Genomic DNA, 55,625 nt, shown 5'->3' on the forward strand with positions numbered 1-55,625 from the left:
AGGATGCCCGTGGCGGGGGGAATAATCACAAATCTCTCTCTTTCTTTTAATCTGGCGAGATGTTCCTGCACAATGGGCTGTGACCACATGATGGTATTCATAGCAGGGGCAAGTAAGACAGGACAGTTAGAAGCTAGCACCACATTCAGTAACAGATTATCTGCCAGACCCAAGGATAGTTTTGCCAGAGTATGGGCACTAAGAGGTGCAATGAGAATTACATCTGCCCATTCCCCCAAACTGATATGGAGCGGACGACCGTGCTGCGCCTGCCAGAAATCCCGATCGGTAAACACCGCCTGTCTTGACAGCGTGGCAAAGGTAAGCGGAGTGACAAACTCGCAACTTTTTTCTGTCATCATCACGCGGACAGGCACCTGTTGTTTCGCCAATTGCGATACTACTTCTGCCGTTTTGTAGGCAGCAATACTCCCAGTAATGCCCACCAAGACATTCACGACAACCTTTTACCACCCTTACGGCCAATTTGCACAGTTAAGTCACTGGAGCTAATACAATCAACCTCATAGTAGCCAAGAATATGGCTAGGACGGGGGTTCCCTTTCGCCTTACCTTTCAAGCCCATTGCCAACAAAACGATACAACAGTTGTTCGCCTGACACTCCTGTTTCCAGCGCTTAAATACAGGATGTGCCTGCCATTCCTCTGTAAATGCTTCCAAGCGGTAGATATTGCCATTACCTGTCACCCATAATCCCACATCACCATTAAATTCAAGAGTAATAAAACCCACACCTTGCAAATTATTCTGCCCCTCTAAAGTACTGATTAGAGAATTAATTTCCGGCTTAGTGTTTTGTACCAGCAAAGTGGGATGGCTTTTCCCCCGTAACTGTATGTTTTTAACAACCTTATGGGGGGCAATGGCACGCATTAGTTCCAAAGTTTCGCCGTCAAAAAAAGTCAGCCTGAGTAAACTACCATGGGGAATTATATCTTCGGCAATTAGGCTAGTTTCATCAACCTCAGTTGGCACAAAACTCATAATTTCTGCTGCCTCTTCCACCAAAGTTCTAATGGTGATAGGAGTAGGATCAGGTACAGAACTAGGGGTGTAGGTAGCTGTTAAGGGGGGGAACTGGTCATGGCGAAATTGCTTTTTATGCTGGCGGAAAAATTGAATTAGTACATCAATAGTAGCAGTGATGGCGAGCACCTCTTCCTCATACAAAAACTCCCGCTCCCCTTCCAAAGGGTGCAAAACGCCAAAGTGGGGATAATAGTTAGTCAGAGTCCAGCCCAGACTATGCATAAATTGCTTCATATCTGGTTCTATTTCCTCATCCCGATTGAAGATCATAAATATACAGTCCTGTTGCATAAAGGCATGGGCCATATCTTCCCCCATGCTGTTTAGACGAAACTGCTTGAGATTGTCTAGGCTATGGTAAAAAATTAAACCAATTTCTAAGCCCAGTTTGCCCATGAACGTGACATAAAAACTAGAGACATCCCACCGATCGAGTTGTACCTCAAGCACTTGATGGTCGTAGAGATAGTGCCAGGGTCTTTCTTCCCACAGGCGCAGGATTTTGAGATAGAGGGTAGGGGCTAAGGCAGGGGGAAGAGGGGGAGCAATATGGGGGTTTTGCTCCCTCAGGCTGTTGATGATTTCTTCCACTAGGGGTAGGGTTTCTGCGTATTCGACACTAATTTCTAGTGTTTGCAAAATTCCCCGCAAGTAAAACTGGGTTTGCCGATCGTTCAGAATAACCCTCTGGGGACGTAGGGGTGGCAAATTGCCCTGGGGATATTCAATTGCCTGTAACAGAGAACGGACAAATACTTCCATGCCCCCATTGGGTTCCACCAGAAATACGGAGCGGACAACACCATTAGTAGCATCTGCCCAGATAATGTATTCCACATCCTGCTGTAGGGGGGAAGGGATAATTGGTACTACGTTAGAAACCAGGCGGCGGGGATTGATGGCTACACCACAGCGCGCTCCTTCCCAGACAAAGGGGCTTTGTTTGATCTGCCGCAATCGTCTCACCGTACCTGGCTTGAGGGCTACCATCTCTACTCTCCTACCGCCGTTGTTATACTTTGACATACTCCCCGTGCTTTAGCACTGGGATTCTTGTTCTTAGTTCAGCGACAACACTTACCAGTTCAGGTTGCCCCTCCCTGGCAGCGGTGTTTATCTCCCCAAGCGTTCCCTCTTGCAAGGCGGTTCCCTTTTGCCCAAAGGTACCGTTGGCACCCAACATCGCCAATCCCCTCTTGACAATGTTCATCGCTGCTGCCTGGTCACGGTTAGCAGTGAACCCGCAGTTAGGACAAGTATGGGTGCGAGTGTTTAGCGTCTTTTGCACCCGATACCCACACTCGGAGCAGTCTTGGCTGGTGTAGTGCGGTGGCACTGCAATCACCACCTTATGCCACAGCTTGCCAAAATAGTCCAGCCACTGTGTGAACAATCCCCAAGCTGCATCATGGATTGACTTGGCTAGGTGCCTGTTTTTCACCATGTTTCTAATTTGCAAGTCCTCATACACCACGATGTCGTTAGACATCACTACGCACCGAGCGAGTTTAATCGCCCAGTCTTTACGCTGGCGTTGGACTTTAAGATGTACCCTACCCAGACGCTTCCGCTGCTTGTGGTAGTGCTTGCTTTGTTGTTTCCCTTTTCGGTACTTTCTACTTAGTCTCCTCTGTTGCTGCTTTAACCTCCTCTCTGTACGACGTAAAAACTTGTGGTACTCTACCGTGTTACCGTGCTGGTCGGCATAGAAATACTTCAATCCTAAGTCTAACCCTATCACCTGCCCCGTATAGGGGACTGACTCTTGCCGATCGGCATCCAAAACAAACTGAGCATAATACCCATCCGCACGGCGAATAATCCGCACTCTGTTTATTTTGAACCGCAAGATGTCCGCTCTTGCCTCGGCGTTGCAGTACAAGGCAAACGTGCCCCCTTGAAAACCATCCGTCAGGGTGATACTCATGCCGTCAGGTGATAGTTTCCACCCTGATTGTTTGTATTCCACACTGCGACAGTGTTTCTGAAACTTGGGATAGCCTTTCTTTGCCTCACCATTGCGGCAACGGATATAGAAGCGCGAGATAGCAGACCATGCCCGTTCTGCACTAGCTTGTCGAGCAGTAGAGTTTAACTTCTTGGCAAAGGCAAACGCTTGGGCTAATTCTTTGCACACCTTGTACAACTGTGCTTTGTTGACGCCTTGATTGTCCATCCAGTGGCGCAGACACTTGTTTCTGACAAACTGTGCGGTACGGATGGCTTCGTCTAAAGCCTGATACTGAGGTTGTGCGCCCTTGAGTTTGCTTTCTCTGACTAGCATGGTGCTACTTTATCACAAAATCTCTACGTAAAGCCGCCCTATCGGTCGACGAGGCTCCCGAGTCGAAGGGCGGGGCTTTAGACCCAATTTCTTGGTAACTTACTTTAGGCGGCTTAGTTTTGTTTTAGTATGTCTGGTTGTAGTACCAGGATTGTCTATGGCTGATGTAATTCCTGCCCATGGGGGCACCCTTGTTGACCGCATCTGTACTCCCACCCAGCGACAAGCTCTGCAAGAGCAGTCCGATCGTTTCCCTAGCCTCACTCTCTCTGAGCGGGAGATTTCCGATTTAGAGATGATCGCCATTGGTGGGTTTAGCCCCCTGACAGGTTTTATGGGTGCCAAGGACTACCGATCGGTAGTGGAGGATATGCACCTAGATAATGGCTTGGCTTGGTCAATTCCCATTACTCTGTCGGTGTCCAAGGAGGTGGCAGACCGTTTACCCCTAGACAGCGTTGTTCGCCTCAACAATCCCCAGGGGGAGTTTTGGGGGGTCTTGGAATTGCGGGAAAAATTTACCTATGACAAGGAAAGGGAAGCGCTGGCTGTCTACCGCACTACGGATGCAGCGCACCCAGGGGTAAAAGTCCTCTACGAACAAGGCGAAGTTTACCTAGGGGGTGACATTTGGCTGTTAGAACGTCATCCCCATCCCCTCTTCCCCCAGTATCAAATCGACCCTGCCCAATCACGGCAGCTGTTCCTGGCAAAGGGGTGGCAGACAATCGTGGGCTTTCAAACCCGTAACCCCATCCACCGCGCCCATGAGTATATCCAAAAATGTGCCCTAGAAATTGTCGATGGACTATTCCTCCATCCCCTGGTGGGCGCCACCAAGAGCGATGACATTCCCGCCGATGTGCGCATGCGCTGCTATGAAATTGTCATTGACAAGTATTTCCCCCAGGATCGGGTGATTCTGGCTATCAACCCTGCTGCTATGCGCTATGCAGGACCACGGGAAGCAATTTTCCATGCCCTTGTCCGCAAAAACTACGGTTGTACCCACTTCATCGTGGGACGAGACCATGCGGGGGTGGGGAACTACTACGGCACCTACGATGCCCAGAAAATTTTTCAGGAATTTCGTCCCGAAGAGCTGGGGATTACGCCTTTAATGTTTGAGCACGCCTTCTACTGCACCCGCACCCAAAGTATGGCTACGACCAAAACCAGCCCTAGCAAGCCAGAGGAGCGTATTCATCTATCGGGGACAAAGGTCAGGGAGATGCTCCGCCGTGGGGAATGCCCACCCCCAGAATTTTCCCGCCCTGAGGTAGCAGCGGAACTAGTGCGAGCAATGCGGGAACAGTAAAATTAACGAGGGGGCAATTGGGGTCCAATTTCCAAGCCAAAGCGATGACGACTATGACTTTGGCAAAAGAGTTTTCCCCGCCCCTTAAAGCGACAAACTAAACCCTCACCTCCTAAGAAGGTACTGATCCAATTGGAGCCAGGGGGTTTACCGATCGTGAAATTCAAAGTATTTTCAAAGGCAACAATATTGCCCGTATCTACAATATATTCCCCATCCACATCCACCTCATAAATAGCACCGAAGGAACTCAGCAATAATGTACCCCTACCTGTGGCAGATAGCCAGAAGAGGGACTCTCCCGCAAACATGGACTTAAAGCCCCGCCAGCCCAAATCTATTTCCACAGAATCAGCACAGGCAATATAAGAACCTGCTTGAATCACTAATTCCTTGCCCGTCATTTCATAGATGAGAATATCCCCCATCAATTTAGGAGCAATGTAGATTTCCGCCTCCCTACCTACAGCTTGGAATACACTGAGAAAGAGGGATTCTCCCCCCAACAAACGCTTGAGTCCCCCTAGAACTCCGCCCCCTCTGCCCCGCCTTAGGGTAGTTTCCACCCCCATATTTTCACTCATGGCAATCATGCAACCAGCTTCAGCTAGTAAAGTTTCATTGCGGCTTAAGGTAATTTTGGCAATGCGGCTACTAGTGTCGTGTAGTAGTTCAATTTCCATGCTTTTCTCCTAGAATTTGGGTCGTAAAAAGCGCACTAGACCATCTTCACTGCGGGATTGCAAGTAGATTTTGCCCCTCCCTGTCAATTCCATAACTAAACCTTCCCCTGACTTAATTGAACCAATCCAACTCCCCGCCCAGCGGATTTTAATTTTTGTGTCAGGGTCATAGGCAACTAAATGTCCAGTATCTACAACAAATATTCCTGGAATTTGCCGCTCCGAAATGGCACCAAAGCAACCAATAAATGCCTTGCCCCTGCCTGTCAGTTTTAAGCGAAATAATCCTTCACCGCCAAAGAAACTCGCCCAACCTGCCCACTGCGCTCCTAGTTTTACATCAGGTGTACAGGCAACAAAGCCCCCCGATTGTACACATAAACCCCTATTGTCTATCTCCACGCTAGCCATATCACCAATGTTAGCGGTACTAAACACGATCGTTTGGGGTTTGTGGGCAGTATTCTTAAACACATTGATAAAAATTGACTCGCCGCCCAATAGACCCAGTAAAAAACTGTTCCAATCAATCCGCGTAGTCATAGTTATGCCCGCATCCATGCTTACCATTGCCCCTGGTTCGGCTACGATCGCTTCCCCTGGTTGCAAAGTGACAAATAGACTAGCAAAGGCGGGCTTAAACTTAATTTCGTAGTCCATGATTTGTGGGATTATCACTAGAATATAGCCTCTCACAAGGGGCACAATAGGCTACACTAATTTACAATTTGCAACACATCTGTCTACTGTTCTAATGAAAATAACGCCTGAGTTTAATCCTCGCTGTCAGTTATCGCTGGTAGTTCCCACCTACAATGAGCGAGAAAATTTACCAGTTCTGGTCAGTGCTTTAGTAGAGATTTTGGCTGAAGTCATACCCGATCGGTTTGAGATAATAATTGTCGACGATGACAGTCCCGATGGGACATGGGAATTAGCCCAATCTCTGCAGAGTAATTATCAGCAGTTGCAGGTAGTACGGCGCACCAGAGAGCGGGGATTAGCTACCGCTGTCATATGTGGTTGGCAGATGGCACAGGGAGAAATTTTAGGAGTAATAGATGGAGACTTGCAACATCCGCCCGCAACACTGAAAAATATGTGGGCAGCCATCACAGAGGGAGCGGATTTAGTAGTAGCTAGTCGCTATACCAGGGGTGGTAGCGTCGGCAGTTGGAATAGCATTAGACAATTTTTATCCCGGGGAGCAGTGAACCTAGCTTTGTGGATTTTACCGGAAATTGCTGGATGTTTGAGTGACCCTATGAGTGGTTATTTTTTAGTCAAACGATCGGCAATTGCTGACTGTGAGTTATCTCCCATTGGTTACAAAATTCTCCTAGAAGTGATGGCGCGGGGTCAGATTGACCAAGTCAAAGAAGTACCCTATACATTTCGGGAAAGACGGGAAGGGAGTAGTAAAGTAACGTGGCGGCAATATGAGCAATACATTAGGCACTTGCTTAGCTTGCGCTTCGCTGTAGGCAGAGGAAAGGTGGCACCCTTGGGTAGATTTTTACGCTTTGCTGTCGTGGGTTTGAGTGGGGTTGTAGTTGATTTTTTCGTCCTCGCTATTTGTAGTCGGATTTTCGGTTTTTCTCTCCTAGCTACCAAAACGGAGCTAGCTAACCTGCCTATTTTACTCAGTAAAATTCTAGCAGTGGAAATTGCCATTATTAATAATTTCATCGGCAATGAATTCTGGACTTTTCGCGATACAACGATCGGTAAAACCTCTCCTAAACAGCGACTACAGCGCTTTGGAGCATTTAATCTAGCCTGCACGATCGGGGCAGTCATCAACGTTGCCACCTTTTTATTTTTTGCTAAACTGGGAGTAGTAATAGGCGTAGCCAATTTACTAGCAATTGGAGTCTCCACCGCTTGGAACTATGTAATCAACTTAAAATTCAACTGGCGCAGCGATGGCTAAGTGGCAATGTGTGAAAAATTGTGGGGCTTGTTGCTATCTCAATCCAGAGGAGCGTCCCTACTTGCAGGAATTCTTAACCCCAGAGCAGCTAGAACTATATTACTCCCTAATTGGCACAGATGGCTGGTGCATTCACTTTGATCACCCTACCAGACAGTGCAAAATTTATAACGACCGTCCCTACTTCTGTCGTGTAGAAGCCTCTGTATTTTGGGAACTTTACGGTGTACTTCCTGAGGAGCTGGATGAATTTGCCATTGAGTGTTGCTATGAACACATTATTGATATATATGGAGAAAACTCCCCTGAGTACCAGCAATTTTACCAAGCAATACAATAAAACTTGGTATCTTATTCCCTGTCCGACTCTGCCACTTGCCTCAAAATTAGAAATGCTTCTTTAAGAGACTGATTAACCGCACTATCTGGCTCACTCAAAACTAACTCTTGATAAGCATCTAAAAACTTAGCACGCGATCTATGGAAAAAATGCAAGAAATGACGTAGAAAACCTATGCAATCTAGTACAGCAACTTCTGTACCGCCAGTTTGTTCGTAGCAGCCTTTTGCTTGAGACTTGACTTCCTTGCTAATTACTTCAGTAGTAATAAAGATATAATTGTGTATTCTAGTGCTAGATGAAGCAATTTTCTCCACAGCTTTATCAATATCACCTAATGTTACCCGTTTCATTTTCATTTCATAAATTGTTACCACTGAGTCCTCATTGGTGAGAGATACTTCCAGATCACCTAGTGATCCTGTTTGAGTATCAGCAGCATTGTGCTTTTGTAGAGGTAATAATCTTTCCCCTAGCTTTTCTCCCACGGAATTGTAAGCAGCAGCTACAATTAAAACAGGTAATCTAGAAGAGTTTCTGCACTTAAGATGTTGCTCAATTAAATCAACAATCTCCTCTGACGATAGAGGTAAATTATCTTTGTATGTCCGCCTGCTAAGTAAATCACTTATTCTGTTTTGATTTTCGAATCGCATAAGTAATAATACACGTATTACTTCTGTCAGAACCTCCTCTGCCGTTACTCTATTTTGACAAACATCATCAAGTAATTCTAGGGTTTCCCTGTAAAGTTTTCTAGGGTTACCAACTAAATCTATATTTTTTGTTAAGGGCTGATTGATTGTGCGAAAAGCTGGCGTTAGAAACGCAGTTGTTGAATTAAGAGGCAGGCGATTTTGCCGAATAAAATTGGCTATATACTCTTCGTCATAAACACGACCAGAAAAAGCATCAGGAGCATTAATTTCTGTATATGGTTTGCGAGGATCAACATGGGGCTGATGTACTTTAGCTAACAGGCAAGCCATTAGAAATCTAGCACAGGCTCTGTTGCTAGGTTCTCGACACGCGTTTTCAATTCGTTTACGAATTTCATCATTTGTGATAACTGAATTTGTCTGGGTAGCAGCCCGCTTAAGAATTTGAGTAAGAATCTCATCTGGTGTAGTTGGTGTAGTCATAAACTATTTCTAAAAAGTGGCTCGAACCTAAGTTTACCTGGATCATAATTTGTCCATAAAATTTCTGTTCTTTCGCCTTTAGTCGAATGTATAGTCTTAGTTGGTGCAATATTTTTATGCCACTTGGGAGCAGTATACAACTCACGCATTAGCTGACAATCATAACCTGAAATAGCTACCAAGCCCTGTACAGAATTTAGTACCATCGCTAATTCTTGGTGTTCTATATCGCTCATTTCATAGGCATAAGCACTGCAATCACCTCTCGCCTGATGAACATAGGGTGGGTCGCAATAAAACAGAGTGTTAGGTGAATCATACAAGCGAATAACTTCAATAGCAGGTCTATTTTCAATTTGTACTCGCAAAATACGCAACGCTATTTCTGGTAAGTCTTCCACTGCTCCTAACCAGCGAGAGACCGCACCTGCCATGCCTGACCTACTGGTATTTTTGCAATTAGCCCACCGTCCAAGGGTTGCTGATTGAGCCAAGCCCGTCCGTACCTGCCGAGCGCGCACATAAAACCTTCTGGCACGTTCCAAAGGTTCCAAACAGGGATCAACTTCACAGGCTATAGCAAATTCCTCCCGTGAAAAAGGTGTGAGACCAATTGCTCTTATTAAAAGTTCTGGTTCATCTCTGAGGACCCGAAAAAAGTTAGTAACTTCGCCGTCAATATCGTTGTAAGTTTCTACGGGTGATGGTTCCCGATTCAACAACACAGCCGCTGAACCACCAAAGGGCTCGCAATAGTGGTGGCAGTTCGGTAACATAGGCAACAACCAGTCTAGATGGGAATACTTCCCACCATACCAACCAAATGCTATTATCCGTTTTCTACTTTGCCTGACCACTGAGACTGAAGAAAAAGTGTACCATTGTAAGCATAGATGTAGCCATTTATAATAATCTACAGTTATTAAAACAAATACCAACCCTACACTATTTTTGATAGCCCAAACTACTACATTTCAATCCTGCAGTAATTCCTTAGGCATGGGTAACAAAGGCTGTTCCAAGGCTAAAATTAAGGGTTCTTCCTGTGCTTGCTGCCAACTATAGCGTTGCGACACAAATACTCCTCCCCCTGCCAACAGACACATACCTAGCACAGCTAAAGTCCTAGTCAACCAGCGCTGTTGCTGTCGCCTTTGAATATATTCCCAAGTAGCACTGACGGATGTAGCAGAAATAGTATTGTTAACAGGTACCCGCCACATTTGTTGAAGTCTCAATTGCTGTCGATAGCACGAAGCCATTTGGGGATCAGAACGCAACCATTCTTCTACTTGCGCTCTTTCTTGGGGAGATACCTCACCATCCAAATAACTGCTGAGTAGGGCAAACTTTTCGGGGTCAATCATAGACGCTCCTACGCTCCCAAATAGGATTTTAACAGAGACTGCAACTTCAGGCGGGCACGGGCAATGCGGGATTTTACTGTACCGATCGATACACCCGTAATTTGGGCGATTTCTTCGTAGGATAGACCCTCTACCTCCCGTAAGGTAATTGTCTCGCGAAAGGCACGGGGCAGGGTAGCGATCGCTCTTTGCAATTCCTCATAAAATTCCTGGCGGGACAGATGATCAACAGGGCTGAGGTCATCACTGGGTAAATCCCACTCTAAATCGCCATCTCCCACAGGTAAGGGGGCATCCAAAGAAATAGAGGGTTGCTGGCGCTTGCGTTTGCGCAATTCGTCATAGAATAAATTGGTAGTGATGCGGCTAATCCAACCGACAAACTTTTCTGGCTCCTGCAGACGCTTAATATTGCGGTAAACCCTGAGCCAAACTTCCTGGGCTAAATCTGCCCGATCGTTCCAATCCGGGGCTAGTTTATACAACAACTGGTCAACGTGGTGCTGGTAGCGGCGCATCAGACGGGTAAAATCGTCTTTATTGGGAGCGACACCCTGTTGACACAAACGGACTAAATCGGTGCTGGAAGGCTGGGGTTCAGACACGGCAGACCACGATAGGCTGTAGGTCATCACTATCGCACCCTTGGTAGAGAACTACAAGACAAGACGGCTAAATCGAGTTGCAGTTCCCCGCAAAAAACCCCCTGTAGCCAGGGGGCAAAAGTTAAGACCTAAATCACTAGTAGAGAGCTTCCTCTTGGTGTGTGAGAATTTCTAGGTCAGAGCGGGGGTAAGCTACACAGGTCAGCACGTAACCATTTTCAATTTGTTCATCATCCAGGAAGGACTGATCCCCTTGGTCAACTTCGCCCCCGTTGGTGATTTTGCCAGCGCAGGAAGAGCAAGCCCCCGCACGGCAGGAGTAGGGCAGGTCCAGACCTTGGGCTTCCGCTACATCCAGGATGTATTCATCTTCGGGGACATCGAGGGTGACATCCAAGCCTTGGTCAGGGTTGTATAAACGTACTTTATAGGTTTTCGCCATAGAACTATTTCCTCTCCATAGATCAAATAGAGTATGCAATTGCATCATAGCGCTCCCTACTGCAAAATCAATCACTCCCATTAGAAAAAGTTTTCTCTCCTCCCCAAAGCAGATAAATTATGCCTATTGGCGTAAGATCGTCTCCCAGAAAGACTTTCAGCTCTGAAGACCTATGAGTATAACTTCCTAAGATATTAGTTTTTATAAGTTTTACTTATGATATTATTTGGCTTCATAGGTGGGATAGCTTTCATAAGAAATTTGTATTGTCAAAGCCCCACTATACTAGAGGTAACTAGGGAGGTTAGTTTATGAACAAGGTCTGGGGTTTAGTGATTTTGGCAGCGATCGGTGTAGGTCTGCCGGGGCGTAGTCAAGACCGCCTGAGTGAGTGCCTGGCGATTGCCAATGTGTTTCAGGAGGCGGGGCGGGGCTATGAGATGTCTCCGAATATTGGGGAAGCGATCAAATTGACCGATCGGTTAATTGTGGGGATGAAAAAGCTGAACCTAACTGATGCCAAGTTAAAGTCTTTACAGGGGCGCTATATTAGCTACTTTAACAGTTCCAATGAGCTATTAAAAAAGGGACAACGGGCACAGAACGACGAAGCTGCTCTCAATGCCTTGATGGATGCTGCCCGTGCTAGCAGTCTGATGGGGCAAAGATTGGGGCAAGAATTAGCAGAATATTGTTTGCAGTAATGGATTTTCTTACTTTAGAGGAGGTACAGCAAATCGATCAGTGCGCCCTCAGTGGGCGAGAGAAATTCCTTACTCGCTTGGCGGTAATGGCATGGCATCTACTAGAGCACATTAGTGAAACCCGCTCCCAGTCGATCGCTGATTTACAGGTGGGGGACATCATTGAGTGGTTTATCACTGCCCAAGATTTGCCCTGGCAGGGGGAAGACCTCGATTTTCCTGACACTAGGCAGGATGAAGTGAGCGCCACCAACTTGCCTTCCTATCAAAAATTCCTCTGTCGCTTGGTGATCCAGGCACGGCTAGTGTTACTCACAATTGCCCAGGAGTTAAACACCCAACCTGAAGCATTGACCCTTGCCCAGATACTGAGTTGGATTGAGCAAGAATGTGCCCAGAGGCGAGCGAGAGGAGAAGAGCCAGCTTTTTTAGCCGTTCAGTGACAAACCAAGCTATGATCTCCTTGATGCAAAGCTAAAGCCGCCTATGACATTGATGGTTCGTGTACTTGCCCCCGATCGGGTGATTCTTGACCAAGCTGCGGAAGAACTGGTGCTCCCCAGTACCACGGGGCAATTAGGGATTTTGACTGACCATGCTCCCCTGATGACTGCTTTGGACTACGGTGTACTGCGCTATCGGGTGCAGAATCACTGGTCAGCAATCGCTGTATTGGGAGGATTTGCCGAGATTGAGGAAAACGAAGTGACTGTTTTGGTCAACGAAGCCGAGATGGGAGATACGATCGACCCAGAGCAGGCACAAAAGGAATTCACGGAAGCAGAAGCCCACTATCAGCAAGTTGCCAATGGTAACCCTGACCCTTTGGTGAAAATGCAAGCGGAGCGGGCGCTCAAGCGCGCTAGGGCTAGACTGCAAGCCACAACTAAATTAGAATAGAACTATTGTCTTTCCCTCTACCTATGACAGCTGGTATTGTTTCCCGTCCCGATCGGCTGGGGCGGTTTGGTATCTTTGGCGGCAAGTATGTCCCTGAAACCCTGATGAGTGCCCTGGAGGAACTGGAACAGGCGGCGCAGCAATACCAGCAAGACCCTGAATTTTTAGCAGAACTCGATCGTTATCTGCGGGAGTATGTGGGGCGACCTACCCCCCTCTATTTTGCCCAGCGGCTAACAGAGCACTATGGCTCCGCTCAGATTTACCTCAAACGGGAAGACCTCAACCACACTGGTGCCCACAAGATCAACAATGCCCTAGGACAAGTGTTGCTAGCTCTGCGGATGGGGAAAAAGCGGATTATCGCGGAAACTGGGGCAGGACAGCATGGGGTAGCTACTGCCACGGTCTGTGCTAGGTTTGGCTTGGAGTGTGTAATCTACATGGGAGTGGAGGACATGGCGCGGCAAGAATTAAACGTCTTTCGCATGCGCCTATTGGGAGCAGAAGTCCGACCTGTGAGTGCAGGCACCGGCACGCTGAAAGATGCCACCTCCGAAGCAATTAGAGATTGGGTGACCAATGTAGAAACTACCCATTACATTTTGGGATCGGTAGCAGGGCCCCATCCCTACCCCATGATTGTGCGGGATTTCCAAGCAGTGATTGGCAGAGAAACAAGGCAACAATGCCTAGAGAGGTGGGGCGGCTTACCGGATGTACTGTTGGCTTGTGTAGGGGGCGGCTCCAACGCCATGGGGCTGTTCCATGAATTTGTCGAGGAACCCGCTGTGCGATTGATTGGCATTGAAGCAGCAGGGGAAGGCATAGACACCGATCGGCATGCTGCTACTCTCACCAAGGGCAAAATTGGTGTACTCCATGGGGCAATGAGTTACCTATTACAGGATGAGGAAGGACAGGTACAGGAAGCACATTCCATCAGTGCGGGGTTAGATTATCCAGGGGTGGGACCAGAACATAGCTACCTCAAAGACAGTGGCAGAGCCGAGTATTACAGTGTGACTGACCAAGAAGCCCTAGCTGCCTTTCAATTAGTAGCCCGTTTAGAAGGGATAATTCCTGCCCTGGAAACCGCCCATGCCTTTGCCTACCTGGAAAAACTCTGTCCCCAACTAACACCTGCCCACCGCATAGTTATCAACTGCTCAGGTAGAGGAGATAAGGACGTACAGACTGCTATAAAGTATATCCAGGGGGGGTGAAGCAAGCATTACTCCTAAATCTACTACTGGTAGTCAAGGGAGTTACAGATATGAAACACGGGCGAGAAAGTGTCGATCGGAAAGAGACCATAATTTTCCTGCTATCTGCTTTTATTTCTTTGCTGATTGGGGGGGTGATAGCCCTCTTTTTTTGGCGACCAGCTGCACAGCGTTTTGCTAACCCAACTAAACCCCAGAGTTCACCAGTGGCTAATCCTGCTGGCGAAAAGCAAGTTGTGAGTCTAGGCGTGCTAGATGCTCCCAAGAAATATCAACCACTAGCGGATTACTTACGGGACTACCTCAGAGCAAAAAACAACAAGAACTATGAGGTAGTTGTTAACGGATACGATGGTATACCTTACCAAGAAGCAAAAGCTAAGATAGCCCAAAAAGAGTGGGATATTGTTTTTACCTACTCCCCCATGCTGTCAATGGCGGCTAAAGACAATGGTTATGAATATAGTGGGTTGCGGATGTTTCCCGATCGGGAACCCTATTATTCCTCAGCCATATTTGTGCGGCGAGATAGTCCCATTAATTCCCTAGCAGACCTCAATGCTTCTACTAAAATTGCTCTGGGGGATTTTAACTCTGCTTCTAGTTTTTACATGCCTGTTTACGACCTATATGGCAAAACCGTGACTGTAACCCACGGGCATCGGGGCGCTAGCATTAGGGAAATGGTACTAAAAGGATTAGTGGCAGCGGGGGCAGGTGCTTACGAGCGCATTAAAGATGATCCCAGATACAAATTAATTCACATTAGTCGTAAGATACCAGGTCCGTCTGTGTATTTGTCACCCCAATTATCGCCAACAAAAAGGCAGCAAATCAAAGAAGCATTGGTCTCAGCTCCTGCAAACATTAAATCCGAGGCAGAGTTTGGGGAAAGTCCAGAGGTTGATTACACCGAGTTCCGTAAAATTACCCAACGGGTGGAGGCAGTGTTAGGTTGTGCTGATTTCACCAAACCCGTAGTCAAGCGCTTTTGTGGTGGAACAGCTACTGCGCCTGTAACTTCATCTAGCTTTATCCAAGGCAAAATAGAGGGATTTTCCGTCGTTAATGCTCAGCAAATTGCGTTTAACCTCATAACTCCAGAGAAGCGTTATCGCCTAATTATCGATCGACAATTGCTTACCCAAGCGGGCTTTCCCCCACCCCTAGGTTGGCAAGGGAAAAATGTAACCATTTATGACACAAAACCAAACCAGCAAGGGGAGTTAATTGGAACTAGTCCCCAAAAGATTGCTTTGTTGGGGGGGCGGGGCGGAAGCGAGTAAATTTTTTGCAAAGACTCTAGGCAAAAGAGGGAACAAAATCTATGATTAACCCTACGGTGTATGCTAAACTCCTAGTTTCTGTCATTTGTCTAGGGCAAAATGAGTGTATTGACCCAAAAAATATGCCTGGTCGGAGATTTTGCAGTAGGGAAAACTAGCCTTATTCGCCGCTTTGTCGATCGTTCTTTTTCCGATCAGTATTTAACCACAGTGGGGGTAAAAATTTCTCGTAAATTAGTCAACCTGGAGTCGGGTTTAGCCATTCAGTTGGTGATTTGGGACTTGGAAGGAAGTACAAAATTCAAGGCAGTCAGTTCTACTTATTTGCAAGGAGCAGCAGGCGCAATTATTGTTGCTGATGCCACCAGACCAGACACAATCGATCACATTGATGACCATTGCCGCCAATTTTACAGTATCAATCCTGACAAACCGATCGTTATTGCTCTCAACAAATACGACTTAGTGAGTGACCAGCTCCCTAATGTGTCCCAGGCACACATGACTTCGGCGAAAACAGGTTATGGTGTAGATGAGTTATTTTATAAACTAAGCCAGAAAATTTTAGGGGGAATGCCATGAACATTCTGTTCAAAAAGCTGCTAGCCCCGCGCCAGCTAGAATATTTGTCCATCGATAGGAGTTTTAGAATTAAAGAATTTTCCAGTGGCTTGCAGAGATTTGCTGAACCTACCACGAGACTTGCTTTCAATATAGATGCTCGTCATTCCTTTCCTGAGTTAGTGGGGTTAGAGAGCGTGCTCATTAGTTTGTTACTCCAGGACTTTCCCCATTTTGAAATGAAAGGCATCAGGCGCGAGGAAATTTTCTTTGATGTTCTATTTATCTCTGATCCAGATAATGAAACAATCTTGCTCGTGTTTGAAGATGTGACAGAAAGAATGAAATTAGAACAGGAGTTAGTCCAGCGGGCAAATGAAACTCTGCTGTTAATGGAGGCTGTATCTAATAGCAAGAAATACCTGGAACAAGTTATCGATGGCATTGCCGATATAATCCTAGTAACTACAGAAGCAGGAATAGTTAAGCTATCCAATAAAGCGGCGCGGGAAATTTGGGGTAATAACATAGTTGGGCAAAGTATATCCAATTTAACCAAAGGTCAGATCCAAGTTGCGGGGGACAACTCCGAAGTGACAATCAATAATACAGTGATTGCTTTCTCCCGTGCCCGTATTCCCATTAGCAACAATAGTTATGAGTTAATTTTTTGTGGCAGAAACATTACAGAAGTTAGGGAGATGACTGCTGCCCTAGAAAAGGCAAGAGCAGAAGCAATCAGGAGTTCCCAAGCTAAAAGTGTATTCCTTGCCAATATGACCCATGAAATTCGCACACCAATGAATTCTGTATTAGGGATGGCGGAATTGCTGTTAGATACTAATCTGACCCCTGAACAGGAAGAACTGATTGAGGGTATTCAAATTAGCGGGGAAATTCTCCTTGCCTTGATTAACGATATTTTAGACTTTTCCAAACTAGAAGCAGGGGAAGTTAAATTAGACCTAGTTAACTTTGAGCTACGCCCTACTGTAGAAGAGGTTATAGCAATGTTAGCTCCTTCAGCCCACCGCAAAGGTTTAGAAATTAATGCTTGGATTGATCACCGTTTAGAGATGCAATTACGGGGTGACACCAGAAAGTTTAAGCAAATTCTAATCAATCTAGTCAATAATGCGATCAAATTTACTGAGAGAGGGGAAATTAATCTGAGGGTAGAACTACAGGAGCAAACTCCTGAGTTAGTAACTATTAACACAAAAGTATCTGACACAGGTATAGGGATTCCTGTGGAATTTCGCGACCGCCTATTTCAACCTTTTTTCCAGCGGGATGTTAACTATAGTGGTACAGGATTGGGTCTATCAATTTCCCATCGCCTTGCCCGTTTGTTGGGGGGAAACTTGAGCTTATTAGAGTCTTCTGAGCAGGGTACTACTTTCTGTTTACAAGTGCCATTTACTATTGCCGAAGTTATTGCACTTCCTCCCGTAGATTATCACTGTATTTTACTCACACCCCTGACAAACACGGTACAAGCAGTAGTAGAGTTGGGCTTGGTTTGTGGAGTCAGATTTAAGGTCATTGCCAGTCTCAGTGAATTAACTAGTGATCCGGTAGATGCAATATTCATTGATAGCCTACTGACAGATGTTACTGCTGCTAGTGTAAAACAAGTTAACTCAGCGCCATTAGTATTGTTAGTGTCTGCCCATCAAATCGATCAGGGAAAAAACTATTTACAACAGGGCTTCGATTATTTTATCACTAAGCCTTTGCGGGGTGCCAGATTGAAACAGCTGCTACAGAAAATTACTAAGCAAGCTACCAAATCAGTTCCTACTATCCAAACTGCGTCCCCTACTCCTCAAACCCTCAAAATTTTACTAGCGGAGGATAACCCTGCCAATCAGTTGGTGGCGCGCAAATTACTGGAGAAACTGGGCTATAAAATTGATGTTGTCAGTAGTGGTGTAGAGGCAGTGGCTATGTGGTCTAACTATGACTTGATTTTTATGGATTGCCAGATGCCTGGTTTGGATGGCTACAATGCTACTAGACAAATTCGCCAACAGGAAACTAAGCGGAAAACCATCATTGTGGCTATGACAGCCAATGCTAATGAAGAGGACCGCCAATATTGCCTGGAATGTGGCATGGATGAATACCTGACAAAGCCAATTTCTACGGAACAACTGCGCAGCATCCTCCAATGGGCAGAACAGCAACTTGGATTAAAATAAAGGAGTTTGGTGACTAAGATTGATTATGGATGTAATGGAATTTTTCCAACGCAGTAGTGGCAGATGGCTGTCGCGGCGTACTACTCATCACCTGGCGTTTCAACGCTCGGAAACGGGGGAATCCTACATTGAAATTACAGCCCTTGCTGCTGACCATCCCCAAATTATTAGTACCTGTGAACTCCATGAAGTTGACCCGCAACTGGCGATCGGGGGGGCTTATGTCACTTGGAATGGTTCGATGGCTTGGGATAAAGAAGGGGAAAAACATGAGGGTTCCACTTTGTTTGCTCTGATTCCAGACCCCGCGGCTCCCCAACGGGGTAAGCTTTTGCGCGATCGGGGTTATGCGGAGACGGTGCCTGTGGCGGGTAGTTACCATATGGACAATGATTGTGAATTGGTATTGATTACGGAATATCCCTCTATGCACACGATCGAGCGCTTCTGGTTTACGGAACCTAATGTGCGGTTACGGACTAGTACCGTGCAATGGTTGGGGGGGATTACAACTGCTACTTTCTGTACAGAAACGCGATTAGATACAACTGTTCCGACTACTAGCTACGTGAAATTACCTGCCTTCTTTGGCTAGGGCTGTCATGGGGATTCTCCCCATTTGATCCTGTAGCGTAGATAGATTTCGTTGTTGATCTGTTTAACTGAGCAGCATTCTAACTTAATCCCCCTAACCAAACCCCCTTGTAAGATGGTAGGGCTGTTATCTCCACTCAAAACAGGAGCTAGGGTTAAGAACAGTTCTTCTCCTATATCTGCTGATAAAAGCAGATAGTTAAGTGTAGCTCCCCCCTCTACTAATAAGGTTTTAATTCCATAGCTCTGCCATAAAATAAATAACATCTCGGTTAGGCAGTTAACTTGGTGTATCTGGGCAGGTATTCCTGCCAGGTTTGTAGCTCTGGTCATGGTAAAAATTAGACGCTCCGATCGTTGGTTGTGCCACAGGGGATGCTCCAGAGGCAGCATACCTGATCTCGTCCAGATGACAGCTATAGGCGATCGGTGAGCTAGGTCATTGGGTAATCGCAAAGCAATGGGGTCAGACCGAATTGTGCCCCCACCCCACACTACCGCATCAACAGCAGCGCGCAACTGTGCCATGACCCGCCGATCGGTAGCACTGGAAAATTTTACTCCCCCTCTGCCATCAACGGAGGCAATCATATTAAAAATGACATAGGGTCTTATCCTGTTTGCCTGGGGAAAGACTAACTCTAGCTGACTATACACATCTGCCGTAGAGGTCATAGACATCACAACCTGTAATCTCTACCTGGCAGAATTCCCCTATCTGACAGCGTTCCCCGTTCTCAATGTAAACAACACCATCAACATCAGGGGCAAACCTAGCAGAACGACCTATTGCCTTTTTGGTTTCGTAATGTTGCTCTTCCACCAACACTTGGACAACTTTACCAACTTCTTTTTGATTCTGTGCTAAGGAAATTGGCTGTTGCCTCAGCATTAGTTCTGCTTTTCTTGCTTGCTTAACTGCTTCAGGTACTTGATCAGGTAAAGTAAAGGCTGGTGTTCCTTCCTCTGGGGAAAAAGTGAAAACGCCTACGTGATCAAACTGGTGTCTTGCTACAAAGTCTAATAGATGTTGGAAATGTGCTTCTGTCTCTCCTGGAAAACCAACGATAAAAGTTGTACGCAGCACTGCTTCTGGTAAGGCAGCTTTAATCTGGTCGATGATCCGATCGTTGACTCTGCCCTGCCAAGGACGATTCATTGCCCGCAAGACTTCGGGATGGGAATGCTGCAAAGGTAAATCTAAATAGGGTAAAACGTTAGGTGTATCTTTGATTGCCTGCAACACTTTGGGTGTTAACCCTGTGGGATAGGCGTAGTGCATCCGTATCCAGGGTACATCTACTTCCCCCAGGGCAACTAATAGTTCTGCTAGGCGGGGTTGTCCATACAAGTCGATACCATAGTTGGTCGTAATTTGGGAAACCAAGACGATTTCCTGTACCCCTTCTGCTGCTAGTTGGTGACATTCTTGCACAATTGACTCGATCGGGCGCGATCGTTGATTTCCGCGCAGATGGGGAATGATACAGAAAGCACAGCGATAGTCACACCCTTCCGCAATGCGGACATAGGCTACCGCACTGTGAGTGGTGCGATAACGGGGCACAGTTTCATCGGCAATATAGGTCAACTCTGCTGTCACAGCATTGACCCGCTCTCCTGCTTCTGCCCTTTGGATCACTTCCACAATTTTGTGATAATCGCCTGTGCCCACTAAAGCCACCGCTTCGGGAATTTCTGCTAACAGTTCCTGTTGAAAATGCTGCGCCAGGCACCCCGCAATCACCACCCGTTTGCCACATTCCGCTAACTCTAAAATGGTCCGTACTGACTCCCGTCTTGCTTCGGCAATGAAACTACAGGTGTTGACAATCACGTAGTCTGCCAGTTGTTCATCATCTGCTACACGAAACCCCGCCTGCACTAATAAACCGAGCATGTGCTCTGTGTCAACACGGTTTTTGTCGCAACCAAGATGAGCAATGGCGATCGTGGGAGTAACTTCCATGGCAACAGTACAAGAATGGCACCTACGTATTATAGCTATGCCAAACCTTGGTAGTATTAAGCTTGGCTGTCGGGGATGTATTTACAGTTCACCAAAACCTTTACGCTTTTTCTTTTTCTTGCCGTAATTGGGAGCGGGGGCAGCAGGTCGGGGTGGTGCCATGCCTAACATTTGATTCCGTCCCATGTTCTGCATGAGGGTACGCATTTTCTGAAAATCTGCCACTAACTTGGTGACATCCTGCATTTGATAGCCTGAACCTTTGGCAATACGCTGTTTGCGGCTGGGACTGCGGGCAATGAGGTCGGGATTACGCCGCTCTTCGGGAGTCATAGAGGCAATCATAGCTTCTGCCCGTTTCAGATTCTGTTCTGCTTCCTGGAGTTGGGCTTCGTTGACTTTCATCCCGGGAATCATTTTGAGAATACTGCCAAATGACCCCATATTCTTAATCATGCGCGTATTCTTCAGGAAGTCCTCAAAGTCAAATTGGGCACTGAGGATTTTCTCCTGCATCTTGGCGGCATCTTCTAGGTTGACCTGCTCCTGCATCTTTTCCACCAGGGTCAGGACATCTCCCATACGCAATATCCGCGATGCCATCCGATCGGGGTGGAAGGGTTCTAAGGCTTCTACTTTTTCCCCCGTGCCAATGAACTTGATGGGTTGACCAGATACATAGCGAATGGAGAGGGCTGCTCCCCCTCTAGTGTCACCGTCTAATTTGGTGAGAATGGCACCAGTGATACCTACCTGTTCATGGAAGGTGCGGGTGAGATTGGCGGCTTCTTGCCCCGTCATGGCATCTACCACGAGGAGCACTTCCGTCGGCTGTACCGCATCCCGTATGCGGATTAATTCTGCCATCATGGCTTCGTCAATTTGTAAGCGCCCCGCTGTGTCGATGATGACTGTATCAATGCCCTGTTCTTTTGCCTGAGCTACCCCTTGCTGGGCAATCTCGACGGGATCAACTGCCGTCCCCAAACTAAAAACCGGCACCTCAATCTGTTTCCCCAGGGTGATCAACTGCTCGATCGCTGCTGGACGATAGACATCCGCCGCTACCAGAAGAGCCGATCGGTTAATTTTGCGCAAATGCAACGCCAACTTAGCACTGGCTGTGGTTTTCCCTGTCCCCTGTAATCCTGCCATCAGTACCACAGTGGGTGGGGGGTCTGCCTGGGCGAGGGGAACGTTTTCTGAACCCATCAATGCCACCAGCTCATCGTAGACAACTTTGATGAATTGCTGTTCCGGCGTAACGCCCATGACCACATCTGTTCCCAGGGCACGCTGGCTCACCTTGGCGACAAATTCTTTGGCTACCTGTAGGTTGACATCCGCTTCCAACAGTGCCCGCCGCACTTCCCTAATCGCAGGCTGAATGTTGCTCTCCGTAATCCGATCGTGACCCCTTAGTTTCCGCCACGCCTGTTCAAATTTCTCTGTTATTTCATCAAACATCGATCGCTTCTAGGGTTGCCCATTACTCTCTCCCTCAGCATTCTAACCGATCGCCTCTTAACTAAGGTGCAGGGTGCATTCGTTGTCAGCGGGTGGGCGGTCGCTTAAACCTTCGACGAAGTCTTTGAGGGGAGAGGGGAACTGGGGAAAGGAAAAGTGAGCATCGCCGTTGGCAATATCAGCCCATAGATAGCGCAGGTGGGGCAGAAATTTGTCAATGTCTGCTTCTGACAAGTTTAGCTGGGCTTGTACTAGTAACTTTCTAAGAAAAACACCCGATCGTTCCCCCATCCACTCCCGGGAATACTGTTGCAGGTCGGGGCAGCCTGGTACGGATTGGACGCGGAAGGATTGAATATGCAGTTGTCCCTGTTTAGGGTCATCCTGGAATTCGTAGGTGAGGTGGCGGTAGGGATGGGGAAAGCTGACTGTGGAGCCCGTGGTGATGTCGTAGAAGTCATACTGCTCACTATAAGCCACATCCTGCACATGGAGATGGCCCGTAAATGCCACTTTCACCCCGTGCCGCTGGAGGAGGGAGAGCAGTTCTGCCCCATTAGCCAACATGTAGCGTTTACCTAGGTGGCTGTTTTCCTGTCCTGGTAGGTGAGGCACAAGGTTGTGGTGAATCATCACCCAGATCAGGTCTTGGGGGTGGGCTGCCAGTTCCTCTGTGAGCCATTGCAGTTGGTCAGTGGTCAGAGTACCTAATTGTTCTCCATCGGGGGCAAAGCAGTTGGAGTTCAAGCCGATCAGCCGAATACCAGGCGCGATCGTGGCACTGTAACAAAGGGGAGACTGTCCCTCTCGGTAACCAAACCCTCTGTAGAAGTAGCTGAATTGGGCAAGGGCTTGGGGAGTGGGTACATCGTGATTACCAGGGATGAGGTAGGCAGGTACAGGCAGTTGCCGCAACCGATCAGCTAACCACTGATGATTTTCCGCTTCTCCATGTTGGGTGAGGTCACCAGGCAGGAGCAAAAAATCAATTCCCAAGTCCAGCAGGTGAGCCAGGGCAATCTCAAAGGCAGGAATACTCCACTCCAACAAATGAAAGCGGCTGGGATGGTGCCAAAGGGTGTGGGGTAGAGTGATATGGGGGTCAGAGATAATACCAAAGCGCACCTGGTTGGTCATGGGACTGAAGCACCGCCACGGGTTTGCTAGCTTTACGATAGCATGGAACCGCTGTTAGTTTGCCTGGAACAAAATCAAGCGCTTCTGGAATAACGATCGGGCTATTTGCAAATCTAGGGAGGGGTGCTGGGCAAGAATCTCTTGGGTGGTTAGTTCCTGATTTGCCTGTTGCATAAACAGAAATTCCGCTGGGCTGAGATTTATCACTTCATAATCAGGATTGAATAAACTAGTGCTCTCCCAACCAGTGAGGCAGGGATGTCTCAGGGGTTTAGCTGCTAATAAAACTTCGTCCCGATCGATAGCAAACCTGGGCAAGGGTGGCTTGTACAGGAAAAATTCATAGTGGGCGATGTCGGTGTCTAGTAATTCTAGGAGGCGGTACTGGGTACGTTGGGGCAACGCCTGGGCTTGGGCGAGTAACTCGGGATTTTTGCCTAGTAAGCGCTCTAGTTGCCACACCTTGGGATTAGAAAACCCCGCAAATTCTAAACCCGATCGGTCAATTAATCCAAACAAAGAATAAATATTAAATCTGATTTCGTGCGGGTGCAAATACATATCCGCAAAACATTCATCCTTGGTGTTTTCCAAAAACCAACGAGTCTTTTCCCTTTGGAGTAGGCGATTATTTTCTGGTAGGGCGGCAAAAATTGCTCTTCCTAGTTTTACCCCCGCTGCAATGTCCCCTTTGTCGGGCAAGAGAATTTGGATTGCTTCCTGCATCAGGCTGATTTCCCATCTGCCAATTTCCGCATACAAAAACAGATGTAGTAATCCCCCTGGCTTTAATTTCTTGGCTAGCTCAGCTAAGCCCCGATCGGGATCAGCTAGGTGGTGCAATACCCCCACGCAATTAATTAACTCAAACTCCCCTGGTATCTGGGCTAAATCATAGATACTGCACTGGTGGAACTGGATGCGATCGGTTTCTCCCACAGTTTTGGCAATTCTTTGTTTAGCTACTGCTAGTGTTCCTGCACTAATATCAATCGCCACAATTTCGGCTGCGGGATTTTGGTGGGCTAAATATTCCGTACTGACACCACTGCCACACCCAGCATCCAGAATTCTAACTTTGTCAGTAGGGGGAATTTGACCGTTAGTACAGAAAGCGTAGGCAGCTTGCCAGCTCCAGCGCCAGTTATGCCCAGGGGGTGGTTCATCGATCACGGGGTCAGGGGGAAAAGGATAAGCATCATACAAAGCTGCCACTGCCCGCGTCACTTCATCCGTCATTGCCTACCCTCCCTACAAACTCTCTGTCCACGTCGATCGCCAAGCCTCCTCTGCCTCTAACACCAATTTAGCTTGCCGTTTTTCCTCTAGCTGCCCCTGCAGTCGTTCCCGTTGTGCTACTAACACCCGTAGTTCCCCCCGCTGGGACATGACATAGCGATCGGTAAACTCAATCTCCGCTAAACGCAGGATCACTCTGGGGGTATTTTCCGTAAGGGGTGGCAAAACCTGGAATTGCTGCAACAGAGCATTCACCCTGTGGGCATGTTCTTCTAGGCAGGTGTTCAGCAACCGATCGATTTCCTCTGCCCCTTTGTGCACTACCTCCCCAGCCAGAATCTCTCTTAGAGCCGACCCCAAAGTATCAGCAATCGCCACCACCCCCGACTGCAACGACTGCCGATCGGAAGGAGCTAACTGCAGAAATTGGGCGGGATACACATGGGTGCAGATGTTAAAAGCAGCGAGGATGAGCTGTTTGCGCGCCACCTGTGCCAGTACCTGGGCATACTCCCCATAGAGAACCTGAATGCGATGCTCTAAAGCAGCAATGGCTGAGGTGAGATCACGGATTTCCTGCTCCAACCGATCGGTTTTGCCCTGGGACATTAGGCAAGACAACTACTTCTTCTTTTTCTTGCTGCTGGATTTTGCCTTGGGTTTCTCCTCTGGCTCAGGTGCTTTAGCTGTTTCCTCTGCTATTACATCTCCAGCTTGAGGAGAGACTGCTTCCGTGGACACAGGAGCCTCTTCTGTCACTACGTCAGCAGGTTGAGGAGAGACTGTTTCCGTAGGTGCAGGAGCCTCTTCTACCACGGGAGTTTGTTCCGTTACCACATCAGTAGGCTGAGCAGAGACTGTTTCCGTAGGTGCGGAAGCTTCTTCTACCACCCCGTCGCTGGGTTGAGCTGAGAGTGTTTCCGTAGCAGGAGGAGCTGTTGCCACTGCTGCAGGCTTGCTAGCTTCTGGTTGAGTCGCGCTTGGGACAATTTCACCAGGGATTTCCTCACCCACGGCATAGCGTACAAACCGCCGCACGCGGATATTTTCTTTCAAAACCGCGATCGTTTGTTTGATCAATTCATCAACAGTAATCGTCTGGTCTTTGATGTAGGGCTGATCCAGCAGGCTCATTTCCTTAAGGCGCTTTTCAATCCGTCCTTGGACGATCTTTTCCCGTACAGCAGGGGGCTTGTTGGCAATGTCATCCTTGGCAGACTCGATCGCTCTTTCCTTTTCCACCACCTCAGGGGGAATGTGTGCCACACTGACATATTCCACACCAGGGCAAGCAGCAATTTGTTTAGCGATGTTATCTGCCAGCTCCTTGAACTCCTCCCGTTTGGCGACAAAATCCGTTTCGCAGTTGAGTTCTAGCAATACACCTACCTGGCTACCGAAGTGAATATAGCTGTGGACAATGCCTTGGGCGGTAGTGCGATCGGCTTTTTCCCCGGCCTTGGTGATGCCCCGCTTGCGCAACCACTCGATCGCTTTTTGCATGTCCCCATCGCTTTCCTCCAAGGCTCTTTTGCAGTCCTTGATGCCCGCCTGCGTCCGACTACGCAACTCACTAACTAACTGGGGTGAAATTTCAGCCATGACCTTATTCCCTACAATCGCTCTCCATTGTTACATATCGTCATCTTCTGCACCAATATCTAGGTCGGATAAATCCACTTCCTCCCCTTCCACTGTGCCTTCGTAGGGTGTGCCCTCCGCATCATAATCGATCGTTTGCCCCTGCTTGCCTTCGATAATCGCATCGGCTAGTTTGCCAATAATTAGTTTGACCGCGCGAATGGCATCATCGTTACTGGGAATGGGCACATCGACCAAATCGGGGTCGCAGTTAGTATCCAGCATTGCCACAATGGGAATTTGTAGGCGTTGACACTCCTGGACAGCGTTGTACTCCCGCTTCTGGTCAACAATCACCACGATGTCAGGGAGCTTGCGCATGGTTTTGATCCCACTGAGGTATTTGCGTAGGCGCTCTAGTTCTGCCCGCAGGCGGGATGCTTCTTTTTTAGGCAGCCGAGACAGGGCCCCAGTTTCCTCCCGGCGTTCTAGCTCCTTGAGGCGGTCAATTCTGGTGCGGATGGTAGCCCAGTTGGTGAGCATACCCCCCAGCCAGCGTTGGTTGACGTAATAGCTGTTGCAACGTCTAGCCTCTTCCTCGATGATCCCTGCTGCTTGGCGCTTCGTACCCACAAATAGGGTTTTCTTGCCCTGCTCCGTCATACGCCGCATGTAGTTGTAAGCCTCCTCCAGGCACTGAGCAGTCTGCACTAAGTCAATAATGTGGACACCGTTGCGCTCAGTAAAAATGTAAGGCTCCATTTTAGGATTCCAGCGGCGGGTTTGATGCCCAAAGTGAACTCCTGCCTCTAACAGTTCGTTGAGGGTAATAATTGCCATATTCGCTCCTTGTGTTCGGGTTTGACCTGGCATCTGGGCGTGACAAGCACCCGAATCCCCAGATGTGTGAATTGAAAAAACTCTATTAATTTAGCACAAATGGCAGAAATTGGGGAGCTTTTGCAGGGGCTGTGGGGGGGATATAATCGTGGAGGGGGGTAGGGAGAGCAATGATGAAGGGGCTAAGTTGGGTAAAGTGGGCGCAGTTTGGGGGGATTGGTCTAGGGTTTCTGATAATTCTTCTGGCAGTGACTAATCCTTCGCGGGAAGCCTATTTAGAATATGCCACTTTTAAGTTGGCTGACGATGTGAAAGAGGAAATTTGTGGCGCAAAAGACCTAAAGAATTTGTTGGGGGAAGTGGCTAATTTAATAGCAGGTATTTGTCGCACAGGGGTGGATGTCCAACGGGAGAAAATTCGCGATTTTATTAGTAATGCTTCCCGTCGCCGCAATTTAGTAATTTTTAGTATCTACCGCACGGATGTCCTCGATCGGCGTTATACCACTATTGCTATTTTGGGCAATTTTCACACTTCCGTTGCTAAAACAACCAGCCGAAATTAGCAGGATGGGGTTCTTGACTGCGGAGATACATTTCACAGTCTCTGATGGGGTAAATCATTCTGTCCCAACGGGTATCGGGGAGAGCGAGGGGGCGGGTTTCATCTAGGAGCCAACGACTAATTTGATCAGGGGTTGCCTGACAAGTAGGAGAAATTTCTATGCGTACTAGACCAAAATGTATGTCGTCCCCACTGCCTTCCCGTAAACGTAAGTACCAACTACAAACCGATCGGGGGGGGGAATTCTGATCAAATAAGATCAGCAGGCAGAAGGTGCTAGAACGTTCCCCCGCCTTGAGGTTTTGGATGATTTGTTGTTCCTGCCAGCTGAAGAATTGGGTGTTGTGGGTTTTGATGATGCCAATGACCCGATCGTGACTTGCTATTGCCCCTGTAGCCCTAATTGAACCATCTATAACTAACCAGCCTGGACAGTTCTGTTGCATCCAGGTGGCGGCGAGTTGGGTTTCTAGTTGTTGTCGATCGCTGCTGATTTTGTCCCTCGCTATTTTGGTCAGGTCGGGGGGAACTACTGTTGTTTCTCCTAGGGTATCAATGATGGGAATTTCTTTTAGGGCTTGGCTTTCAGAGCAGAGACGGGTGGGTAGGTAGAGGGCTTCTTGCTGGCGGTGTTGCCAGGTGGAGAGGACACGATCGGTTCTGGCTCTGATTACTGCCGCTGTATAGCCGTAATAGACAGGTACACCTTCTACATAGTAGAGCAACCAACTGCGCTGAATGCCATCGAGGAAGTGGGTAAAGGGGCTAGGTTCTGGCTCACCCACCGGAATGGCTCTGAAAGGGTGCTCCAGTAGTTCCGCGTCTCCCTGCTTGGGGTTGTCGGCAAAGCCCTGTTGTTCTTCGTACTGGCGAGGGCGGAGGAATTGGCGTGCACGATCGGTTTGTCTGAGGTAGCGCTGCAGGCGGCTGAGCAGTAGTGACATTTTTTGCTACATTAGAAAAGAACAGTCGGTAGAAACAGATGGAAGTTCTTCTTACTTATATCATCCTAGGTGGGGCGTATTTGCTAGTTATTCCTTTGCTATTGATGTTTTACTTCCAGGCGCGCTGGTTTAAGACCGGTTCTTGGGAAAGAGTCTTTATTTGTTTTGTAGCTTTCTTCTTTTTCCCTGGGTTGTTATTAATTTCTCCCTTTTTGAATTTTCGTCCTGAGGTGCGGAAACTGTAATGCGACGGATTGATGCGTTGCTCCTTGCCTTTGCCTTTTTCCTGTTTGGGGGGATGAGTTACATGGTCTTGCGCATTATCGGTCTCCCAGGGGAAACGGCGGGCATCTGGAGTCAGGTAATTGTCTTGCTGGGATTGCTGGGTTGGTTGTCTACCTATTTATTTCGCGTGGCAACGGGTAATATGACACTCCACCAACAGATGGAACGCTACAAAACCGCTCTGTTGCGCCAGCGTCTGGCGGAAATGACCCCTGAAGAACTAGCTGAGTTGGAGACCTCCTCTGAGGATTGATTCCCCTAGCGCCTCTGTTTCATCCCCGTGTTCTCCAGGAGCATTGCCTTAAGTTTGCCTACCCCCAGGATTTGACCGATCGGTTTGGTCTGTTTTGGGGGCAGCTGGTGGCAGCCCAGGCAAGTGATAATCCCCTGGACAAATGGCAGGCAATTCATGATTTGTTTTGCGGGGTTTTGGGCTACCGATCTCCCTTTGCTGAGGGTGACTCCTGGGAACTAGATTTAACCGATCGGATTTTTTGGGGCTATTTCAGCCCTAGCATTTATCAGCCCCAGGGTGAGATTTTAGTTAGTAGTGCCCCTGTGCCCCTCATTTTCCCTGCTAGTATCGATTGGTTGATTGTTACTGACCTCAATTCTATTGCCCTTTACTATCGGGAATATGGGATAGTCTTTAGCCAGGTTTTTCAGTTTGCCCAACTCCACGATCGGGAGCAATTGGAGCGTTTCTATGCCCTATTCTGCCGCCGCAATTTGTTAGGTAATCCCAGCCAGCCCCGTCAAGCTAAAGTCTATCAACTCTTGGAACTAACAGAGGCAACGGAAGAGGAATTGGGGCAAAATTTCTATCGTTACTGCACCCAACTCTACCACAATTTAACGAAAGATATGCACCATCGCCTGGCGCAACTGGGCGTCCTCACACCTCAACTAGACCAACAAATCACCCGTCTCCTCCTCCACCGTCTTTTGATCGTGCAAGCTTTTACCGATCGGGGTCTGCTTCCCCCCCGCCTCCTCCAGGATGCCTATAACTTTATTAACCCCTACGTCCATCAACCAGTATGGGTAAATTTTCGCGCTGTTTTTCGCTGGCTAGACCAAGGGAATAGACAACAAAATATCTCTCCCTTGGGTATTAAGTTTTTCCAGTTTAATGAAATACTCGATAGATTAATTCACATCGGGGATGAACTGTGCCGTCAAATGAAAGAAGTTGGACAATTTAATCTGCAACAGGATGTTCATCCCGTGCTACTGATCTTTATTTTGCAACGTATATACCATCACAAAAAGCTGACTCTCAAACGGTGGCGCAGTCACAAATTGTGGCAGCAAGCAACCAACACTTGGAATCGCCTGCTAAACCAACTACAAAACCGATCGGTGACTGAAATGCAGCAAGTTAAATTCTATGCCCCCCATCCCAGTATAGGTGTGTCTTTAGCAGTGGTGTTTGTCCTACTGCAAACCCTCTACGGCAATGCCTCTCCCCCTACAATTGTTCAACAACTCCGCAGTGACGACCCAGAATTGCCCTCCCTCTTCTTCTCCCTTGCCTTTGGTCAAAACTTACTCCCTAGCAACTCTATCCCAGGAGAGAGGGAAGATCAGCATTTAGTTTATCTGGACTGCGGCTAACATGAGCTATATTGGAGTCCTGGGGAGGAGGGGAAGCATGGCGGATGAGATGATTCGGGTGACAGCAGCCAACGGTGGCATCAGAGCGGTGGGAATCACAGGCAAGGGTTTTGTGGAAGAAGCCAGGAAACGACACAATCTCTCGGCAGTGGGCAGTGCGGCTTTGGGGCAGGCAATGATTGCTACTTTACTCCTGGCATCTGGGATGAAAACTCCCCAAGCACGAGTCAGCTTGCAAATTATGGGGGACGGTCCTTTGGGCAAAGTTTTTGCTGATGCAGGGGCAGATGGGACAGTGCGTGGCTTCGTCAAAAATCCCCAGGTGGAAATTCCCCTCAACGACAACAACGGTTTGGATGTGGGACAAGCGATCGGGCACAACGGCTTTCTCTGTGTGATTCGGGATGAAGGAATCGGCATTCCCTACACTAGTACGGTGGAGTTAGCTTCGGGGGAGGTAGGGCAGGCAGTAGCTCACTATCTTTACACTTCAGAGCAAACCCCCTCGGTAGTTCTAGTGGGAGTCCATGTCAACAGTGAAGGGATTGAGGCAGCGGGAGGAGCACTCTTGCAACTCATGCCCCAGGAAGCAGAGAATGATACCCTCATTGATTTACTGGAAGAGCGAGTGCGGAATTTCCATGGTTTTTCGCGGCTATTGCGGTCTGGCAGTTCCCCTGCCCAGATTCTGGTAAACATGTTGGATGGGTTGCACCCGGAAGTTTTGCCTGAGGTAACACCCTTGCGCTTTGCCTGTCCCTGTTCTCTCGATCGGGTTCTTAGTGCCTTGCGCATGCTCAGTATTTCCGAGCTACGGGAGATGATGGAGAAAGACGGTGGGGCAGAGGTAGTTTGTCAGTTCTGTGGCAAGGTTTACCACATCGATCGGTTTGACTTAGGCAAGATTATTATGAACATGGAGGCAAGGTAGGGGCAGGTGCATCATGTTTGCCATTGTTTATTCAGAAGAGTTCCTCCAACACAACACAGGGCGTTTTCATCCAGAAAATGGGGGCAGGTTGACAGCGATCCGTCAGTATTTATTGCAGCAGGACTGGTCTAATCAGTTGTTGTGGTTGACTCCCAGCGATCGGGATGTACTGCCGTTTATTCTACAGGTGCACAGCCGTGATTATGTTTTAGCGGTAGAGGCAATGTGTGAGAAAGGGGGGGGGTACCTAGACCACGATACCCCTGTTTCCAGAGACAGTTTTCGGGTGGCTTGTCGGGCGGTGGGGGCTTGGTTAGATGGAGTCGATCGGGTTTTAGCTACTAACCAACCAGTCTTTTGTCTCTGTCGTCCCCCAGGACATCATGCAAGGCGCACAACGGGGATGGGTTTCTGTGTGTTTGCTAATGCCGCCATTGCAGCTTTCTACGCTTTGCAGTTTGTCGATCGGGTGTGCATCCTAGACTGGGACGTACATCATGGCAACGGCACCCAGGAAATTGTCTGGGACGAACCCAAAATTCGCTTTATTTCTAGCCACCAATCTTTCTTCTATCCAGGCACAGGTTTTGCCGAGGAAAGGGGTAACCACAACAACATCTTCAATTTCCCGATTCGTGCTGGTACCTCTGGCAAGGCTTTCCTGGAAGTCTTCCGTCAGGAAATTCTTCCCCTCATGCAAGAGTTCCAACCTCATATTCTCATTGTCAGTGCAGGATTTGATGCCAATGCCGATGACCCCCTCGGTGGCTTGAAATTTTTGCCCGAAGACTACGGTGAAATGACTAGGTGTTGTTTGCAGGTGACTCCCAGAATTGTCTTTGGGTTGGAGGGGGGCTATGACTACGACAGCCTGTCCCGATCGGTGGCTTCTGTCATCTACAGTTGTTTAGGTGTTAGCAGCCCGTAGGAGAATGACCGTACAGGGACTACCCCTAGCAATAGTTTCGGGGATGTTGCCTTGCACCACTTGTCTGAGAAACCCTTCCCTGCTAGCGCCTAGGACGATCGTGTCAATTTCTAGTTGACGGGCACAGTCAATAATACTTTCCGCAACTGCAGGGGAGATAATCTTGTTGGTATGGACAGGGCAATGGGTTCTGGCTCGGAGGAAGTCAGCGTCAGCGTGCATCAACTTGTCATCTGTAATGTCCTGTTCCCGGCGGAAAACTTGACAGAGTTCAATGTGGGGGGCATTGCCCAATTTGACCAAACCTGGTAGAAACTCTTGAATTGCTACTTGGGCGTTGGGACCACCTGCCACAGGCACTAACCAGCGATTCCACTCCCCCACTGGCTTGGACTCCTTATCCAACCGCACCACTAACACATGGCAGGGAGCTTGGCGAATCAAGGTATCCACGACATCCCCAAATACTCGCCCCGGGGTAAAATCCTGCCCCCGCCAACCCAACAAAATTACACCGATGCGGTCTTCCCTGGTGACATCCAAAACTGCTTGTACGACATCATGAGCTGTGCGAATCTGGGTGTGCAAATCTATGCCCCATTGTTTTGCCCATTTCTGACAATCCCGCAACAACCGCCGCGCTTTGCCAATAGTTACAGGAGTTTCCATGGGGGCACGGGCACGATGGACAGTAATGACATGGAGACATTCGATTTCGTAATCCTGCACTTGGGCGATCGATCGGGCAATGTGCATCAGGGTCGCTACTGTCTTGGGGTTGTTGACCAGGACGAGGATTTTGCGCCGACCGAGGGAAGGAGCACGGGTTTGATAGATGCAGTAGGAAGGCTGGCGGTAATGTAGTACCTGCCCGCTCAATTTCTCCGACTCTGCCCGAATGATGTCACTGCGGGTGATGATGCCCACTAACTCTCGCCCTAGGGTCACAGGCAGGCGACTGATTTGATAGTGATTCAGTAAGTACAGCACTTCACGCAAAGAGGCTTGGGGAGGGACAGTCAGGGGATCAGGGGTCATCACCTCCCGGAGGGGGGTGTGGGGGGGTAAGTTTTTCCCCTGGGCAATAGCTAGGTCGGTCTCGGTGACAATCCCTACTAATTTGCCTTGACTGAGGACAGGGAAGCCACGATGGTGGGAGTTAGTAAAAGCAACGATCGTTTCTTCTAGGGTCATACTACTATCCAAGGTTTCCACCGCCTGCACCATTACGTCCCCCGCTGTCAGGTTAGCTAGGATGGATTCTTCCTTGTCCGCTTTGCTAGTGAGGTCAATGCCATTTGCCCGCAGAATGTGGTCGTAGATGGAGTTGGGATAGACCTTCTCCGCCGTGAAGTAGGCAACTACCGACACAATCATCAGGGGTAGGACAATTTCAAAGTTCCCCACCAGTTCAAAGATGATGATCACCGCGGAAATGGGTGTACGGGCCACACCACAGAAAAAGCCCCCACCCCCCACCAAAGCAAAGGTCTTGACATGATGCACCAAATGCCACCAGTTGGCGATATGTCCCACCAATAATCCCAAGCCACTACCAATAATCACACTGGGAGCAGTCAATCCTCCTGGGGAACCAGAGCCAAAGGCAATAAGAGTTAAACTGGTGTGGACAGCTATAGCCAAAGCAGTTAGGGAAATGTCAGTCTCGCCAGCACTAACTAGAGACTTCAAGCCCGCATGGTCACGGAAAGTGGGTGGTAGTGCCGCAATAATTGCTCCGCAGATAAAGCCCGCCACTGCTATCCTCGCTGGCACAGGTAGGTTAACTCCCCGCCGAAATACCTTGCTGCTGAGCATTAACGCGCGGTTGAATAGTGCCCCTCCCATCCCCGTCAAAACACCAACCACCACATACAGGGGTATCTCATTGGCGTAGAAATGAATTCCTTCAGCATAGCGACTAGCAGGTGTACCATTTAGGGAAAGCTCTTCTCCCCCCAGATAGCGAGAAATCAAAGCCCCAATGAAGGCTGCCAGTACACCTGTACCCAGGGAAAAGCTAGATGCGTCCTGCAACAGAGCTTCCACCACAAACAGTACCCCAGTAATAGGGGTATTAAAGGCTGCTGCTAACCCTGCACTTGCCCCCGCCGCAATCAATTGCCGCCGATACTCAGGAGAAGTAGGAAACCATTGACTTAACTGTGCTGCCAGTGCCGCCCCTACCTGAATCGTGGGGCCTTCTCGCCCCAGAACAATCCCCGACCCGATCGATATAACTGCTGCCAACAACTTGCCCAGGGCTATGCGCAAGTCCAACACTAAGGGCACACGGGCTAACACAGCTTTCACCTGGGGTACACCACTACCATAGGCTTCCGGGGCTACCCATTGGATGATTACCCCTGCCAGCAATCCACCCAGAGCACCCCCGATCGGTAGCACGTACTCCGGTAAACCCATCCCTGCCAAGCGCACACGCCAGCCCCCCAACCAGCCAACTCCTGTCTTAATGACAATGGCTGCTATCCCTGCCACAATCCCAATCACCACTGCTTCTAGGAGAGCAAACCGCTTGGGCAAAAACAGACGGCGAATTTGACTGGGAATTTCCGAATGGTAGGACATGGCAAGTTTTAGTTCGCTGTAGCCGCTGTAGCAATTTTTCCCTTCTTTTAACTGTATGATGAAGCGGTATCCTCCTGTGCGCCTATGGTCTCAACTTTTACTCCTGCGGAAGTCCTATTTCTAGAAGGTGCAGACAAAGTTGATCTGTTGCAATTGCAAGCCCTATTCGATCGCTCGGCTTTTTGGGCGCGGGGAAGGACAATAGAAGATTTGGCTACTGCCTTGGGCAACTCGGAACCTGTGATTACGCTCTGGCACGGGGAGAAATTAATTGGGCATGGACGGGCGACTTCCGATGGAGTGTATCGGGCAACTATTTGGGATGTGGTAATTGCCCCTGAATTTCGGGGTACAGGCTTGGGGCGGAAACTAGTGGAAAAAATTCTCGCCCACCCCAAAGTCCACCGTGTTGAGCGGGTCTACTTGATGACCACCTACCAGCAAGAATTCTATCTACGCCTGGGCTTCCAGTACAACCAAACTACCACGATGGTGCGTTACCAAGCCCCCTGAGTTCCGGGGCTAGTGCCACAACTTTGCCAATAACCACGATCGCAGGGGGTTCCAACTTTGCTCCCATATCCAACACCGTACCGAGAGTGCAGTAAAAGTTGACTTGTTCGGGCAATGTTCCTTGTTGAAGGACTGCTACGGGGGTTTGGGGAGATAGTCCTGCTTCTAGGAGCGTGGGCACAATCGTGGGCAAATTGTGTAAACCCATGTAAATCACGATCGTTTCTGACCCCTGGGCGATCGCTTGCCAATTCACAGAGGGACGGTATTTCCCTGCCGCTTCGTGCCCCGTGACAAAAGTGACACTAGAACTAAACTCCCGATGGGTAATGGGAATACCCGCATAGGCTGGTACAGCAATCCCCGCTGTGATCCCTGGCACTACCTCTACGGCAATCCCTGCCCTAAGCAAATCCGCCATCTCCTCTCCCCCCCTGCCAAACACGAAGGGATCGCCTCCCTTCAAGCGCACGATCCTGTCATGACTGTCTGCTAGCTTAATTAACAGAGCCGTTGTTTCTTCCTGTAGCAGCGTGTGCCTGCCCCTCCGTTTGCCCACAAAATAGCGATCGGCTTGGGGGTTAATCAGCGCCAAAACACCCTCACTCACCAAGGCATCATAGACCACCACATCACAGCTCTCTAGGAGACGCTTACCTTTTAGCGTAATTAACTCAGGGTCGCCCGGACCAGCTCCCACTAAGTAGACCTTTCCTTTCACATCTCTTCCTTGGGACTAGGTAGAATATTCTAGCCTTACTAGTCGGTATGCTGTACTAATAGAGAACATCTAGGAGTTTTGGCGGTCAATGTTACTTTAGCGCTTTTTAACGGGAAAGAGCAGGTGACTTGTGTTAAATGCTGAACTTTGTGTCCCGATCGATTGGAAGCTGGTTCCCACAGCCTGATAGGTTTAGCGCCACAGCAACATACAAGTGCTGTACTAGCATTCTGATATTTTCCTTGCAAGAAATCCCACCAATGCATCCTTATCCATTACCTGGTCGTACATCTCTTTCCTCACTTCTTTAATACTCATGTCTGTTTTTATCCGCCACAAAAACTCACTGAAGTCTGGATTAATCCTAGATAACTTGTTTACAGTATCCCAATCAACAGTTTCTTTTGCCCTCGCTGGGAGAATAATTTCTGTAGAGTCAGGGTCACGAATATCTAACTTAATAATACCTATACCAAACGCTGTTGATAGCCTCTTTAACTCACTCATAAAGTCATCATCTTCATTGTCAATATTAGCTGCTGCCAAATATCCTTCATTTGCCCATGATGAATTGGAAACAGCCTGAAAAAATGCTTCTCGTAAATTACTAACTGACAATTCTCGCTTTAGTTCAAATGAGTAAAGCTTGACCGCAGTGTTTCCCATCATATTGCTGAGTTCTACCACTTCCCTATCCCAATCATGAAAAGGAAAGTAACAGCCAACAATGTCTGGATGAACCCATTCACCGAAGGCTTTTTTGTCTGATTTATTATGGTTGATTGTCTTTAGATACGCTTTCAAGTAATAAAAGCCATAATAAACCATCAAGGGATGCAAATCTTTTTCGAGTAAAGTTATACTCTTAGGTCTTGTTGGTGGCGGGTTTGTTCCCGTTATGTTTTGACCCTTGAGGAAAAAACGCCTTGGTCGTCCCTCAATTGTCTTAAACACTGTTGAAGGGTTATCTCGTACATCCACATAGAGTCTTGCCCCTAGGGTCTTCTCAGGTGTTTTACCTTTGTAATCAACCAGCTTGTCATAACCTTTACTTACAGCATTTTGCCAAATTTCCAACACTGTAAGGGGTTGTTTTACTTCCTTCAAAATCTTTTGCGCCATCTCTAGAAATGTCATTGACATTTTGTTATTACCTCATCGCCAGAAACAGGCCAAAAATGTATCCATGTCTATCACAATACCCTGTCTTATTTTGTAAATTCTTTCACCGACACATTATGACTGGACGCCTGACAGTAGTCATCATCTACTGCCCTCGATCGTTTTAACCTACCAGTGGCAAGCTGGGAACAATTAGCCAATGAGTTTTTACTGTAGCCAGATTGTCTGGCGTGGTGGTTGCTCACCGCCTGTAGTTCTTCCTACCCTCTGTTACTCGCTTGGCTCAGCAAATGTACAACGAATCCCTTTTTCACGACAAACTTTGCGGATTAAGGTTTTATTTTTAACTGTGCCGAACAAGTGAATGCGCAGACGGTGATGGGGATATGCCTGAGCATAAATTTGCACTTGCCCAATTGCTTGTTTCCATTGAGTTGCTCGCTTCACTTCGATCACTTCTGTCGGTGTGAGAATGTCAATCCGACCATAGGGCGTCGGCACCTCAATTTGACTCCCCGGAATCCTTTGAGCGAGATGGTCGCGAACAACAGCTTCTGGTGAAGGTTTATGCGGAGATGGGACGGTAGTAACCTGGCGGACCAACTTGCCTGCCAGTCGCTTGTAACCTGGGGGTGCTAGTACTTGCGCAATGTCAGCCCAGAGATTCATGTAATCTCGCTGCGTAATTTGTCAAGATTATAGCGCAGAAGATTGTGTGATAGGGAAAATCGGTAGCACCCACCCACTGTTAATTATTGAAGCTTTGCAGTATATATCAATTTTCAGCGTGTAAGTGCTGAGGGCAAAACTGGGCACAATTTCAACCGATCGGTTTCCCTTGCCAACGGGAAGACAAAGACTTTGCAGTAAACCTCCTAATCTGCGAGGGGCATAGCAGACGTGCTAAACTACAAAACGGTGCGAAGCCCAAAGCTGTGAACTTTTCGTCCTTGGATTTCTTTCGCAACCTCCGCAACGAAGCTCCCCGCCAGTTTGCAGTAATTGGTTTGGGGCGCTTTGGCAAAGCTGTTTGCAAAACTCTCCACTCCCAGGGCTATGAAGTCCTGGCTGCCGACAAAGACCAAGAGCGAGTAGACCAAATTTTGGCAGAGCACCTGGCTTCCCACTGTATTCAACTGGACAGCACTAACCCCCTCGCTCTCAAGGAGGCGGGCATTTTGGAATTTGAGACAGTGATTGTAGCGATTGGCAACTACTTGGAAGAGAGCATCATTACTACCCTCAATCTGAAGGAAGGGGGGGTGAAGTGGGTAGCAGCGAAAGCTTCCTCGGAAATTCACGGCACATTGTTGAAAAAAGTGGGAGCAGACCATGTGGTCTATCCTGAAGCAGAGATGGGTTGTGCCCTTGCCCGTTCCCTCACCCAACGGGGTATTCTAGAGCGGTTTGAATTAGACCCCGACCATAGCATTGTGGAAATTGTGGTACCCGAAGCCTTCAATGGTAAAACTTTATTGGAATTGAACCTCCGCCGCCGCTATGGAGTCAGTGTCCTAGCAGTAAGCCGCGATGGCAAGTTTGAAATTAACCCCGACCCCAACGTGAAATTGCAGGCAGGCTCAGCGATCGTGGTAATTGGCAAGAACAAGGACATTCAAAAATTACCCACTGTGGATCATGTCCGTTAAATTTGCTCTGCTTTCCCTGCTAGCTCTAGCCCAGGTACAGCCCGATCGGTTTTGTGCTCCGCCCCCCCTGCAACAAGTCCGCCCCCACACTGTCCAACCGGGAGAGACTCTCGCTAGCATTGCCCAGACCTACAAACTCTCCCCTGCCAGTATCATGGGCTTGAACCCCCCTGTGCGCAACGGGCAAGTCAAACCAGGGCAAATCTTACAAATTCCCCCCGCCGATGGCATCTTCCATCACCTTAAGGACGAAGAGAACTACAAAACGATCGCTCAGACCTACAACACCCGCCCCGATGTCCTGTTTGAGAAGAATGGCTGTCAGCCCAGTCCCGAAGTGGTGTTTGTCCCTGGCGTACTGTGGAAACCCAAGCCCGAACTCCCCCCCCTGCCCAACTTCACCCCCGAAAGCGCTGTTGTCATCATTGCCAGTGGCGGCTACCCTCTCCCCTACGTTGTCCCCGTCACTTCTGGTTTTGGCTGGCGCACCAATCCTGTTACGGGAGAATGGGCATTCCATAGCGGCATTGACCTTGGCGCTCCCCACGGCACACCGGTTCTAGCTACTAGCGATGGCATTGTGGAATTTGCTGATTGGGCAGGGGGCTATGGCAACTTAGTAGAAATTCGACACAGCCGCGCCCGCACCCGCTATGCTCACCTCTCCCTCATCACCGTCCGCCCAGGGCAGAAAGTTGTCCAAGGGCAACAAATCGGTCTGGTGGGATCAACAGGGCGATCGACGGGACCTCACCTCCACTTTGAAATTCTTTCCCCCACCGCTGATGGCTGGATTGCTGTCAACCCTGCCCCCTACCTCGATCGTTTAGCCCTGAGCCGCTAGGATCATATCATCTGTAGCAAAGCTAACCCCCGATCGGTCTTGTTGGAGGTAGTCCTGCTCATAGGAAGTACGTAGCCCTGAGACCAAGTCGTATTCTGGCTCCCAGTCCAGGTCATTGAGGGCTTTATCGATGGAACAGAAGAAATGTTGCAGGCGAAAGGGAAAAGCTTTGCGTTTACCAAAGTCAAATTTATCGGGGTCATAGAAAACAAACTCCAGGTCATCCGGGGATTTACCCATCGCCTCTGCGCAAGCTCTAGCAATGCCTATATAAGTGACATAGCGCATGTCCGAGATATTGTAGACTTCTCCGATCGCCTGGCTATTGCCCAACACTGCCACCATGGCTGCCGCCAAATCCGCCACATGCCCTAACTGGGTAATGAACTTACCGTCGCCGGGGATAGGAAGTGGGCGCCCCTGACTGATGCGGTCAAAAAACCACGCCTCCACATCGTTGTAATTGCCTGGACCGTAGATGTAGACAGGACGAATCGCCGTATAGGGAAACCCATTTTCCTGGTAAGCCTGGTGCAAATACATTTCCGTCTCCCACTTCCCCCTGTGACGACTCTTGGGGTCAATGGCATCCCCCTCAAAGTGGGGCAACAGCTCCGACTCCTGATACACCCCCGCCGAACTGACATAGACAAAATGACGAATCCGATCGCGGAATAACTCCACCAACGGCTGCGTATCCCTCAACTCCCTACCGCTGTTGTCAAAAATAGCATCGAAAGACTCATGGGCTAGGGCAGCCTTCAAAGCCTCAGGTTGCGTCCGATCGCAAATAATAGTACGTAGTCCAGGTACAGGCGGTGGATTATTCCCCCGGTTTAACAGCACCACCTCATGTCCCGCTGCTACTAGCAACTTCGTTAACGCCACCCCAATAAACCGCGTACCCCCCAAAATCAAAATACGCATACTCACCTCAGCAATAATTCCAGGTGGAGTTTAGCATCTACACCCCCAGGAAAAAACGATCGGGCGATCGGCTAGTTTTTGATCTACAATAGAGTTTACTGTTCAAAAGCCGTGCCATCGGCTCAATTTAGTTTGGGGGTAAAGATCATGACCAAAGGAGAAGCTAAGACAACCATACAAGAGCAAGAAAAGAAGCCAAGCTTTGTCTTAGTCGATTTTCTCCGCAACACCAAAGCAGAGTTGGACAAAGTTGTGTGGCCCACCCGCCAGCAACTGATAGCTGAATCTGCCGTGGTGATTATCATGGTTGTGATCGCTGCCCTCCTGATTACTGGAGTTGACTGGATTTTTGCCAAACTCGCCCAAATCATCTTCAAGTAGGTTATGCAGGCTGAAGCTGAAAACCCCCAAGGGTACAATTACCGTTGGTATGCCGTCCAAGTGGGGTCGGGTTGCGAAAAACGGGTGAAAATGAGCCTGGAACAGCGCATCCCCACCCTGGAGGACTACTACGAAGACCTGCGGCAAAAAATTGTCCAGATCGAAATTCCCCAAACTCCTGTGGTCAAAATCCGCAAGGATGGTTCTCGGCATACAGATCAGGAAAAGGTCTTCCCTGGCTACGTCCTGATTAGAATGCACCTGGACGATGACACCTGGCAGGTGGTAAAAAACACTCCCCATGTGATCAACTTTGTGGGCACGGAAAAGCGCCGCCAATCAGGCAAGGGCAGAGGGCATGTGGAACCCAAGCCCCTAAGTGACCAGGAGGCAGAGCGTATCTTCCGTGTAACTACAGAGCAAGAACCAGTTGTCAGGGTGGATATGGCTCCAGGAGACAAGATCAAGGTATTGGCAGGGCCGTTCAAAGATTTCTGTGGGGAAGTGATCGAAGTCAGCCCCGAACGGAACAAGCTCAAAGCCCTGCTTTCCATCTTTGGGCGGGATACGCCCGTTGAGTTAGAGTTCAATCAAGTCGAGAAAAATGGCTAAAGAAGTTGTTGCTGTTGTTAAGCTTGCCCTCACAGCAGGAAAAGCTAACCCTGCTCCCCCTGTAGGTCCCGCCCTTGGTCAGCACGGCGTAAATATCATGGCATTTTGCAAAGAATACAACGCCAAGACTCAGGACAAAGCAGGGATGATCATCCCAGTGGAAATTACTATCTACAAGGACAAAACTTTCACTTTCGTCCTCAAGACTCCCCCCGCCTCGGTGCTACTGGCTAAGGCTGCAGGTGTGAGCAAAGGCTCGGATACGCCCAACCGTAAGCGCGTCGGCACAATTACGCGGGATCAACTACGGGAAATTGCCCAAATCAAGATGCCTGACCTCAACGCCAACGACATTGAAGCAGCGATGCGCATCATCGAGGGCACAGCCCGCAATATGGGTATTGCTATCGTCTAAGTTTCTGCTATTATTAGACTTTGTTCCATTTAGGGAGGGAGGGGGTAACCCCCGTCAGTACCTCTAGGAGTTATGAAACGAGTATCCAAACGTTTTAAGCAAGCCCAAAGTCTGGTTGAAGCGCGCCCCTATGAACCCCTAGAGGCAATGAAGCTTCTTAAGCAGACAGCAACGGCGAAGTTCGTGGAATCGGCAGAAGCCCATGTCAGGTTAGGGATTGACCCCAAGTATGCTGACCAGCAGTTGCGGACGACAGTCTCTCTACCTAAGGGTACGGGTCAGACTATTCGGGTAGCGGTGATTGCCAGAGGGGAAAAGGTCTCAGAGGCAACGGCAGCAGGAGCAGATGTAGCTGGTTCAGAAGACCTCATCGACGAAATCAGCAAGGGCAGGCTGGACTTTGACCTCCTGATTGCTACGCCCGACATGATGCCCCAGGTGGCAAAGTTGGGTAAGTTACTCGGTCCTAAGGGTCTGATGCCTTCCCCCAAAGGTGGTACGGTGACTTTTGATCTGGCTACTGCTATCTCGGAGTTCAAGAAGGGTAAAGTGGAGTTCCGCGCCGATCGCACTGGTATTGTCCATGTCATGTTCGGTAAGGTGGACTTCCCGCCCGAAGATTTACTGATCAACCTCAAAGCACTGCAGGAAACGATCGACCGTAACCGTCCGTCGGGGGCGAAGGGCAAGTATTGGCGGTCACTGTATGTGGCAGCTTCCATGGGTCCATCCATCGAGGTGGACGTGCAGGCATTACGGGAAATGAAAATAGGAGGGGCATAGACGCAACAGTTGAGTGTCTCTACAACTGCATAGACCGCAGACAGCAGGGGTAGTTACTACTTAAAAGTTTCCTGCCGAGGTCATTTCCAAGGGTAATACACCTGAGGGGGTGTCTCGGTACCATTTGTGAAGCCGAGATTTTTTATTTTAAGGAGGTGAGAACATGAGCCGCAGTCTGGAGAGCAAAATTGCCTATAGGGAGGACTTAGAAAAAGAACTAAGTCAAGCCCAAATGGTGATGGTGGTAGATTTTACGGGTCTCACAGTGGCGGAAATTACGGCTCTACGGCGCAAACTCCGACCGATCGGGACTTCTGCCCGTGTTACCAAAAACACCATCATGAAAAAGGCGATCGCTGAGCAAGCCAAGTGGAAACCGATCGAGTCCTATCTCAAGGGACCGAGTGTCTGTCTATTTGTGCGCAAGGACATCGGGGAGACCCTAAAAGCCTATCAAGCCTTCGCCAAGGAAGTTAAAAAGACAGAATTACGGGGGGGAGTATTTGACGGACGCGCCTTTGCCCCTGACCAAATCAAGGCTGTAGCGGACTTGCCCCCCAAAGAAGTGCTCCTGGCTCAGATTCTGGGCTTACTCAACAATGTGCCTTCCCGTTTGGCGGGCACTGTCAAGGAAGTACCTGCATCTGTGGCGCGGAGTATCAACGAAGTCCCTGCCTCCCTGGCACGGGCAATCAAAGCCATGCAAGAAAAGCAAAGTGCTGGTCAACCTGGTTAGTTTGGTTCATTTCGTTTAAGGAGGAGATCATGTCCAGAGTACAAGAAGCGTTTGATTTGATTACCAGTCTGAGCGTGTTAGAGGCCGCTGAGCTGGTTAAGTTGATGGAGGAAAAACTGGGTATTTCTGCCGCTGCTCCCGCGGGTGTACCTATGATGGCCATGCCGGCTGTGGCTGGTGCCCCTGCTGCGGCGCCGGCGGAAGCTCCCCCTGAACCCGTAGAAGAAAAGACCGCCTTCGACTTGGTGTTGGAAGAAGTACCAGCGGACAAGAAGATTGCTGTTTTGAAGGTAGTACGGGAATTGACAGGCTTGGGTCTCAAGGAAGCCAAGGAAGCGGTGGAATCTACCCCCAAAACTGTCAAGGAAGGTATTCCCAAGGAAGAGGCAGAAAAAGCCAAGAAGCAGTTGGAAGAAGCTGGTGCCAAGGTCTCCATCAAGTAGGCAGGAGGGGTGGTCATGTATCGTATCGTTTTGCTCCCTGGGGACGGTATTGGTCCCGAAATCATGGCGGTGGCAGAAAGAGTCCTAGCTGCGATTGCCCAAAAGTTCCAGCTTGCCTTTGACTGCCAGACTGCTTTGGTGGGGGGGGCGGCGATCGATGCTGTGGGTCACCCCTTACCGCCTGCAACTCTGGAATTGTGCCAAAAATCTGATGCGGTGCTGTTAGCTGCTGTGGGGGGGGAGAAGTGGGATAGCTTGCCCAGTCACCTCCGCCCCGAACAGGCATTGCTGGGACTCCGATCGGGTCTACAATTGTTCGCCAACATCCGCCCCGCCAAAATTCTGCCCCAGCTGATCGATGCCTCTACGCTCAAACGGGAAGTAGTGGAAGGGGTGGATTTAGTAGTAGTTCGGGAGTTGACAGGGGGTATTTACTTCGGTCAACCGAAGGGCATTTTTACTGACAGTCATGGCGTGCGGCGGGGGGTCAACACTATGGCTTATTTGGAGACAGAAATCGATCGGATTGCCCATGTTGCCTTCCAAACAGCCAGGCTTCGACGAAAACAGGTTTGTTCGGTGGACAAGTCGAATGTCCTAGAAGTTTCCCAGCTCTGGCGAGAACGGGTGACAGCTGTTAGCCAAGCATATCCTGATGTAACTCTGACCCATATGTATGTGGATAACTGTGCCATGCAGTTGGTGCGTAACCCCCGCCAGTTTGATGTGATTTTAACAGGAAACCTATTTGGCGACATTCTGTCTGATGAAGCTGCCATGCTGACAGGGAGTATTGGTATGTTGCCCTCTGCCAGTTTGGGGGAAGCAGGTAAACCAGGTCTATTTGAGCCTGTCCATGGTTCTGCCCCTGACATCGCTGGTAAAGACATCGCTAACCCGATCGCTCAAGTCCTGAGTGTGGCGATGATGCTGCGCTACGGACTCCAACAACCGCAGGCTGCTGATGCCATTGAACTAGCCGTTAGTCAAGTCCTCGATCAGGGTAAACGTACAGGCGATATTATGGCTCCTGGTTGTGAACGGGTTGGCTGCCAGGCAATGGGAGAAGCGATCGTGGCTCAAATTCAGGCTTTGTAATTCCTAACTTAGTCCTTGTCGTTATATATCTTCCAATTCTTGCCCAGATAACACTAGATGAAGGTGTTCTCACAAAAACTGGGATGGCAAGGGTTTTATAATGTGACAAGAGAAATAATAGGGGCTATTACTATCAGTTTGTGGGTGCAGTAGGGTCGATTGCTTTAACTTTGTCAGTAAACTAGAGATAGATGAGTACAGGTATCAGCCACTGACCGTGCCAGAACTTTTGCCGTGCCCCAGGGTAAACACCTTTCCTGTGTTACCCATAGAATTTAGGGAGCGTTGCCATCATTCTAGGTAGGAATTGGCAGTGCTGTTGTACTAGAAACCTGCAGATTACTGTTAATGGTATGGGTGGACAAATACAGCCTGATAACCGCTCGATCGTGCAGCGGGTCTTATTAATTACTTTGGGGTTAAATCTGGCAGTTTTATGCTTAAAATTGGCAGTGAGCTGGGCAACAGGTTCATTGAGCTTATTCGCTGATGCTTTGCACAGTGTCACCGATAGTGCAAACAATATTGTGGGGCTAATTGCCGTTAGGTTTGCTTCCCCCAGACCCGATCGGGAACATCCCTATGGTCACCACAAGTTTGAGGCAGTGGGAGCCTTTGCTATTGCTGCCTTTTTAGGAGTTGCCTGTTTAGAGATTATTAGGGGAGCAATTAGTAGTCTGGTTGAGCAAAAACACACTGTCAGTTTGGGGAAATTTGACCTTGCTTTGTTACTACTGGTACTAGCAGTCAACATTTTTGTGGCTTGGTATGAGCGGTGGGTGGGCAAAAAGATCAATAGTCCAATCCTGCTCGCTGATGCCCATCACACTTTGGGGGATATTTGGGTCACGATCGGTGTAATTATGAGCCTAGTTATCGTCAGCAGTGGTATAGACTATTTGCAATGGCTGGATGTGATTGTGGCAATTCCTGTGACTGGTCTAGTACTATGGAGTGGCTATCAAATTTTGCAAGCTAATTTACCTATACTGGTTGACCAGGCAGCTATTCCCCCGGAAAAAATCTATGACCTGGTCATGACGGTGGAGGGAGTAATTAACTGCCATGATATAGCTTCTAGGGGAATATTGGGACAACAAGTGTTTATTGAAATGCACATCGTGGTTGCGGTAGAGGACATAGCCACTGCCCACAGCATCACTGATAAAATTGAAGCAATCCTCGACAGTAACTATGCCCCTGTAAGAGTGACTATCCACGTGGAACCGCCCGATTTTATCTCCGATCGGATTACCTATGAGTAGTGATAGAAGCGATCGGAAACCAGCATACCTACTGCCAGGCAGATTAACAGTAAGCGGATAATTTGTTTGAAGCGATCGGGTTGAATTTTAGCCCCCCAATACTCGCCGATAAACGTACCGGCTACCGAGGCAGGGATAGTATAGAAAAAGTATTGCCAGACGGGGAAGGTAAGTAACCCCGACACTTGATAGGCTAGCAAAGAAATCGCACCCGTGATACCGAAATAAGCGGGTAGGTTGCTGCGGAATTCATCCTTATTCCAATCCTGCAGACTGGCCCAAATTACCAAGGGAGGGCCGTTACTACTCAGAGCCGCCCCCAGACAGCCGGCAACAAATCCTACTGCCATTCCCCACCAGTTGGATAGATGTAAATGCACTTCCGGTTGCCAGTAGGAATAGACAGAGTAGGAAATGATGAGCACAGCCAAACCAAATTTGAGCACATCAAGGGGGGTGTAGTCCAAAATTAACACACCAAAAGGTATACCCAAAATCGCCCCCAAAACTAGGGGAAGGAGATACTGGGCGCGGAAATATTGCCTTAAACTAAACACTAAACGGGAGTTGATCACCAAACCCGACAGGGTAACCAGAGGTGCAACGATTTTAGCGTTATCTAGGAGGAGGAGCAGGCTAGGTACAGCAATCAGAGAAGAACCAAATCCTACCAAAGCCTGAACTAGGGAGGCGACGAAGGCAATCACCTCCAGCAAGACAAAAGATTCGAAGGACATAAACCTAGGGGACAGGGGACGCTAAAGGCTATTATAGGGACACGTTGTTGTCGTTTCTTTGTTCTGTTTACCGACCTATTTACTGTATGCGTACTCACTATTGCGGACATCTCCAGGAAGCCCATATCGATCAAATTGTGTCTGTCTGTGGCTGGATCGATCGTACCCGTGATCACGGCGGCGTTATCTTTTTAGACGTGCGGGACCGCAGTGGCATTGTCCAAGTAGTGAGTGACCCCAGTCGGACACCTGAGTCTTATCCCGTTGCCGGGCAAGTGCGCAATGAATATGTGGTGCGGGTAACAGGGAAGGTTTTGGCGCGCCCCCTTGATTCCATCAACCCCAAACTGGCGTCAGGTAAGATAGAAATCTATGCCGATCGGATCGAGATTCTCAACCCTGTCCATCGTTCCTTACCTTTTCTCATCTCCGACACAGGGGAAGTGCGGGAGGAACTGCGCCTCAAGTATCGCTATTTGGACTTACGCAGCGAGAGATTAGCCAACAATCTGAATTTACGCTGTGAAGTAGTCAAAGTCATCCGCCGTTACTTAGAAGATGAATGCGGCTTTCGCGAAGTAGAAACACCCATCCTCTGTCGCTCGACCCCCGAGGGAGCTAGGGATTATCTTGTGCCCAGTCGCGTCCACCCAGGGGAATGGTATGCCCTGCCCCAGTCACCCCAGTTGTTTAAGCAGTTGTTGATGGTGGGGGGTTGGGACCGCTATTACCAGATTGCCAGATGTTTTCGCGATGAAGACTTAAGAGCCGATCGGCAACCAGAGTTTACCCAACTGGATATGGAGATGAGCTTCATGTCCCAGGAAGAAATCCTGCAGTTGAATGAGGGGCTAATCCGTCACATTTTTAAGAAAATCAAGGGTATTGACCTGCCACCCTTTCCCCGTCTGACTTATAAAGAGGCAATGGACCGCTATGGCTGCGATCGTCCGGATACCAGGTTTGGTTTGGAATTGGTGGATGTCTCTGATTTATTTGCCAACTCTAGCTTCAAAGTGTTCAGCAGTGCCGTAGCAGCGGGGGGCATTGTCAAAGTGTTGCCCGTGCCAGGGGGAGATAGTGCCATTTCCAATACCCGCATCAAACCAGGGGGTGACCTGGCTAATTTGGTGGCTCAGTATGGTGCTAAGGGACTAGCTTTTATCCGCGTGCGTCCAGGGGAAACGATCGATGCCATCGGTGCTTTGAAAGACAGTCTCACCCCTGAAATAAAAGCAGAGTTACTACGGCGGACGCAGGCAGAAGCAGGGCATCTGTTATTGTTTGGGGCAGGACCGAGTGGGATCGTCAACGAATCCCTCAATCGTCTGCGGTTAGCTCTGGGCAAGGAGTTGGGTTTGATCGATGAAAACAAAATCCACATCCTGTGGGTAACAGACTTTCCCATGTTCGAATGGAATGAAGAAGAACAACGCTTGGAAGCTCTCCATCACCCCTTTACTTCCCCCAACCCGGAAGACCTCAAAGACGGTAAGCCCCTAGGCCTAGAAACCCGTGCCCTGGCTTATGATCTAATTTTCAATGGCATAGAGGTGGGGGGTGGTTCTCTCCGTATTTACCAAAGGGATATACAGGAAAAGGTTTTCGCTGCCATTGGTCTTTCCCAGGAAGAAGCGAGGGATAAGTTTGGCTTTTTACTCGATGCCTTTGACTTTGGGACACCCCCCCACGGCGGCATTGCCTACGGTCTCGATCGTTTAGTCATGCTCTTGGCTGGTGTTGATACAATCCGAGATGTGATTGCCTTCCCCAAAACCCAGCAGGCAAGGGATTTACTCACTGAGGCTCCTGCCAGAGTGACAGACAAACAACTGAAAGAATTACATGTCAAATCCCTAGCATGATTCCGATTTACTACGTAGATGCCTTTACCGATCGTCTATTTACAGGCAACCCAGCAGCAGTCTGTATTTTGGCGGAGTGGTTACCCGATGCAGTTTTACAGGCGATTGCGGCAGAAAACAATCTCTCGGAGACCGCCTTTGTCGTACCCCAAGAAGAGAGGTGGGAACTGCGATGGTTTACGCCGACTACGGAAGTGGATTTGTGCGGTCATGCTACCCTAGCGACAGCTCACGTTTTGTTCCATCATTACTGTTGCCAGGGGGAGCGCCTAATTTTTCACACTAAAAGCGGTGATTTAACTGTCCTGCAGGCTGGAGATTTCCTTACCCTAGATTTCCCTGCTCTGCCCCCCCGCCCCTGCTCTTATCCTTCTTTGTTAGTGGCAGCCCTGGGAGAACCACCCCTAGAGGTACTCTGTAGTCACGACTATTTAGTGGTGTATGACCAGGAAGAAACGATCGTTAACCTAAGACCTGACCTGGCATTACTGCCACAGCTAGATTTGCGGGGAGTGATTATCACAGCTAGGGGAAAAGAGGTAGATTTTGTCAGTCGCTTCTTTGCGCCCAAGTTAGGCATCCCTGAGGACCCGGTGACAGGTTCTGCCCACTGCACCCTCATACCCTACTGGGGGGGAAAACTAGGCAAGGGGAGATTAAAAGCCCGCCAACTTTCCCGGCGGGGTGGTTACCTAGAGGGAGAACTGCAGGGGGAAAGGGTGCTCCTCGCCGGACAAGCAGTCACCTATATGCAAGGAACTATTGACTGCCCGCTAAGCGCAAACCTTCCACCGACTCCCTGAATTTTTGCACACTGGCGGAGAAATCGATCGGTAATACCGCCACCACATTTTCATGGGGACGGGGAATAATTACCCAGGATTCCAGCACACCACCGTAGCAGCTTTCTGCCGCCACAACCCCTGCATCCATTGCCATCTTCACTTCTGAGACATCGCCGCGGATCATAACGCAAAACCGGGCACTGCCACAGCGCAAATAGCCCACCAGGACAACCCGACCTGCCTTGACCATCGCATCTGCGGCGGCTAATACGCCAGGAAAGCCTTTTGTTTCTAATGCGCCGACTGCCTGTTGACCTGCCATATTGTTAGTTCTCCATAAATGCCTGGACTTTTTCACTAAAGTTAATGGGTAACACTTCTACCACATTGTCAGTGGGGTTAGGAATAATGTAATAGGTGATAACCTGACCGCCGTGGGAGTTGTTGCCCGCCTCGATCCCCGCTGCCACCGCCCGCTTTACCTCTGCCACAATACCTCTTACCGCCACAAAAAAGCGCGCACTTTCCGCCATTTCAAAACTGACCAGGGTTACTCTTCCCGCCTTGAGCATGGCATCCGCGGCTGCCAATACCGCAGGAAACCCCTGGGTTTCAATTACACCAACTGCTAGAGCCATTTTGCTAAAACAGACATCGTAGTTATTTTAGAACTGATGCCCAGGTTTTGGGGTATTTTTGTCAGTTTAGCAACAGTGATAAAGCAGATTTGCCAAAATTATGAACTACCTTTTACACTCCTAGACCCATCGCTGTTTGTATTGAACCTAGACCGAGGGAATTTTGCAGTATCTTAAAGACTAGCTGTTAACGGATTGCCTATGCTCCCCTCTCCCATCTATCCCTATCCTGCCTATAGCTTGCGTGGACTAGCCTGGTATCAGGGGAAAGCGGTCTGTGTGGATAGCTATCGTGGCTACTTGTTGGTAATTGATCCCCAAACGGAAAGCACGATCGTGATCAACCAACTTACCACGCGGGAATTTGTGGATGTGACGGATATAGCCATCAGTGAGCAGACAGTCTGGGTAGTGCGGGGTAGACAAATCAACTATTGTCAATGGGGGGACTTCTGTCTACAGCTGTATTTAGAACTGCCGGAACCCGTAGAGGGGATTACCGTCTCAGAAGGGGGGGTTTACGTCAGTTGTAGCAAGAAGGGGGAGATTTTAGTATTTGGGCGCTCTACCCGTAATCTACTCCGCCGTATACCCGCCCCTGGGCAGGGGGAGGAAAAACTAACCTTGCGGGGGCAGGAACTGTGGGTAGCTGATAATCTAGAGGAAACCATCTATTGCCTAGACAGTAAAACCGGCTATATCCGTCACCGTGCCCTCACTCCCTATCCCCACCCCCAGGGCTTAGATTTTCACAAAGACCACCTCTATGTGTTACAGAGTGGAAGGGAATTCTACGTCCGTGACAATCCCAATGACCCTCGCCATCCAGAGATAGAAGAGCGGGATAAGTCCTTCATTTACCCCCAAGTAGTTATTCCCAAGGGCAAATATACCCTCTCTAATGGCTATCTGGTGGAAATGACCTATGTGGAGGAAATTCTGCCTGAAGAACCGCGCACTGTTGACCACCTCACTTGGAAAATTGCTCTGCCTGCCAATACCCACCGCCAAAAGTTACGATCGGTAAAGTTTATGGGACATCCGTTTCAGACCGAGGAGGTAGGAGACCAACAGGTCGCCGTTTTTACCCTGGGGAAATTATTACCCCATCAGCGTTGTTGTTTTGGCTGGAAGGCGGTCTTGGAACTGCGGGGCATTAAGTACGAAATTGACACGACCCAACTGGAACCCCAGCCCGTACCGCCAGACTTGCAAGCCCGCTATTTAGTGGATGACGATGACTTGAGCATGGACCACCCTGTGGTGCGGGAAGCTGCCAGAGAAGCGGTAGGGGATGCCCAGGATGTGGTAACCAAAATGCTCAACATTCGCAACTATGTCTACGATCGGTTGGAATACCGCATGGAGTCCTTTGACAGCCCTGAGGTGGTGCTGAGACGGGGTTATGGCGGCTGCGGCGAGTATGTGGGAGTCCTACTGGCATTAGCGCGCCTCAATGGTATTCCCTGTCGCACAGTGGGGCGCTATAAATGCCCGCAAGTGGCGGAACAGAAGGGTGTAATTTTGCATCAATACTACAACCACGTCTGGCTGGAGTTTTATATACCAGGTTATGGCTGGGTGCCTCTGGAATCTAATCCCGACGACACTGGTCGTCCCCCCTATCCCACCCGCTTCTTTATGGGGTTACCCTGGTATCATGTGGAGCTAGGTAAGGGCATCCCCTTTGAAACGATCGAGCCGGCTGACCTCTCTATTGGCTCCCTTGCCATCAACCACATTCGCTTTCGTATCTTGGAGGAATTGGATTGAAGGCGTAGGATTGACATTGGTTGTAGGGGAACTAGCCAAATTTGGCATGGCTTTCCAGTGCTTTACTGTTAAGGACATCCCGCTTCTATTCACTTTGTTAATCTGGCAAAATTCCCCAAGGTAGTAAAACTTTGTTTTGCGTGCCAAGTAATATGAGGCTGATCAGAATTGCTTACCTATTTTTGTCCAACCCCATCTAGTTCTTGTTGCCAACTCTGTCAGTATTTTGGCGAAAAGCTTGTGCGTCTGCCATAGCAGCAAAGACCTGAGACTCGGTTAACTTAGATTTTAGAAAGACGCTGACAAACTGTTTTTCCACTACATCTTTGATAGTTTCCATATCCACAGAGAGGAAGTCTACTACATTGGCAACTGGACAATCAGGAATACCACAGGGCACGATCGGTTGAAATCCCTCCTTATCCACACTGACATTGAGGGCAAAACCATGCATCGTAATCCAGCGACTGACCTTGATACCGATTTGGGCAATTTTCCCTGTCTCCACCCATACTCCCGTCAAACCTGGTCTTCTTTCTGCCTGGATACCAAGTGTTGCCAGTGCCTGGATGATTACCTCTTCCAAACTTCTGAGATACCAATGTAAATCAGGTTGATAATGGCGCAGATTGACAATAGGATAACCCACCAACTGACCAGGGGCATGGTAAGTCACTTCTCCCCCCCGTTCCGTCTTGATGTAGTCCACGGATTGTTTGAAAAATGCCAAATTACTACCTTGACCGATCGTGTATACCGCTGGATGCTCCAATAGCAGCAAGACATCTGGCAGATGGGGGTTTTGTTTCCGCTCCTGCACCAATTCTTTTTGCCATTGCCATGCCAGGTGATAGGGAATCAAGGGGCGACAGCGATAGACCAACAGGGTCATTACTTCTTCTCAAAAGTTAGCCAGGTCAAGAGGAAATACAAACTCTGCACCAAAAAGCCAAACAGCCCCCACAGGTGGTAACGGTACCACAAGATATAAAACTTAGCTTTCAGATTGAAGGGAGACTTAGGATGGAAAAAAACTGCCCTAAAACTGCGGTCATTCGTCTGCTGCAAATACTTAGGAAAAGGAGGGACAAACTGATAACTACTGAGCACAGTTGCCATCGCCGTTCCTAGAATGATCCCCTTGTACCCCGCCCTAGTTGCCCGCAATGTGTAAATAGTATCAGCGCCATAGTTAGGAATTTGTCTGGGATTGGGCGTGCCAATCTTGTCGACGATCGAGCTGGGAAAACCCACACAAAAACCATACATACTCTCTACCAACACATCTTGCCCCTCCCTGAAGGCAATCGGCGTGCCCCCCCGTAAACCCGTAGGCAGCAAACGGGCATCTGTTTCGCTATAGCAACTGGCACTGACATAGGCACGCTCCTGACCCCGCAAATATTTCAGCAATTGGGTCAAAGTATCAGGGGCAGGTAGACAATCGGGTAACAACCAAAAAATATACTTAGTATCCAGGGTATGAGCATATTCCATGCCCCTAGCGATCGCTCCTGCCCAGTACAAACTCCCATCCCCCCGCAACAGGGTCACATTCCCGTAGCGCTGCCGAATAGAAGCTTCTGTCCCGTCCGTAGAGCCATCGTCTACGACAATTACTTCAAAGCGATTTAATTCCCCCAACTTTTGCAAGTGATCAAGACAGCGGAGAGTAACCTGCTTACGGTTTTGCACAGGAATAATCAGACAGGGGAGAGACTCTGCCACAGATTAATCTCCGTAGTAAAAGGCAATCTCCTTGTCTTTGAGGGGCGCAAACCCCGCCTCCACCAGCATGCTATTTAATTCCGCTTGGGGGATATGCTTTGCCCCAATCCTGACAATCCGCGATCGCATTGTATTCTTCACACCGCTGCGTTGCCGCCCTGCCTCTAGTTCCATGACCTTGTGATAGAGAGCTAACATGGCGGGGGGAATGGGTGTGCCGTCAAAGTCCACGCCTTGGGCAATGGCTTGGTCGACTGCATCAGCACCTGTACTCATAGTCATTCAAGATAGGCTTTGCCGTATTTTACCACTTAAAGGAAAAACTCCCCTGGCAGTCAGGAGAGCTAGTGGGACGGTAACTATGACAGACAACAATTCAACAATCGTAGTACAGGGCAAATTCGTAGGGGTGGGGACGGATACTAACAGGGATAACCTCTGTGTCCAGTTTGTAGGAAATCCAGGTTTTAATTAAATCTTCCGAGAAGACATTGCCCTGCAACAGGAATTGGTGGTCTTTCTCTAGGTTTTCTAGCGCTTCCAACAGAGAACCAGGGGTAGAGGGAATCGTAGCTAGTTCCTCAGGGGAAAGGGAATAAATATCCTTATCCATGGGTGCCCCAGGGTCGATCTCATTTTTAATGCCATCAATTCCTGCCAACAGCATAGCCGCAAAGGCAAGATAGGGGTTACAGCTAGCATCAGGGCAGCGGAACTCTAACCGTTTCGCCTTGGGATTGGTGCCCGTGAGAGGAATACGGATGGAAGCCGATCGGTTGCCCTGGGAGTACGCCAAGTTAACAGGAGCTTCGTAGCCAGGCACTAGCCGCTTGTAGGAATTAGTAGTCGGGTTAGTGATTGCCAGCAGAGCAGGAGCGTGTTTGAGGAGACCACCGATATAATGCAGCGCCAGTTTACTCAAGTTGGCATAGCCGTCACCGTAGAAGGTGGGTTGCCCGTTCTTCCAGATAGATTGATGGGTGTGCATCCCCGAACCATTGTCCCCAAACAGGGGCTTGGGCATAAAGGTGACTGTCTTACCATGCTTCTTGGCAACATTTTTAATCACATACTTGTAGGTCATCAGGTAGTCTGCTGCCTCCACCAGCGAAGCAAACCGGAAGCCTAATTCTGCCTGTCCTCCCGTCCCCACCTCGTGGTGGTGCTTTTCAATGGGCAAACCGCACTTCTGCATTGTGAGTAACATTTCGGTGCGGATGTCTTGGTAAATATCAGAAGGGGAAACAGGGAAATAGCCCTGCTTGTTGCGAATCTTGTAACCAAGGTTGCCATTGGCTTCCTTACGCCCTGTATTCCAGAGACCTTCCGCCGAATCCACTTCGTAGTGACCAAAATTGATGCCTTGGTCGTAGGTCACGCTGTCAAAAATATAAAACTCCGCTTCCGGACCAAAGTAAGCCTCATCCCCGATGCCAGTTGCACGCAGGAACTCGATCGCTTTTTGGGCAATACTGCGGGGGCACCGCTCGTAAGCTTGACCGCTGCGGGGTTCTTTGATACTGCAGATCATACTGAGGGTGGGAACTTCCATGAAGGGGTCAATCCAGGCAGTATTGGGGTCAGGTACCATTGCCATATCCGATTCATTAATGGTCTTCCACCCGCGAATACTAGAGCCATCGAAGGGTACGCCGTCCGTGAAGGAAGATTCCGATAACTGGTCGTAATAACAGCTAAAATGTTGCCAAATTCCAGGGAGATCAATAAACTTGAGGTCGATCATCTGGATATTTTGGTCGCGAATCATGCGCAGAATGTCATCGGGGGTCTTGGTCATGGGGTCTTTTCCTTACTGTTGTGATGCTTCATCCTAAACAGCAGTGTACAGAGGTTTTGT

62 protein-coding genes and 1 other annotated feature (1 of these 63 cut by a window edge) are annotated in these 55,625 nt (G+C 48.9%); of the genes, 31 read left to right on the plus strand and 31 right to left on the minus strand.

All coding sequences use genetic code 11. The features are described 5' to 3' along the window. The 3 genes in view from coaBC to NZM01_10360 are tightly spaced (each overlapping or abutting the next) and all read right to left on the minus strand, a layout consistent with a single transcriptional unit that may run on beyond the window. Window positions 1-458: the 5' end (the start) of a bifunctional phosphopantothenoylcysteine decarboxylase/phosphopantothenate--cysteine ligase CoaBC gene (gene coaBC, locus NZM01_10350; protein MCS6960432.1), read on the minus strand. 739 nt of this gene lie to the left of the window's left edge; the window shows 458 of its 1,197 coding nt (coding positions 1-458); it begins with the start codon at window positions 456-458; its stop codon lies off the left edge, out of view. After that, window positions 455-2,077, minus strand: a complete 1,623-nt coding sequence (locus tag NZM01_10355; GenBank protein MCS6960433.1) for a hypothetical protein — start codon at window positions 2,075-2,077, stop codon at window positions 455-457. The genes coaBC and NZM01_10355 overlap by 4 nt, the downstream gene beginning before the upstream one ends. Next, on the minus strand, window positions 2,064-3,335 hold the full coding sequence (locus NZM01_10360; GenBank protein MCS6960434.1) for a transposase: 1,272 nt from the start codon (window positions 3,333-3,335) through the stop codon (window positions 2,064-2,066). Before NZM01_10360 ends, NZM01_10355 begins: the two co-directional genes overlap by 14 nt. Before the next feature lie 157 nt (window positions 3,336-3,492). Between NZM01_10360 and sat the strand changes: the two genes are divergently transcribed. Next, window positions 3,493-4,653: a sulfate adenylyltransferase gene (sat, locus tag NZM01_10365; GenBank protein ID MCS6960435.1), complete on the plus strand. Its 1,161-nt coding sequence runs from the start codon at window positions 3,493-3,495 to the stop codon at window positions 4,651-4,653. Window positions 4,654-4,655: 2 nt separating this feature from the next. Here the strand turns inward: sat and NZM01_10370 are convergent, their stop codons facing one another. Continuing rightward, a complete protein-coding gene (locus NZM01_10370; GenBank protein MCS6960436.1) occupies window positions 4,656-5,336 on the minus strand; it encodes a TIGR00266 family protein in 681 nt (226 codons plus the stop codon). 9 nt (window positions 5,337-5,345) lie between these two features. Next, the gene (locus NZM01_10375; GenBank protein ID MCS6960437.1) at window positions 5,346-5,996 is read right to left on the minus strand and encodes a TIGR00266 family protein; all 651 of its coding nucleotides are present in this window, start codon (window positions 5,994-5,996) and stop codon (window positions 5,346-5,348) included. A 94-nt stretch (window positions 5,997-6,090) separates the two neighbouring features. On the opposite strand from NZM01_10375, the gene NZM01_10380 reads away from it, so the two are divergent. Together NZM01_10380 and NZM01_10385 are read left to right on the plus strand one after the other, a co-directional pair. After that, on the plus strand, window positions 6,091-7,269 hold the full coding sequence (locus NZM01_10380; protein MCS6960438.1) for a glycosyltransferase: 1,179 nt from the start codon (window positions 6,091-6,093) through the stop codon (window positions 7,267-7,269). Further along, window positions 7,262-7,609, plus strand: a complete 348-nt coding sequence (locus NZM01_10385) for a YkgJ family cysteine cluster protein (protein ID MCS6960439.1) — start codon at window positions 7,262-7,264, stop codon at window positions 7,607-7,609. The genes NZM01_10380 and NZM01_10385 overlap by 8 nt, the downstream gene beginning before the upstream one ends. Window positions 7,610-7,620: 11 nt before the next feature. Here NZM01_10385 and NZM01_10390 read toward each other — a convergent pair whose 3' ends face one another. From NZM01_10390 to NZM01_10410, 5 genes are all read right to left on the minus strand, one after another. Beyond that, window positions 7,621-8,751 (minus strand): hypothetical protein, encoded by a 1,131-nt coding sequence (locus NZM01_10390; GenBank protein ID MCS6960440.1) that lies wholly within the window; start codon window positions 8,749-8,751, stop codon window positions 7,621-7,623. Further along, complete coding sequence (locus tag NZM01_10395) at window positions 8,748-9,608, minus strand: DNA adenine methylase (GenBank protein ID MCS6960441.1); 861 nt, start codon at window positions 9,606-9,608, stop codon at window positions 8,748-8,750. Before NZM01_10395 ends, NZM01_10390 begins: the two co-directional genes overlap by 4 nt. Window positions 9,609-9,725: 117 nt before the next feature. After that, window positions 9,726-10,118: a hypothetical protein gene (locus NZM01_10400; protein MCS6960442.1), complete on the minus strand. Its 393-nt coding sequence runs from the start codon at window positions 10,116-10,118 to the stop codon at window positions 9,726-9,728. A gap of 8 nt (window positions 10,119-10,126) precedes the next feature. Beyond that, window positions 10,127-10,750, minus strand: a complete 624-nt coding sequence (locus NZM01_10405) for a sigma-70 family RNA polymerase sigma factor (protein MCS6960443.1) — start codon at window positions 10,748-10,750, stop codon at window positions 10,127-10,129. A gap of 109 nt (window positions 10,751-10,859) precedes the next feature. Beyond that, window positions 10,860-11,165, minus strand: a complete 306-nt coding sequence (locus tag NZM01_10410; GenBank protein ID MCS6960444.1) for a 2Fe-2S iron-sulfur cluster-binding protein — start codon at window positions 11,163-11,165, stop codon at window positions 10,860-10,862. Window positions 11,166-11,476: 311 nt separating this feature from the next. On the opposite strand from NZM01_10410, the gene NZM01_10415 reads away from it, so the two are divergent. The 8 genes from NZM01_10415 to NZM01_10450 all read left to right on the plus strand — a co-directional run bounded on the left by NZM01_10415 (window position 11,477) and on the right by NZM01_10450 (window position 18,641). Continuing rightward, the gene (locus NZM01_10415; GenBank protein MCS6960445.1) at window positions 11,477-11,869 is read left to right on the plus strand and encodes a hypothetical protein; all 393 of its coding nucleotides are present in this window, start codon (window positions 11,477-11,479) and stop codon (window positions 11,867-11,869) included. Then, the gene (locus NZM01_10420; protein MCS6960446.1) at window positions 11,869-12,312 is read left to right on the plus strand and encodes a hypothetical protein; all 444 of its coding nucleotides are present in this window, start codon (window positions 11,869-11,871) and stop codon (window positions 12,310-12,312) included. Before NZM01_10415 ends, NZM01_10420 begins: the two co-directional genes overlap by 1 nt. Before the next feature lie 43 nt (window positions 12,313-12,355). Continuing rightward, window positions 12,356-12,769 carry an ATP synthase F1 subunit epsilon gene (gene atpC, locus NZM01_10425; GenBank protein MCS6960447.1) on the plus strand — a complete coding sequence of 138 codons (414 nt, stop codon included), beginning with the start codon at window positions 12,356-12,358 and terminating at the stop codon, window positions 12,767-12,769. Between the two features lie 23 nt (window positions 12,770-12,792). Continuing rightward, window positions 12,793-13,995, plus strand: coding sequence for a tryptophan synthase subunit beta (gene trpB, locus NZM01_10430; protein ID MCS6960448.1), 1,203 nt, complete (start codon window positions 12,793-12,795; stop codon window positions 13,993-13,995). A 50-nt stretch (window positions 13,996-14,045) separates the two neighbouring features. Next, window positions 14,046-15,281 carry a phosphate/phosphite/phosphonate ABC transporter substrate-binding protein gene (locus NZM01_10435; GenBank protein ID MCS6960449.1) on the plus strand — a complete coding sequence of 412 codons (1,236 nt, stop codon included), beginning with the start codon at window positions 14,046-14,048 and terminating at the stop codon, window positions 15,279-15,281. Between the two features lie 99 nt (window positions 15,282-15,380). Continuing rightward, the gene (locus NZM01_10440; GenBank protein MCS6960450.1) at window positions 15,381-15,863 is read left to right on the plus strand and encodes a GTP-binding protein; all 483 of its coding nucleotides are present in this window, start codon (window positions 15,381-15,383) and stop codon (window positions 15,861-15,863) included. Then, window positions 15,860-18,046 (plus strand): response regulator, encoded by a 2,187-nt coding sequence (locus NZM01_10445; GenBank protein ID MCS6960451.1) that lies wholly within the window; start codon window positions 15,860-15,862, stop codon window positions 18,044-18,046. The genes NZM01_10440 and NZM01_10445 overlap by 4 nt, the downstream gene beginning before the upstream one ends. A 25-nt stretch (window positions 18,047-18,071) precedes the next feature. After that, the gene (locus NZM01_10450; protein ID MCS6960452.1) at window positions 18,072-18,641 is read left to right on the plus strand and encodes a phycobiliprotein lyase; all 570 of its coding nucleotides are present in this window, start codon (window positions 18,072-18,074) and stop codon (window positions 18,639-18,641) included. Between the two features lie 5 nt (window positions 18,642-18,646). Here the strand turns inward: NZM01_10450 and NZM01_10455 are convergent, their stop codons facing one another. The 8 genes from NZM01_10455 to rpsB all read right to left on the minus strand — a co-directional run bounded on the left by NZM01_10455 (window position 18,647) and on the right by rpsB (window position 26,873). After that, a complete protein-coding gene (locus tag NZM01_10455; GenBank protein ID MCS6960453.1) occupies window positions 18,647-19,315 on the minus strand; it encodes a RibD family protein in 669 nt (222 codons plus the stop codon). After that, a complete protein-coding gene (gene rimO / locus NZM01_10460; protein ID MCS6960454.1) occupies window positions 19,290-20,609 on the minus strand; it encodes a 30S ribosomal protein S12 methylthiotransferase RimO in 1,320 nt (439 codons plus the stop codon). The genes NZM01_10455 and rimO overlap by 26 nt, the downstream gene beginning before the upstream one ends. 81 nt (window positions 20,610-20,690) lie before the next feature. Beyond that, the gene (ffh, locus tag NZM01_10465) at window positions 20,691-22,076 is read right to left on the minus strand and encodes a signal recognition particle protein (GenBank protein MCS6960455.1); all 1,386 of its coding nucleotides are present in this window, start codon (window positions 22,074-22,076) and stop codon (window positions 20,691-20,693) included. 57 nt (window positions 22,077-22,133) lie between these two features. Further along, on the minus strand, window positions 22,134-23,213 hold the full coding sequence (locus tag NZM01_10470) for a metallophosphoesterase (GenBank protein MCS6960456.1): 1,080 nt from the start codon (window positions 23,211-23,213) through the stop codon (window positions 22,134-22,136). A gap of 54 nt (window positions 23,214-23,267) precedes the next feature. Then, complete coding sequence (locus tag NZM01_10475) at window positions 23,268-24,452, minus strand: methyltransferase domain-containing protein (GenBank protein ID MCS6960457.1); 1,185 nt, start codon at window positions 24,450-24,452, stop codon at window positions 23,268-23,270. Between the two features lie 12 nt (window positions 24,453-24,464). Beyond that, complete coding sequence (locus tag NZM01_10480) at window positions 24,465-25,061, minus strand: hypothetical protein (protein MCS6960458.1); 597 nt, start codon at window positions 25,059-25,061, stop codon at window positions 24,465-24,467. A 12-nt stretch (window positions 25,062-25,073) separates the two neighbouring features. Then, window positions 25,074-26,054 (minus strand): translation elongation factor Ts, encoded by a 981-nt coding sequence (gene tsf, locus NZM01_10485; protein MCS6960459.1) that lies wholly within the window; start codon window positions 26,052-26,054, stop codon window positions 25,074-25,076. Between the two features lie 30 nt (window positions 26,055-26,084). Then, window positions 26,085-26,873: a 30S ribosomal protein S2 gene (rpsB, locus tag NZM01_10490; GenBank protein ID MCS6960460.1), complete on the minus strand. Its 789-nt coding sequence runs from the start codon at window positions 26,871-26,873 to the stop codon at window positions 26,085-26,087. Window positions 26,874-27,043: 170 nt separating this feature from the next. On the opposite strand from rpsB, the gene NZM01_10495 reads away from it, so the two are divergent. Next, a complete protein-coding gene (locus NZM01_10495) occupies window positions 27,044-27,439 on the plus strand; it encodes a DUF4359 domain-containing protein (protein MCS6960461.1) in 396 nt (131 codons plus the stop codon). Here the strand turns inward: NZM01_10495 and NZM01_10500 are convergent. Next, a complete protein-coding gene (locus NZM01_10500) occupies window positions 27,417-28,382 on the minus strand; it encodes a hypothetical protein (protein MCS6960462.1) in 966 nt (321 codons plus the stop codon). The two genes, NZM01_10495 and NZM01_10500, sit on opposite strands and share 23 nt — an antisense overlap. Window positions 28,383-28,420: 38 nt before the next feature. Between NZM01_10500 and NZM01_10505 the strand changes: the two genes are divergently transcribed. From NZM01_10505 to NZM01_10525, 5 genes are read left to right on the plus strand one after another with little or no spacing between them, the layout of a single operon-like run. After that, a complete protein-coding gene (locus NZM01_10505) occupies window positions 28,421-28,627 on the plus strand; it encodes an NAD(P)H-quinone oxidoreductase subunit L (GenBank protein MCS6960463.1) in 207 nt (68 codons plus the stop codon). Then, the gene (locus tag NZM01_10510) at window positions 28,627-28,920 is read left to right on the plus strand and encodes a DUF3007 family protein (protein ID MCS6960464.1); all 294 of its coding nucleotides are present in this window, start codon (window positions 28,627-28,629) and stop codon (window positions 28,918-28,920) included. The genes NZM01_10505 and NZM01_10510 overlap by 1 nt, the downstream gene beginning before the upstream one ends. Then, complete coding sequence (locus NZM01_10515; protein MCS6960465.1) at window positions 28,917-30,284, plus strand: hypothetical protein; 1,368 nt, start codon at window positions 28,917-28,919, stop codon at window positions 30,282-30,284. Before NZM01_10510 ends, NZM01_10515 begins: the two co-directional genes overlap by 4 nt. Window positions 30,285-30,321: 37 nt before the next feature. Continuing rightward, window positions 30,322-31,215, plus strand: a complete 894-nt coding sequence (hslO, locus tag NZM01_10520) for an Hsp33 family molecular chaperone HslO (protein MCS6960466.1) — start codon at window positions 30,322-30,324, stop codon at window positions 31,213-31,215. A 13-nt stretch (window positions 31,216-31,228) separates the two neighbouring features. Then, the gene (locus NZM01_10525) at window positions 31,229-32,143 is read left to right on the plus strand and encodes a histone deacetylase (protein MCS6960467.1); all 915 of its coding nucleotides are present in this window, start codon (window positions 31,229-31,231) and stop codon (window positions 32,141-32,143) included. On the opposite strand, the gene NZM01_10530 is transcribed toward NZM01_10525, so the two are convergent. Next, entirely contained in the window at window positions 32,123-34,732 is a 2,610-nt protein-coding gene (locus NZM01_10530; GenBank protein ID MCS6960468.1) for a chloride channel protein, read from the minus strand. The genes NZM01_10525 and NZM01_10530 overlap by 21 nt on opposite strands. An 84-nt stretch (window positions 34,733-34,816) precedes the next feature. Here NZM01_10530 and NZM01_10535 point away from each other — a divergent pair, with 84 nt between their 5' ends. Then, entirely contained in the window at window positions 34,817-35,245 is a 429-nt protein-coding gene (locus NZM01_10535; protein ID MCS6960469.1) for a GNAT family N-acetyltransferase, read from the plus strand. On the opposite strand, the gene cobA is transcribed toward NZM01_10535, so the two are convergent. From cobA to NZM01_10550, 3 genes are all read right to left on the minus strand, one after another. Next, a complete protein-coding gene (gene cobA / locus NZM01_10540; GenBank protein MCS6960470.1) occupies window positions 35,214-35,966 on the minus strand; it encodes a uroporphyrinogen-III C-methyltransferase in 753 nt (250 codons plus the stop codon). The two genes, NZM01_10535 and cobA, sit on opposite strands and share 32 nt — an antisense overlap. A 222-nt stretch (window positions 35,967-36,188) precedes the next feature. Beyond that, window positions 36,189-37,109, minus strand: coding sequence for an HTH domain-containing protein (locus NZM01_10545; GenBank protein ID MCS6960471.1), 921 nt, complete (start codon window positions 37,107-37,109; stop codon window positions 36,189-36,191). A gap of 249 nt (window positions 37,110-37,358) precedes the next feature. Continuing rightward, window positions 37,359-37,589, minus strand: coding sequence for a hypothetical protein (locus NZM01_10550; GenBank protein MCS6960472.1), 231 nt, complete (start codon window positions 37,587-37,589; stop codon window positions 37,359-37,361). A 434-nt stretch (window positions 37,590-38,023) separates the two neighbouring features. Between NZM01_10550 and NZM01_10555 the strand changes: the two genes are divergently transcribed. Together NZM01_10555 and NZM01_10560 are read left to right on the plus strand one after the other, a co-directional pair. After that, window positions 38,024-38,737: a TrkA family potassium uptake protein gene (locus tag NZM01_10555; protein MCS6960473.1), complete on the plus strand. Its 714-nt coding sequence runs from the start codon at window positions 38,024-38,026 to the stop codon at window positions 38,735-38,737. Then, window positions 38,727-39,581 carry a M23 family metallopeptidase gene (locus NZM01_10560; protein MCS6960474.1) on the plus strand — a complete coding sequence of 285 codons (855 nt, stop codon included), beginning with the start codon at window positions 38,727-38,729 and terminating at the stop codon, window positions 39,579-39,581. The genes NZM01_10555 and NZM01_10560 overlap by 11 nt, the downstream gene beginning before the upstream one ends. On the opposite strand, the gene NZM01_10565 is transcribed toward NZM01_10560, so the two are convergent. Continuing rightward, the gene (locus NZM01_10565; protein MCS6960475.1) at window positions 39,564-40,508 is read right to left on the minus strand and encodes an NAD-dependent epimerase/dehydratase family protein; all 945 of its coding nucleotides are present in this window, start codon (window positions 40,506-40,508) and stop codon (window positions 39,564-39,566) included. The two genes, NZM01_10560 and NZM01_10565, sit on opposite strands and share 18 nt — an antisense overlap. A gap of 147 nt (window positions 40,509-40,655) precedes the next feature. Between NZM01_10565 and secE the strand changes: the two genes are divergently transcribed. From secE to NZM01_10605, 8 genes are all read left to right on the plus strand, one after another. Further along, window positions 40,656-40,889 (plus strand): preprotein translocase subunit SecE, encoded by a 234-nt coding sequence (gene secE, locus NZM01_10570; GenBank protein ID MCS6960476.1) that lies wholly within the window; start codon window positions 40,656-40,658, stop codon window positions 40,887-40,889. A gap of 3 nt (window positions 40,890-40,892) precedes the next feature. Beyond that, window positions 40,893-41,501: a transcription termination/antitermination protein NusG gene (gene nusG, locus NZM01_10575; GenBank protein ID MCS6960477.1), complete on the plus strand. Its 609-nt coding sequence runs from the start codon at window positions 40,893-40,895 to the stop codon at window positions 41,499-41,501. Further along, window positions 41,494-41,916 (plus strand): 50S ribosomal protein L11, encoded by a 423-nt coding sequence (rplK, locus tag NZM01_10580; GenBank protein ID MCS6960478.1) that lies wholly within the window; start codon window positions 41,494-41,496, stop codon window positions 41,914-41,916. Before nusG ends, rplK begins: the two co-directional genes overlap by 8 nt. Window positions 41,917-41,988: 72 nt before the next feature. Then, the gene (gene rplA / locus NZM01_10585; GenBank protein MCS6960479.1) at window positions 41,989-42,699 is read left to right on the plus strand and encodes a 50S ribosomal protein L1; all 711 of its coding nucleotides are present in this window, start codon (window positions 41,989-41,991) and stop codon (window positions 42,697-42,699) included. Between the two features lie 16 nt (window positions 42,700-42,715). After that, window positions 42,716-42,852, plus strand: a sequence feature (ribosomal protein L10 leader region). Window positions 42,853-42,862: 10 nt separating this feature from the next. Next, a complete protein-coding gene (rplJ, locus tag NZM01_10590; protein MCS6960480.1) occupies window positions 42,863-43,435 on the plus strand; it encodes a 50S ribosomal protein L10 in 573 nt (190 codons plus the stop codon). A 29-nt stretch (window positions 43,436-43,464) separates the two neighbouring features. After that, a complete protein-coding gene (gene rplL / locus NZM01_10595; GenBank protein ID MCS6960481.1) occupies window positions 43,465-43,878 on the plus strand; it encodes a 50S ribosomal protein L7/L12 in 414 nt (137 codons plus the stop codon). A gap of 15 nt (window positions 43,879-43,893) precedes the next feature. Beyond that, entirely contained in the window at window positions 43,894-44,976 is a 1,083-nt protein-coding gene (leuB, locus tag NZM01_10600) for a 3-isopropylmalate dehydrogenase (protein MCS6960482.1), read from the plus strand. Window positions 44,977-45,329: 353 nt separating this feature from the next. Beyond that, entirely contained in the window at window positions 45,330-46,241 is a 912-nt protein-coding gene (locus NZM01_10605) for a cation diffusion facilitator family transporter (GenBank protein MCS6960483.1), read from the plus strand. Here NZM01_10605 and NZM01_10610 read toward each other — a convergent pair. After that, complete coding sequence (locus NZM01_10610; protein ID MCS6960484.1) at window positions 46,232-46,978, minus strand: sulfite exporter TauE/SafE family protein; 747 nt, start codon at window positions 46,976-46,978, stop codon at window positions 46,232-46,234. The genes NZM01_10605 and NZM01_10610 overlap by 10 nt on opposite strands. Window positions 46,979-47,064: 86 nt before the next feature. On the opposite strand from NZM01_10610, the gene aspS reads away from it, so the two are divergent. Beyond that, window positions 47,065-48,843, plus strand: coding sequence for an aspartate--tRNA ligase (gene aspS / locus NZM01_10615; GenBank protein ID MCS6960485.1), 1,779 nt, complete (start codon window positions 47,065-47,067; stop codon window positions 48,841-48,843). Continuing rightward, the gene (locus tag NZM01_10620; protein MCS6960486.1) at window positions 48,840-49,646 is read left to right on the plus strand and encodes a PhzF family phenazine biosynthesis protein; all 807 of its coding nucleotides are present in this window, start codon (window positions 48,840-48,842) and stop codon (window positions 49,644-49,646) included. The genes aspS and NZM01_10620 overlap by 4 nt, the downstream gene beginning before the upstream one ends. Here NZM01_10620 and NZM01_10625 read toward each other — a convergent pair. After that, window positions 49,603-49,950: a carbon dioxide-concentrating mechanism protein CcmK gene (locus NZM01_10625; protein ID MCS6960487.1), complete on the minus strand. Its 348-nt coding sequence runs from the start codon at window positions 49,948-49,950 to the stop codon at window positions 49,603-49,605. The genes NZM01_10620 and NZM01_10625 overlap by 44 nt on opposite strands. Window positions 49,951-49,954: 4 nt before the next feature. Next, window positions 49,955-50,266 carry a carbon dioxide-concentrating mechanism protein CcmK gene (locus NZM01_10630; GenBank protein MCS6960488.1) on the minus strand — a complete coding sequence of 104 codons (312 nt, stop codon included), beginning with the start codon at window positions 50,264-50,266 and terminating at the stop codon, window positions 49,955-49,957. A 201-nt stretch (window positions 50,267-50,467) separates the two neighbouring features. Here NZM01_10630 and NZM01_10635 point away from each other — a divergent pair, with 201 nt between their 5' ends. Continuing rightward, on the plus strand, window positions 50,468-52,039 hold the full coding sequence (locus tag NZM01_10635) for a transglutaminase (protein ID MCS6960489.1): 1,572 nt from the start codon (window positions 50,468-50,470) through the stop codon (window positions 52,037-52,039). 196 nt (window positions 52,040-52,235) lie between these two features. On the opposite strand, the gene lipB is transcribed toward NZM01_10635, so the two are convergent. From lipB to glnA, 4 genes are all read right to left on the minus strand, one after another. Beyond that, window positions 52,236-52,931: a lipoyl(octanoyl) transferase LipB gene (gene lipB / locus NZM01_10640; protein ID MCS6960490.1), complete on the minus strand. Its 696-nt coding sequence runs from the start codon at window positions 52,929-52,931 to the stop codon at window positions 52,236-52,238. After that, the gene (locus NZM01_10645) at window positions 52,931-53,767 is read right to left on the minus strand and encodes a glycosyltransferase family 2 protein (GenBank protein ID MCS6960491.1); all 837 of its coding nucleotides are present in this window, start codon (window positions 53,765-53,767) and stop codon (window positions 52,931-52,933) included. The genes lipB and NZM01_10645 overlap by 1 nt, the downstream gene beginning before the upstream one ends. Window positions 53,768-53,770: 3 nt before the next feature. Beyond that, window positions 53,771-54,049, minus strand: coding sequence for a DUF4090 family protein (locus NZM01_10650; protein ID MCS6960492.1), 279 nt, complete (start codon window positions 54,047-54,049; stop codon window positions 53,771-53,773). Window positions 54,050-54,143: 94 nt separating this feature from the next. Next, window positions 54,144-55,565 (minus strand): type I glutamate--ammonia ligase, encoded by a 1,422-nt coding sequence (gene glnA / locus NZM01_10655; GenBank protein ID MCS6960493.1) that lies wholly within the window; start codon window positions 55,563-55,565, stop codon window positions 54,144-54,146. Window positions 55,566-55,625: the final 60 nt, after the last annotated feature.

The sequence above is a fragment of the Pseudanabaenaceae cyanobacterium SKYG29 genome (genome assembly GCA_025055675.1).
Taxonomy (GTDB): domain Bacteria; phylum Cyanobacteriota; class Cyanobacteriia; order Pseudanabaenales; family Pseudanabaenaceae; genus M5B4.

Bases quoted from the DNA above. Each gene is read 5' to 3' on its own strand.
- NZM01_10475 (MCS6960457.1), bottom strand. From the start codon at position 24,452: ATGACGGATGAAGTGACGCGGGCAGTGGCAGCTTTGTATGATGCTTAT.
- NZM01_10370 (MCS6960436.1), bottom strand. From the start codon at position 5,336: ATGGAAATTGAACTACTACACGACACTAGTAGCCGCATTGCCAAAATT.
- NZM01_10565 (MCS6960475.1), bottom strand. From the start codon at position 40,508: ATGCGTATTTTGATTTTGGGGGGTACGCGGTTTATTGGGGTGGCGTTA.
- rplJ (MCS6960480.1), top strand. From the start codon at position 42,863: ATGAGCCGCAGTCTGGAGAGCAAAATTGCCTATAGGGAGGACTTAGAA.
- NZM01_10530 (MCS6960468.1), bottom strand. From the start codon at position 34,732: ATGTCCTACCATTCGGAAATTCCCAGTCAAATTCGCCGTCTGTTTTTG.
- NZM01_10405 (MCS6960443.1), bottom strand. From the start codon at position 10,750: ATGACCTACAGCCTATCGTGGTCTGCCGTGTCTGAACCCCAGCCTTCC.
- rimO (MCS6960454.1), bottom strand. From the start codon at position 20,609: ATGGAAGTTACTCCCACGATCGCCATTGCTCATCTTGGTTGCGACAAA.
- NZM01_10545 (MCS6960471.1), bottom strand. From the start codon at position 37,109: ATGTCAATGACATTTCTAGAGATGGCGCAAAAGATTTTGAAGGAAGTA.
- lipB (MCS6960490.1), bottom strand. From the start codon at position 52,931: ATGACCCTGTTGGTCTATCGCTGTCGCCCCTTGATTCCCTATCACCTG.
- NZM01_10400 (MCS6960442.1), bottom strand. From the start codon at position 10,118: ATGATTGACCCCGAAAAGTTTGCCCTACTCAGCAGTTATTTGGATGGT.
- rplK (MCS6960478.1), top strand. From the start codon at position 41,494: ATGGCTAAAGAAGTTGTTGCTGTTGTTAAGCTTGCCCTCACAGCAGGA.
- NZM01_10410 (MCS6960444.1), bottom strand. From the start codon at position 11,165: ATGGCGAAAACCTATAAAGTACGTTTATACAACCCTGACCAAGGCTTG.
- NZM01_10625 (MCS6960487.1), bottom strand. From the start codon at position 49,950: ATGGCAGGTCAACAGGCAGTCGGCGCATTAGAAACAAAAGGCTTTCCT.
- ffh (MCS6960455.1), bottom strand. From the start codon at position 22,076: ATGTTTGATGAAATAACAGAGAAATTTGAACAGGCGTGGCGGAAACTA.
- NZM01_10535 (MCS6960469.1), top strand. From the start codon at position 34,817: ATGGTCTCAACTTTTACTCCTGCGGAAGTCCTATTTCTAGAAGGTGCA.
- NZM01_10630 (MCS6960488.1), bottom strand. From the start codon at position 50,266: ATGGCTCTAGCAGTTGGTGTAATTGAAACCCAGGGGTTTCCTGCGGTA.
- NZM01_10500 (MCS6960462.1), bottom strand. From the start codon at position 28,382: ATGTCACTACTGCTCAGCCGCCTGCAGCGCTACCTCAGACAAACCGAT.
- NZM01_10560 (MCS6960474.1), top strand. From the start codon at position 38,727: ATGTCCGTTAAATTTGCTCTGCTTTCCCTGCTAGCTCTAGCCCAGGTA.
- hslO (MCS6960466.1), top strand. From the start codon at position 30,322: ATGGCGGATGAGATGATTCGGGTGACAGCAGCCAACGGTGGCATCAGA.
- NZM01_10375 (MCS6960437.1), bottom strand. From the start codon at position 5,996: ATGGACTACGAAATTAAGTTTAAGCCCGCCTTTGCTAGTCTATTTGTC.
- NZM01_10380 (MCS6960438.1), top strand. From the start codon at position 6,091: ATGAAAATAACGCCTGAGTTTAATCCTCGCTGTCAGTTATCGCTGGTA.
- NZM01_10420 (MCS6960446.1), top strand. From the start codon at position 11,869: ATGGATTTTCTTACTTTAGAGGAGGTACAGCAAATCGATCAGTGCGCC.
- glnA (MCS6960493.1), bottom strand. From the start codon at position 55,565: ATGACCAAGACCCCCGATGACATTCTGCGCATGATTCGCGACCAAAAT.
- NZM01_10450 (MCS6960452.1), top strand. From the start codon at position 18,072: ATGGATGTAATGGAATTTTTCCAACGCAGTAGTGGCAGATGGCTGTCG.
- atpC (MCS6960447.1), top strand. From the start codon at position 12,356: ATGACATTGATGGTTCGTGTACTTGCCCCCGATCGGGTGATTCTTGAC.
- trpB (MCS6960448.1), top strand. From the start codon at position 12,793: ATGACAGCTGGTATTGTTTCCCGTCCCGATCGGCTGGGGCGGTTTGGT.
- rpsB (MCS6960460.1), bottom strand. From the start codon at position 26,873: ATGGCAATTATTACCCTCAACGAACTGTTAGAGGCAGGAGTTCACTTT.
- NZM01_10415 (MCS6960445.1), top strand. From the start codon at position 11,477: ATGAACAAGGTCTGGGGTTTAGTGATTTTGGCAGCGATCGGTGTAGGT.
- secE (MCS6960476.1), top strand. From the start codon at position 40,656: ATGACCAAAGGAGAAGCTAAGACAACCATACAAGAGCAAGAAAAGAAG.
- NZM01_10605 (MCS6960483.1), top strand. From the start codon at position 45,330: ATGGGTGGACAAATACAGCCTGATAACCGCTCGATCGTGCAGCGGGTC.
- NZM01_10610 (MCS6960484.1), bottom strand. From the start codon at position 46,978: ATGTCCTTCGAATCTTTTGTCTTGCTGGAGGTGATTGCCTTCGTCGCC.
- NZM01_10455 (MCS6960453.1), bottom strand. From the start codon at position 19,315: ATGACCTCTACGGCAGATGTGTATAGTCAGCTAGAGTTAGTCTTTCCC.
- NZM01_10495 (MCS6960461.1), top strand. From the start codon at position 27,044: ATGATGAAGGGGCTAAGTTGGGTAAAGTGGGCGCAGTTTGGGGGGATT.
- leuB (MCS6960482.1), top strand. From the start codon at position 43,894: ATGTATCGTATCGTTTTGCTCCCTGGGGACGGTATTGGTCCCGAAATC.
- NZM01_10510 (MCS6960464.1), top strand. From the start codon at position 28,627: ATGCGACGGATTGATGCGTTGCTCCTTGCCTTTGCCTTTTTCCTGTTT.
- NZM01_10360 (MCS6960434.1), bottom strand. From the start codon at position 3,335: ATGCTAGTCAGAGAAAGCAAACTCAAGGGCGCACAACCTCAGTATCAG.
- NZM01_10620 (MCS6960486.1), top strand. From the start codon at position 48,840: ATGATTCCGATTTACTACGTAGATGCCTTTACCGATCGTCTATTTACA.
- tsf (MCS6960459.1), bottom strand. From the start codon at position 26,054: ATGGCTGAAATTTCACCCCAGTTAGTTAGTGAGTTGCGTAGTCGGACG.
- rplA (MCS6960479.1), top strand. From the start codon at position 41,989: ATGAAACGAGTATCCAAACGTTTTAAGCAAGCCCAAAGTCTGGTTGAA.
- NZM01_10470 (MCS6960456.1), bottom strand. From the start codon at position 23,213: ATGACCAACCAGGTGCGCTTTGGTATTATCTCTGACCCCCATATCACT.
- NZM01_10440 (MCS6960450.1), top strand. From the start codon at position 15,381: ATGAGTGTATTGACCCAAAAAATATGCCTGGTCGGAGATTTTGCAGTA.
- NZM01_10435 (MCS6960449.1), top strand. From the start codon at position 14,046: ATGAAACACGGGCGAGAAAGTGTCGATCGGAAAGAGACCATAATTTTC.
- NZM01_10480 (MCS6960458.1), bottom strand. From the start codon at position 25,061: ATGTCCCAGGGCAAAACCGATCGGTTGGAGCAGGAAATCCGTGATCTC.
- nusG (MCS6960477.1), top strand. From the start codon at position 40,893: ATGCAGGCTGAAGCTGAAAACCCCCAAGGGTACAATTACCGTTGGTAT.
- aspS (MCS6960485.1), top strand. From the start codon at position 47,065: ATGCGTACTCACTATTGCGGACATCTCCAGGAAGCCCATATCGATCAA.
- NZM01_10445 (MCS6960451.1), top strand. From the start codon at position 15,860: ATGAACATTCTGTTCAAAAAGCTGCTAGCCCCGCGCCAGCTAGAATAT.
- NZM01_10650 (MCS6960492.1), bottom strand. From the start codon at position 54,049: ATGACTATGAGTACAGGTGCTGATGCAGTCGACCAAGCCATTGCCCAA.
- rplL (MCS6960481.1), top strand. From the start codon at position 43,465: ATGTCCAGAGTACAAGAAGCGTTTGATTTGATTACCAGTCTGAGCGTG.
- NZM01_10505 (MCS6960463.1), top strand. From the start codon at position 28,421: ATGGAAGTTCTTCTTACTTATATCATCCTAGGTGGGGCGTATTTGCTA.
- NZM01_10525 (MCS6960467.1), top strand. From the start codon at position 31,229: ATGTTTGCCATTGTTTATTCAGAAGAGTTCCTCCAACACAACACAGGG.
- NZM01_10385 (MCS6960439.1), top strand. From the start codon at position 7,262: ATGGCTAAGTGGCAATGTGTGAAAAATTGTGGGGCTTGTTGCTATCTC.
- NZM01_10355 (MCS6960433.1), bottom strand. From the start codon at position 2,077: ATGTCAAAGTATAACAACGGCGGTAGGAGAGTAGAGATGGTAGCCCTC.
- sat (MCS6960435.1), top strand. From the start codon at position 3,493: ATGGCTGATGTAATTCCTGCCCATGGGGGCACCCTTGTTGACCGCATC.
- NZM01_10390 (MCS6960440.1), bottom strand. From the start codon at position 8,751: ATGACTACACCAACTACACCAGATGAGATTCTTACTCAAATTCTTAAG.
- NZM01_10635 (MCS6960489.1), top strand. From the start codon at position 50,468: ATGCTCCCCTCTCCCATCTATCCCTATCCTGCCTATAGCTTGCGTGGA.